This is a genomic window from Amycolatopsis sp. NPDC057786 (genome assembly GCF_042797905.1).
GTDB lineage: Bacteria > Actinomycetota > Actinomycetes > Mycobacteriales > Pseudonocardiaceae > Amycolatopsis.
On the sequence record NZ_JBHVKW010000005.1, the window covers coordinates 1 to 53,868 of the forward strand.

At 69.3% G+C, this 53,868-nt stretch carries 58 protein-coding genes (1 of these 58 only partly in view); 33 read left to right on the plus strand and 25 right to left on the minus strand.

The window, feature by feature from the left end; translation table 11 throughout:
- Positions 1-84: 84 nt before the first annotated feature.
- Both ACFVM3_RS05205 and ACFVM3_RS05210 read right to left on the minus strand, forming a co-directional pair.
- Positions 85-1,275 (minus strand): oxygenase MpaB family protein, encoded by a 1,191-nt coding sequence (locus ACFVM3_RS05205; RefSeq protein ID WP_378435735.1) that lies wholly within the window; start codon positions 1,273-1,275, stop codon positions 85-87.
- A 43-nt stretch (positions 1,276-1,318) separates the two neighbouring features.
- The gene (locus ACFVM3_RS05210) at positions 1,319-2,863 is read right to left on the minus strand and encodes an AMP-binding protein (RefSeq protein WP_378435737.1); all 1,545 of its coding nucleotides are present in this window, start codon (positions 2,861-2,863) and stop codon (positions 1,319-1,321) included.
- 196 nt (positions 2,864-3,059) lie between these two features.
- Between ACFVM3_RS05210 and ACFVM3_RS05215 the strand changes: the two genes are divergently transcribed.
- Complete coding sequence (locus tag ACFVM3_RS05215; protein WP_378435739.1) at positions 3,060-4,223, plus strand: TetR/AcrR family transcriptional regulator; 1,164 nt, start codon at positions 3,060-3,062, stop codon at positions 4,221-4,223.
- A gap of 11 nt (positions 4,224-4,234) precedes the next feature.
- Here ACFVM3_RS05215 and ACFVM3_RS05220 read toward each other — a convergent pair whose 3' ends face one another.
- Positions 4,235-4,996 carry an IclR family transcriptional regulator gene (locus tag ACFVM3_RS05220; protein WP_378435741.1) on the minus strand — a complete coding sequence of 254 codons (762 nt, stop codon included), beginning with the start codon at positions 4,994-4,996 and terminating at the stop codon, positions 4,235-4,237.
- Between the two features lie 55 nt (positions 4,997-5,051).
- On the opposite strand from ACFVM3_RS05220, the gene ACFVM3_RS05225 reads away from it, so the two are divergent.
- The 7 genes from ACFVM3_RS05225 (at position 5,052) to ACFVM3_RS05255 (ending at position 11,186) form a co-directional block, all read left to right on the plus strand.
- A complete protein-coding gene (locus tag ACFVM3_RS05225; protein ID WP_378435742.1) occupies positions 5,052-6,032 on the plus strand; it encodes a 2-dehydro-3-deoxygalactonokinase in 981 nt (326 codons plus the stop codon).
- Positions 6,029-6,625, plus strand: a complete 597-nt coding sequence (locus ACFVM3_RS05230; RefSeq protein WP_378435744.1) for a 2-dehydro-3-deoxy-6-phosphogalactonate aldolase — start codon at positions 6,029-6,031, stop codon at positions 6,623-6,625. Before ACFVM3_RS05225 ends, ACFVM3_RS05230 begins: the two co-directional genes overlap by 4 nt.
- 11 nt (positions 6,626-6,636) lie before the next feature.
- Entirely contained in the window at positions 6,637-7,785 is a 1,149-nt protein-coding gene (gene dgoD, locus ACFVM3_RS05235) for a galactonate dehydratase (RefSeq protein ID WP_378435745.1), read from the plus strand.
- A 5-nt stretch (positions 7,786-7,790) separates the two neighbouring features.
- Positions 7,791-9,098, plus strand: coding sequence for an MFS transporter (locus ACFVM3_RS05240; protein WP_378435747.1), 1,308 nt, complete (start codon positions 7,791-7,793; stop codon positions 9,096-9,098).
- Positions 9,099-9,479: 381 nt separating this feature from the next.
- Positions 9,480-9,959: a hypothetical protein gene (locus tag ACFVM3_RS05245; protein ID WP_378435749.1), complete on the plus strand. Its 480-nt coding sequence runs from the start codon at positions 9,480-9,482 to the stop codon at positions 9,957-9,959.
- A 325-nt stretch (positions 9,960-10,284) separates the two neighbouring features.
- Positions 10,285-10,755, plus strand: a complete 471-nt coding sequence (locus tag ACFVM3_RS05250) for a carboxymuconolactone decarboxylase family protein (protein WP_378435751.1) — start codon at positions 10,285-10,287, stop codon at positions 10,753-10,755.
- A complete protein-coding gene (locus ACFVM3_RS05255) occupies positions 10,752-11,186 on the plus strand; it encodes an ester cyclase (RefSeq protein WP_378435753.1) in 435 nt (144 codons plus the stop codon). Before ACFVM3_RS05250 ends, ACFVM3_RS05255 begins: the two co-directional genes overlap by 4 nt.
- A gap of 3 nt (positions 11,187-11,189) precedes the next feature.
- On the opposite strand, the gene sigJ is transcribed toward ACFVM3_RS05255, so the two are convergent.
- The 4 genes from sigJ to ACFVM3_RS05275 form a co-directional block, all read right to left on the minus strand.
- Positions 11,190-12,110 (minus strand): RNA polymerase sigma factor SigJ, encoded by a 921-nt coding sequence (gene sigJ, locus ACFVM3_RS05260; RefSeq protein WP_378435755.1) that lies wholly within the window; start codon positions 12,108-12,110, stop codon positions 11,190-11,192.
- An 87-nt stretch (positions 12,111-12,197) separates the two neighbouring features.
- Entirely contained in the window at positions 12,198-13,016 is an 819-nt protein-coding gene (locus tag ACFVM3_RS05265; protein WP_378435757.1) for a hypothetical protein, read from the minus strand.
- A 141-nt stretch (positions 13,017-13,157) separates the two neighbouring features.
- Positions 13,158-13,733, minus strand: coding sequence for an ankyrin repeat domain-containing protein (locus tag ACFVM3_RS05270; RefSeq protein ID WP_378435759.1), 576 nt, complete (start codon positions 13,731-13,733; stop codon positions 13,158-13,160).
- 146 nt (positions 13,734-13,879) lie between these two features.
- Positions 13,880-14,425, minus strand: coding sequence for a heme-binding protein (locus tag ACFVM3_RS05275; RefSeq protein ID WP_125681934.1), 546 nt, complete (start codon positions 14,423-14,425; stop codon positions 13,880-13,882).
- A 185-nt stretch (positions 14,426-14,610) separates the two neighbouring features.
- Here ACFVM3_RS05275 and ACFVM3_RS05280 point away from each other — a divergent pair, with 185 nt between their 5' ends.
- Together ACFVM3_RS05280 and ACFVM3_RS05285 are read left to right on the plus strand one after the other, a co-directional pair.
- A complete protein-coding gene (locus ACFVM3_RS05280) occupies positions 14,611-15,780 on the plus strand; it encodes a histidine kinase (RefSeq protein WP_378435761.1) in 1,170 nt (389 codons plus the stop codon).
- Positions 15,777-16,403: a response regulator transcription factor gene (locus ACFVM3_RS05285; protein ID WP_126737064.1), complete on the plus strand. Its 627-nt coding sequence runs from the start codon at positions 15,777-15,779 to the stop codon at positions 16,401-16,403. Before ACFVM3_RS05280 ends, ACFVM3_RS05285 begins: the two co-directional genes overlap by 4 nt.
- Before the next feature lie 104 nt (positions 16,404-16,507).
- Here the strand turns inward: ACFVM3_RS05285 and ACFVM3_RS05290 are convergent, their stop codons facing one another.
- Entirely contained in the window at positions 16,508-17,566 is a 1,059-nt protein-coding gene (locus ACFVM3_RS05290; RefSeq protein WP_378435762.1) for an aldo/keto reductase, read from the minus strand.
- A gap of 116 nt (positions 17,567-17,682) precedes the next feature.
- On the opposite strand from ACFVM3_RS05290, the gene ACFVM3_RS05295 reads away from it, so the two are divergent.
- Positions 17,683-18,519, plus strand: a complete 837-nt coding sequence (locus tag ACFVM3_RS05295; RefSeq protein ID WP_378435764.1) for a helix-turn-helix transcriptional regulator — start codon at positions 17,683-17,685, stop codon at positions 18,517-18,519.
- Between the two features lie 51 nt (positions 18,520-18,570).
- Here ACFVM3_RS05295 and ACFVM3_RS05300 read toward each other — a convergent pair whose 3' ends face one another.
- On the minus strand, positions 18,571-19,695 hold the full coding sequence (locus tag ACFVM3_RS05300) for a S1 family peptidase (protein ID WP_378435766.1): 1,125 nt from the start codon (positions 19,693-19,695) through the stop codon (positions 18,571-18,573).
- A gap of 208 nt (positions 19,696-19,903) precedes the next feature.
- On the opposite strand from ACFVM3_RS05300, the gene ACFVM3_RS05305 reads away from it, so the two are divergent.
- The 6 genes from ACFVM3_RS05305 (at position 19,904) to ACFVM3_RS05330 (ending at position 25,993) form a co-directional block, all read left to right on the plus strand.
- The gene (locus ACFVM3_RS05305) at positions 19,904-21,553 is read left to right on the plus strand and encodes a fatty acyl-AMP ligase (RefSeq protein WP_378435768.1); all 1,650 of its coding nucleotides are present in this window, start codon (positions 19,904-19,906) and stop codon (positions 21,551-21,553) included.
- Positions 21,546-21,809, plus strand: coding sequence for an acyl carrier protein (locus tag ACFVM3_RS05310; RefSeq protein ID WP_199745729.1), 264 nt, complete (start codon positions 21,546-21,548; stop codon positions 21,807-21,809). Before ACFVM3_RS05305 ends, ACFVM3_RS05310 begins: the two co-directional genes overlap by 8 nt.
- Before the next feature lie 5 nt (positions 21,810-21,814).
- Entirely contained in the window at positions 21,815-22,126 is a 312-nt protein-coding gene (locus ACFVM3_RS05315; protein ID WP_378435770.1) for a hypothetical protein, read from the plus strand.
- Positions 22,126-25,041, plus strand: a complete 2,916-nt coding sequence (locus ACFVM3_RS05320) for a WXG100 family type VII secretion target (RefSeq protein ID WP_378435772.1) — start codon at positions 22,126-22,128, stop codon at positions 25,039-25,041. The genes ACFVM3_RS05315 and ACFVM3_RS05320 overlap by 1 nt, the downstream gene beginning before the upstream one ends.
- A gap of 20 nt (positions 25,042-25,061) precedes the next feature.
- Positions 25,062-25,460 carry a hypothetical protein gene (locus ACFVM3_RS05325; RefSeq protein ID WP_378435774.1) on the plus strand — a complete coding sequence of 133 codons (399 nt, stop codon included), beginning with the start codon at positions 25,062-25,064 and terminating at the stop codon, positions 25,458-25,460.
- An 86-nt stretch (positions 25,461-25,546) separates the two neighbouring features.
- On the plus strand, positions 25,547-25,993 hold the full coding sequence (locus ACFVM3_RS05330) for an SRPBCC family protein (protein ID WP_378435776.1): 447 nt from the start codon (positions 25,547-25,549) through the stop codon (positions 25,991-25,993).
- Between the two features lie 18 nt (positions 25,994-26,011).
- Here ACFVM3_RS05330 and ACFVM3_RS05335 read toward each other — a convergent pair whose 3' ends face one another.
- Genes ACFVM3_RS05335 through ACFVM3_RS05345 form a run of 3 tightly spaced genes read right to left on the minus strand, consistent with a single transcriptional unit; the run spans position 26,012 to position 29,506 of the window.
- Positions 26,012-27,070 (minus strand): NAD-dependent epimerase/dehydratase family protein, encoded by a 1,059-nt coding sequence (locus ACFVM3_RS05335; protein WP_378435778.1) that lies wholly within the window; start codon positions 27,068-27,070, stop codon positions 26,012-26,014.
- The gene (locus ACFVM3_RS05340) at positions 27,067-28,650 is read right to left on the minus strand and encodes a phytoene desaturase family protein (protein WP_378435780.1); all 1,584 of its coding nucleotides are present in this window, start codon (positions 28,648-28,650) and stop codon (positions 27,067-27,069) included. The genes ACFVM3_RS05335 and ACFVM3_RS05340 overlap by 4 nt, the downstream gene beginning before the upstream one ends.
- Positions 28,651-28,678: 28 nt before the next feature.
- On the minus strand, positions 28,679-29,506 hold the full coding sequence (locus ACFVM3_RS05345) for an arylamine N-acetyltransferase (protein ID WP_378435781.1): 828 nt from the start codon (positions 29,504-29,506) through the stop codon (positions 28,679-28,681).
- A gap of 75 nt (positions 29,507-29,581) precedes the next feature.
- Here ACFVM3_RS05345 and ACFVM3_RS05350 point away from each other — a divergent pair, with 75 nt between their 5' ends.
- Positions 29,582-30,169 (plus strand): TetR/AcrR family transcriptional regulator, encoded by a 588-nt coding sequence (locus ACFVM3_RS05350; RefSeq protein ID WP_378435783.1) that lies wholly within the window; start codon positions 29,582-29,584, stop codon positions 30,167-30,169.
- Positions 30,170-30,179: 10 nt separating this feature from the next.
- Here the strand turns inward: ACFVM3_RS05350 and ACFVM3_RS05355 are convergent, their stop codons facing one another.
- Together ACFVM3_RS05355 and ACFVM3_RS05360 are read right to left on the minus strand one after the other, a co-directional pair.
- The gene (locus ACFVM3_RS05355; protein ID WP_378435785.1) at positions 30,180-31,241 is read right to left on the minus strand and encodes a hypothetical protein; all 1,062 of its coding nucleotides are present in this window, start codon (positions 31,239-31,241) and stop codon (positions 30,180-30,182) included.
- An 82-nt stretch (positions 31,242-31,323) separates the two neighbouring features.
- Positions 31,324-32,280 carry a zinc-binding dehydrogenase gene (locus ACFVM3_RS05360; RefSeq protein ID WP_378435787.1) on the minus strand — a complete coding sequence of 319 codons (957 nt, stop codon included), beginning with the start codon at positions 32,278-32,280 and terminating at the stop codon, positions 31,324-31,326.
- Positions 32,281-32,357: 77 nt separating this feature from the next.
- On the opposite strand from ACFVM3_RS05360, the gene ACFVM3_RS05365 reads away from it, so the two are divergent.
- Entirely contained in the window at positions 32,358-32,993 is a 636-nt protein-coding gene (locus ACFVM3_RS05365) for a TetR/AcrR family transcriptional regulator (protein ID WP_378435789.1), read from the plus strand.
- 1 nt (position 32,994) lies between these two features.
- On the opposite strand, the gene ACFVM3_RS05370 is transcribed toward ACFVM3_RS05365, so the two are convergent.
- Positions 32,995-33,636 carry a TetR/AcrR family transcriptional regulator gene (locus ACFVM3_RS05370; protein ID WP_378435791.1) on the minus strand — a complete coding sequence of 214 codons (642 nt, stop codon included), beginning with the start codon at positions 33,634-33,636 and terminating at the stop codon, positions 32,995-32,997.
- Between the two features lie 62 nt (positions 33,637-33,698).
- On the opposite strand from ACFVM3_RS05370, the gene ACFVM3_RS05375 reads away from it, so the two are divergent.
- Positions 33,699-34,079 carry a nitroreductase family deazaflavin-dependent oxidoreductase gene (locus ACFVM3_RS05375; RefSeq protein WP_378435793.1) on the plus strand — a complete coding sequence of 127 codons (381 nt, stop codon included), beginning with the start codon at positions 33,699-33,701 and terminating at the stop codon, positions 34,077-34,079.
- A gap of 72 nt (positions 34,080-34,151) precedes the next feature.
- The gene (locus ACFVM3_RS05380; protein ID WP_378435794.1) at positions 34,152-35,309 is read left to right on the plus strand and encodes a serine hydrolase domain-containing protein; all 1,158 of its coding nucleotides are present in this window, start codon (positions 34,152-34,154) and stop codon (positions 35,307-35,309) included.
- Positions 35,310-35,353: 44 nt separating this feature from the next.
- Here ACFVM3_RS05380 and ACFVM3_RS05385 read toward each other — a convergent pair whose 3' ends face one another.
- The gene (locus ACFVM3_RS05385; RefSeq protein WP_378435796.1) at positions 35,354-36,268 is read right to left on the minus strand and encodes a LysR family transcriptional regulator; all 915 of its coding nucleotides are present in this window, start codon (positions 36,266-36,268) and stop codon (positions 35,354-35,356) included.
- Between the two features lie 72 nt (positions 36,269-36,340).
- On the opposite strand from ACFVM3_RS05385, the gene ACFVM3_RS05390 reads away from it, so the two are divergent.
- On the plus strand, positions 36,341-37,309 hold the full coding sequence (locus ACFVM3_RS05390; RefSeq protein ID WP_378435798.1) for a DMT family transporter: 969 nt from the start codon (positions 36,341-36,343) through the stop codon (positions 37,307-37,309).
- Here the strand turns inward: ACFVM3_RS05390 and ACFVM3_RS05395 are convergent.
- Entirely contained in the window at positions 37,223-37,444 is a 222-nt protein-coding gene (locus ACFVM3_RS05395; RefSeq protein WP_378436059.1) for a hypothetical protein, read from the minus strand. The two genes, ACFVM3_RS05390 and ACFVM3_RS05395, sit on opposite strands and share 87 nt — an antisense overlap.
- Between ACFVM3_RS05395 and ACFVM3_RS05400 the strand changes: the two genes are divergently transcribed.
- Positions 37,364-37,549 carry a hypothetical protein gene (locus ACFVM3_RS05400; protein ID WP_378436071.1) on the plus strand — a complete coding sequence of 62 codons (186 nt, stop codon included), beginning with the start codon at positions 37,364-37,366 and terminating at the stop codon, positions 37,547-37,549. The two genes, ACFVM3_RS05395 and ACFVM3_RS05400, sit on opposite strands and share 81 nt — an antisense overlap.
- Before the next feature lie 33 nt (positions 37,550-37,582).
- Here the strand turns inward: ACFVM3_RS05400 and ACFVM3_RS05405 are convergent, their stop codons facing one another.
- The 3 genes from ACFVM3_RS05405 to ACFVM3_RS05415 all read right to left on the minus strand — a co-directional run bounded on the left by ACFVM3_RS05405 (position 37,583) and on the right by ACFVM3_RS05415 (position 41,318).
- Positions 37,583-38,248, minus strand: a complete 666-nt coding sequence (locus ACFVM3_RS05405; RefSeq protein WP_378435800.1) for a LuxR C-terminal-related transcriptional regulator — start codon at positions 38,246-38,248, stop codon at positions 37,583-37,585.
- Between the two features lie 152 nt (positions 38,249-38,400).
- The gene (locus tag ACFVM3_RS05410) at positions 38,401-39,048 is read right to left on the minus strand and encodes a TetR/AcrR family transcriptional regulator (RefSeq protein ID WP_378435802.1); all 648 of its coding nucleotides are present in this window, start codon (positions 39,046-39,048) and stop codon (positions 38,401-38,403) included.
- Positions 39,045-41,318 (minus strand): ATP-binding protein, encoded by a 2,274-nt coding sequence (locus tag ACFVM3_RS05415; protein WP_378435804.1) that lies wholly within the window; start codon positions 41,316-41,318, stop codon positions 39,045-39,047. Before ACFVM3_RS05415 ends, ACFVM3_RS05410 begins: the two co-directional genes overlap by 4 nt.
- A 93-nt stretch (positions 41,319-41,411) precedes the next feature.
- On the opposite strand from ACFVM3_RS05415, the gene ACFVM3_RS05420 reads away from it, so the two are divergent.
- The gene (locus tag ACFVM3_RS05420; protein WP_378435806.1) at positions 41,412-42,047 is read left to right on the plus strand and encodes a LuxR C-terminal-related transcriptional regulator; all 636 of its coding nucleotides are present in this window, start codon (positions 41,412-41,414) and stop codon (positions 42,045-42,047) included.
- Between the two features lie 134 nt (positions 42,048-42,181).
- Here the strand turns inward: ACFVM3_RS05420 and ACFVM3_RS05425 are convergent, their stop codons facing one another.
- Positions 42,182-42,751, minus strand: a complete 570-nt coding sequence (locus ACFVM3_RS05425; protein WP_378436061.1) for a response regulator transcription factor — start codon at positions 42,749-42,751, stop codon at positions 42,182-42,184.
- 402 nt (positions 42,752-43,153) lie between these two features.
- Here ACFVM3_RS05425 and ACFVM3_RS05430 point away from each other — a divergent pair, with 402 nt between their 5' ends.
- The 4 genes from ACFVM3_RS05430 to ACFVM3_RS05445 are packed head-to-tail and all read left to right on the plus strand — an operon-like array spanning position 43,154 to position 46,316.
- The gene (locus ACFVM3_RS05430) at positions 43,154-43,672 is read left to right on the plus strand and encodes an Arc family DNA-binding protein (protein WP_378435808.1); all 519 of its coding nucleotides are present in this window, start codon (positions 43,154-43,156) and stop codon (positions 43,670-43,672) included.
- A 51-nt stretch (positions 43,673-43,723) separates the two neighbouring features.
- Positions 43,724-44,569 (plus strand): DUF4097 domain-containing protein, encoded by an 846-nt coding sequence (locus ACFVM3_RS05435; RefSeq protein WP_378435810.1) that lies wholly within the window; start codon positions 43,724-43,726, stop codon positions 44,567-44,569.
- An 11-nt stretch (positions 44,570-44,580) separates the two neighbouring features.
- Positions 44,581-45,531 carry an ATP-binding cassette domain-containing protein gene (locus ACFVM3_RS05440; RefSeq protein WP_378435811.1) on the plus strand — a complete coding sequence of 317 codons (951 nt, stop codon included), beginning with the start codon at positions 44,581-44,583 and terminating at the stop codon, positions 45,529-45,531.
- Positions 45,528-46,316, plus strand: coding sequence for an ABC transporter permease (locus ACFVM3_RS05445; protein WP_378435813.1), 789 nt, complete (start codon positions 45,528-45,530; stop codon positions 46,314-46,316). Before ACFVM3_RS05440 ends, ACFVM3_RS05445 begins: the two co-directional genes overlap by 4 nt.
- A 353-nt stretch (positions 46,317-46,669) precedes the next feature.
- Here ACFVM3_RS05445 and ACFVM3_RS05450 read toward each other — a convergent pair whose 3' ends face one another.
- The 3 genes from ACFVM3_RS05450 to ACFVM3_RS05460 are packed head-to-tail and all read right to left on the minus strand — an operon-like array spanning position 46,670 to position 49,719.
- Positions 46,670-48,106, minus strand: a complete 1,437-nt coding sequence (locus ACFVM3_RS05450) for an alpha/beta hydrolase (RefSeq protein WP_378435815.1) — start codon at positions 48,104-48,106, stop codon at positions 46,670-46,672.
- Entirely contained in the window at positions 48,103-48,822 is a 720-nt protein-coding gene (locus tag ACFVM3_RS05455) for an ABC transporter permease (protein WP_378435817.1), read from the minus strand. The genes ACFVM3_RS05450 and ACFVM3_RS05455 overlap by 4 nt, the downstream gene beginning before the upstream one ends.
- Positions 48,823-48,837: 15 nt before the next feature.
- Complete coding sequence (locus ACFVM3_RS05460; protein WP_378435819.1) at positions 48,838-49,719, minus strand: ABC transporter ATP-binding protein; 882 nt, start codon at positions 49,717-49,719, stop codon at positions 48,838-48,840.
- Positions 49,720-49,837: 118 nt separating this feature from the next.
- Here ACFVM3_RS05460 and ACFVM3_RS05465 point away from each other — a divergent pair, with 118 nt between their 5' ends.
- A complete protein-coding gene (locus ACFVM3_RS05465) occupies positions 49,838-50,941 on the plus strand; it encodes a sensor histidine kinase (protein WP_378436063.1) in 1,104 nt (367 codons plus the stop codon).
- On the plus strand, positions 50,938-51,540 hold the full coding sequence (locus ACFVM3_RS05470) for a response regulator (protein ID WP_378435821.1): 603 nt from the start codon (positions 50,938-50,940) through the stop codon (positions 51,538-51,540). Before ACFVM3_RS05465 ends, ACFVM3_RS05470 begins: the two co-directional genes overlap by 4 nt.
- A gap of 229 nt (positions 51,541-51,769) precedes the next feature.
- Here ACFVM3_RS05470 and ACFVM3_RS05475 read toward each other — a convergent pair whose 3' ends face one another.
- Positions 51,770-52,339, minus strand: a complete 570-nt coding sequence (locus ACFVM3_RS05475) for a helix-turn-helix domain-containing protein (protein WP_378435823.1) — start codon at positions 52,337-52,339, stop codon at positions 51,770-51,772.
- A 68-nt stretch (positions 52,340-52,407) separates the two neighbouring features.
- On the opposite strand from ACFVM3_RS05475, the gene ACFVM3_RS05480 reads away from it, so the two are divergent.
- The 3 genes in view from ACFVM3_RS05480 to ACFVM3_RS05490 are tightly spaced (at most 13 nt apart) and all read left to right on the plus strand, a layout consistent with a single transcriptional unit that may run on beyond the window.
- On the plus strand, positions 52,408-53,001 hold the full coding sequence (locus ACFVM3_RS05480) for a class I SAM-dependent methyltransferase (RefSeq protein WP_378435825.1): 594 nt from the start codon (positions 52,408-52,410) through the stop codon (positions 52,999-53,001).
- A complete protein-coding gene (locus tag ACFVM3_RS05485; RefSeq protein ID WP_378435827.1) occupies positions 52,998-53,462 on the plus strand; it encodes a DinB family protein in 465 nt (154 codons plus the stop codon). Before ACFVM3_RS05480 ends, ACFVM3_RS05485 begins: the two co-directional genes overlap by 4 nt.
- A gap of 13 nt (positions 53,463-53,475) precedes the next feature.
- Positions 53,476-53,868: the beginning of an alpha/beta fold hydrolase gene (locus tag ACFVM3_RS05490; protein WP_378435828.1), read on the plus strand. The gene runs 579 nt beyond the window's last position; 393 of the gene's 972 nt are visible here — the first part of the coding sequence; it begins with the start codon at positions 53,476-53,478; its stop codon lies off the right edge, out of view.

Genomic DNA, 53,868 nt, shown 5'->3' on the forward strand with positions numbered 1-53,868 from the left:
GCGAAAGCCACTTTCGCAACCTTCAACGTCGCGAAAGTGGCTTTCGCATCACGTCACCCTTTGGGAAGCCCCTCCGACCACCGCTCAGGCCCCCGGCCGGTTCCCGGTGGGGATCGTGATGGGGGTGGTCGTCGGCGAGGTGCCCTTGTTGAGGAACAACATCGCCAGCGCGCGCACCAGTTGGTCGAACATGTAGAAACCGGCGGGCATGACCGGGATCAGCCCCTCGCGGAAGGCGATGTAGGCGGGCCACGCGGTGCGGATGAGGGCGGCGGACGCGTAGTCGCGGCGCAGCCCGAGCCAGTCGCCGATCGCGTCGCTCAGCACGTAGCGCACGAATTCGTTGAGGAACCCGCGAGTGACGCCCAGATCGATCTGCGCGGTCAGTCCGAGCAGGTCTTCGGCGAGCTCTTTCCCTTCGTGCGACGGGGAAAGGATCGGGGTGAGCACCTGCGCCGACTGCGCGTGCGCGGCGGCCCACGTCTTCGGGATGAACTCCTCCCGTACGCCGAGGAGGTGGATGGCGACCTGCCACATGTGGAGGAAGGCCTCTTCGTCGGCGGCCGACATCGGGACCTTCCACTCGCGCAGCTTCCGGTGCACGTAGGTGCCGAGGCTGTGGAAGGTGACCAGGATGTCGCCGTTGCTGATCGGGATGCGCTCGTCCGCGACGGCCTTCCAGTGCGCCGACTGCGGCAGGAGATGCCGAACCGCGGCGTGCACGAGCCGGGTCTTGTTGGCGGTGACCACGAACTGGCCGTCGGGCTCGAAGGCGTTCAGGTCGCTCAGGTCGTAGCCGAAGGTGAACGTCTTGGCCGCGCGATCCTGCATGTCGGCCCCGCCCGCGGACCAGTAGACCGATTTGGCCTCACGCGGGATGACGGTGCTCATGATGCCGCTGCCGAGCCCGTACAGCATGAACAGGTAGGTGTCCTTGCGCCGGTTGAAATCGGCCGCGCGGCGCAGTTTCGCAGGGTCGGCCCAGGACGGCAGCTTGTGGACGCGCTGGAGGAAGCCCGTCAGGTCGGCGGGCAGGCCGCCGGGCAGCGGATCGTTGTTGTCCACCCAGGACTTCATCGCGGTGTTGACCGCCGGAACCTGGCCCGCTTCGAGGATCCCGGCCATGATGCGGTCGATTTCGTCGTCCCAGACCCACCACGGGTCGGCGGCCGAACCGGATTGCGTCGCACCCCAGGCCGGTGCGACGCTCGCCGCGCCGACCAGTCCCAAGGCGACACCGAGGGACAGAACATTCCTCCTGCTGAGATCGCTCATTTACTGACCTAACTTCCTTGGTAGGTATCCGATGAGTGATTCGCTAGTGATGTGCGCGTTTCCCGTCCAGGTCGCGGAGCGAACCCTTGACCACTTTCCCGCCCGCGTTGCGCGGGAGTTCGGGGACCACGACGAGATCCTTGGGCATTTTGAACGACGCGAGCCTGCCGTCGAGGAATTCGACCAGTTCCGCCAAGGACGGTGCGATATCCGCCGGGGTGGTGACGAACGCGACCGGAACCTGGCCCCAGCGCTCGTCGGCCCGGCCGATCACGGCGACCTCCAGTACCGACGGATGCGCGGAGATCGCGTTCTCCAGTTCGGCGCAGTAGATGTTCTCGCCGCCGCTGATGATCATGTCCTTCTTGCGGTCGACCACCCAGATGAAACCTTCTTCGTCCTGGGAGACCAAATCGCCGGAGTGGAACCAGCCACCGGCGAAGGCTTCCGCGGTCTCCCGTGGTTTCTTCCAGTACCCCTTGGTCACCGTCGGACCGCGATAGACGATCTCGCCGACCTCGCCCGGTGCGACGTCGTTCATGTCGTCGTCCACGACGCGGTATTGGAGGGTCGGGATCGGTTTGCCGACGGAGCCGAGTTTGCGCATCGAGTCCTCGCCGCTGAGGACGCACGTGATCGGGGAGGTCTCGGTCTGGCCGAACACGGCCACGTTGAGGGCGCCGGGGAATTTTTCGGCCATGGCGAGCAGTGTCGCCTTCGTCGCGGGAGCCGCGCCCCAGCTGATGATCCGCAGCTTCAGATCCCGCTCGGCGATGTCCGGCTGGGCGCAGATCAGGTCCCATTGCTGGGGAACGTTGAACACCACGGTGGCGCCTTCGCGTTCGTAGGCGTCGAGCACCGCGCCCGGATCGAAGGCACCCAGTGGATGGATCACGACCACGCCGCCGACCAGGAAGTTCGCCACGATCGACCCCAGGCCCGCGATGTGGAAGAAGGGCGCGGTCAGGAAGGCGACGTCGGTGTCGTCGAAGATCTTCATCGCCTGGATGCAGGTGATCGCCTGCGTCTGCAGGTTGCGATGGGAGAGCATCACCCCTTTCGGTCTGCCGGTCGTGCCCGAGGTGTACATGATCAGCGCCGTCGACTCCTCGCTGACGTCGGGCAGTTCCAGCGGTTCGTGCGCGGCCAGGAATTCCTCGTACGACTCGCCGATGACGAGCACCGTCCCGATCGCCGCGGCGTTCGGAGCGGCGTCGAGCAGGGGCAGCAACCGCTCGTCGACGACGATGGCGGACGGTGTGCAGTCGGCCAGGATGTAGTCGAGCTCCGCCGGTGCGAGCCGGAAGCTGAGCGGGACTGCCATGGCGCCGAGGCTGTTCGCCGCGAACACGGTTTCCACGAACCACGGGTGATTCAACGTCAGCGTGGCCACCCGATGGCCCTCGTCGACACCGCGGGCAGCGAGACCGGCGGCCAACCGCAAGGACCGGAGCGACAGCTCCGCCCAGGTGGTCGTCTCCCCGAGGTACCGCAGCGCGGGCTTGTCCGGTCGCATCATCGCGTGCGTCGCCGCGTGCGCCATCCAGTGGTGCCGGAAGGACGAGGCGGGAGCCGAAGCGGTCGACATGGCCATCCTCAGGTGTCGGAACGGGACTGGTCGCGAAGTCAGTATGCATGCCAAACCGCCGGTTGAGAACCCATAAGTTAATCGAGAATCACATCGGGCCACGGGTCTGGCCGGACATTTCCCGTGGTGGTGATCCGGTTCGTGGTTGACTTCCCCGCATGGTCCCGTCCCCGTGCGCAGCCGATCGGAACCCGCGATGAGCGCCGACTCGACCGCGGCCGTCCGGCCACGGAACCGCAAGCAGACGATCGTCGACGCGGCCGGGCGGATCTTCAGCGAACACGGCTACCATGCGGCGTCGATGGAGGAGATCGCCGCCGACGTCGGCATCACCGCGGCGGCCCTGTACCGGCACTTCCCGAACAAGTACGCGCTGTTCGCCGCGTGCGCGAACGTCATGGCCGACCGGCTCGCCGCCACCCTCGACGAGGTCGCGCCCGGCGCCCCGCTGGCGGACGTGCTCGCCGCCGTCACGCGGGGCACGGTCACCCATCGCGCGTCGAGCGGCCTGTACCGCTGGGAATCCCGGTATCTCGACCGCGAAGACCGGCACTCGCTCGCGCTGAAGTTCGGGCAGATCGTGGACCGGGTGACCGAAGCGGTGCGGCGGGAGTATCCGCTCCCCGACGCGGGCCTGCGGGCCGTGGCCGCGCTCGGCGTGATCGGGTCCATCACGATGCACCGCACGTCGATCGCCCAGCGCCGGGTGGAAGAGGTGCTGGTGGAGTCGGCGCTGCGGGTGGCCGCGACCGACCCGGCGACGGGCGGTGCGGGCACACACGCCGTCGAGCTGCCGTCCGGCCCGGTGACGCGAACCCGGCGTTCGGAGATCATCGCGGCCGCCATCCCGTTGTTCGAACAGGACGGTTTCGTCAACGTCACGAACGGCCGGATCGCCGAAGCCGTGGGGCTGGTGCCGTCCGCGCTCTACCGGTATTTCCCCGGTAAGGCCGACATTCTCGCCGCCGCGTGCCTCCAGGCGGCGGGGATTCTGTCCGAGGCGGTGGAACAGAACCTGCGCGGTGTCGACGACCCGGGCCGCGCCTTGCTCGCACTGGCGCGGACGTATGTGGCGTACAGCTTCGAGCACACCGCGCTCACGAGCGTCGCCAACGCCGAACTGGCGGGCCTCCCCGCGGCTCTGCAGCGGCCCTTGGTCAGCGCGCAGCGCGAGCATATCGCCGTCTGGGAAAGGGAATTGCGGTCGGCGCGGCCGGAACTCGACCAGCGTCAGGCGAGGGTGCTCGTGCACGCGGGTTTCGGGGTGGTGGTCGAAGCGGGCCGGAGGCTGCGCTGGGAGGACGTCCCCGCCAACCGTGACGCCGTCAGCGCGTTGCTCGTGGGTGCCTTGGGCGTCTGACGAACCCGTCCCTAGGGTTCGCGGTGGCCGAGCCCGGCGGAGATCTGGCGCGCCGCACGGCCGACGACGCGGTTCAGGCCGCGCATCCGGGCGGCGGGCATGTACGGCCGGGTCGCCGAAACGCTGATGGCGCCGGCGATCGCGCCGGTGGCGTCCCGGATCGGCGCCGCGACACAGCGGATCCCCGGTTCGTTGTCCTCCAGGTCCATCGCCACCCCCGACTCCGCGTACTCGCGCATCCGCGCCAGGAAGGCGTCGACGTCCTCCGGACGCACCCGGCCTGGTTCCGCCGGTGTCTCGGCCAGGTACAGCTCCCGCCACTCGGGCGCGGAGTCGAGCAGCAGCGCCATACCGACACCGGTGCGGGTCAACGGCATCCGGTGCCCGATGCGGGAGCGCATCTCCGCGCCCCGTGAACCCGGCAGCTTGTCCAGGTACAGCACGGAATCCCCGTCCCGGACGGCCAGGTGCACCGTGTCCCGCAACTGGTCGGCCAGCTCCTCCAGCACCGGCCTGGCGACCACCGGCAGCGGACTTCCGTGCAGGGCCTGGAAACCCAGCTCGATCAAGGTCGGCCCGAGGGTGTAGCCGTCCCGTCCGCTGCGCAGATAGCCCTCGCCGACCAGCAGCTGGACCAGCCGGTGCGCGGTGCTGCGGCCCAGGCCGGTGTGGTCGACCAGGGCGCGGAGGTCGGCCGCGCCGTTCGCGACCGCGCGGATCACCGCGAGGCCGCGGGCGAGGGTCTGGGTGCCGGGCGGTGCCGTGTCGGACATGGCTGGATCCTACATATAGGGACGTCGATCGCATTATCGGGAACGCGACCGCACGATGTCGCTCGTGACGGACACTGAACCCGCCTTGATCGCGTTCGACTGGGGCACCTCCGCTCAACGCGCCTGGCTGCTCGGCAGAGACGGCGAGATCCTGGCCGCCCGCGACGCCGGGCGCGGACTGCTCACCACGACCGAGGACGTGGACCTCCGGGATCCGCGAGCGAGGGCGGCCGCCTACGAGTCGGCCTTCCGGCAGGCCTGCGGCGACTGGCTGACGGCGTACCCCGGGCTTCCCGCGCTCGCCTCCGGGATGGTGGGCAGCGCGCAGGGCTGGACCGACTCCGGCTATCGCACCGTCCCGGCGGCGCTCGACTTCCCTTCGCTCGTCCCGGTTTCCCACCGCGACGGCGTGCTCCATCTCGTACCGGGACTGCGGATCCCGTCCGGCGAGAACCCGGGCGACGTCATCCGCGGCGAGGAAACGCAACTCGTCGGCGCGCTCGATACGCTCGGGCACCCCGGCGGACCGCTCACCCTGGTGCTCCCCGGCACGCACAGCAAATGGGTCCGAGTCGAGGACGGGCTCGTCACCGGCTTCACCACCGCGATGACCGGTGAACTGTACGGATTGCTGATCGCGCACGGCATCCTCGCCCGCACGGCCGCCGATCCGGTCGCCGACGACGCGGCGTTCTCGCGGGGCCTTGCCGCGGGACGGCGCTCGCGAGGGCTCGCCACCGAGGCGTTCGGCGGCCGCCCGCTCGTGCTCGACGGCGTACTGGCACCGGAGTCGCTGCCCGACTACCTCTCCGGCGTCCTGATCGCCGATGAGGTCTCGCACCTGCTGCGTGACTCGGACGACCACGTCGTGCTCTGTGGAGCCAATGCACTCTGCCGTCGTTATGCCGCCGCTCTCGCCGACAGGGGAGTGGAGGCCACCGTGCTTTCCGAGGAGATCACCGCACGGGGGCTGTGGCGTATCGCGACGGCCGCCGGACTGCTCGATGACCGTCTCGAAAGGACACTGAAGCCGTGACCGGTTTGATCGCGATCCTGCGCGGAGTGACCCCGTCCGAGGTCGTCGGCATCGGCCGGGCGCTCGTCGACGCGGGATTCCCCGTCATCGAGGTGCCACTGAACTCCCCGGAGCCGTTCGAAAGCGTGCGCCTGCTCGCGGACGCGTTCGGCGGAGGGTGCGAGATCGGCGCGGGCACCGTGCTCACCACGGAAGACGTCGGCCGGGCGCGGGCGGCCGGGGCGCGGATGATCGTGGCGCCCAACACCGACCCCGCGGTGATCTCCGCCGCCGTGGCCGAGGGGATGACGCCGTATCCGGGCGTGGCCACGCCCACCGAGGCCTTCGCCGCGGTGGCCGCGGGCGCCCGGAACCTCAAGCTGTTCCCCGCCGACGCCGTCGGGATCGGGGGCATGAAGGCGTGGCGCGCCGTGCTGCCGCGCGAAGTCGGGCTGCTGCCGGTCGGCGGGGTCGACGAAACGAACCTGGCGGACTGGGCCGCCGCCGGGGCGGCCGGGGCGGGGCTGGGTTCCTGCCTCTACCGGCCGGGTGACGACGCGGACGCGGTCGGCGTCCGTGCTCGCGAATTTTCCAGGATCTGGCACCAGGACTAAGGAAGAAACCCATGAAGATCGTGTCAATGACGACATACCAGGTGCCGCCGCGCTGGTCGTTCCTGAAGATCGAGACCGACGAGGGCGTCACCGGCTGGGGCGAACCGGTCCTGGAGGGCCGGGCCGCTTCGGTGGCCGCCACCGTGGAGGAGCTTTCCGATTACCTGATCGGCAAGGATCCCTCGCGGATCGAAGATCTGTGGACGGTCCTCTATCGCGGCGGGTTCTATCGCGGCGGCGGTATCCACATGAGCGCTCTGGCCGGGATCGACCAGGCACTCTGGGACATCAAGGGCAAGGCACTCGGTGTCCCGGTCCACGAACTGCTCGGCGGCCGGGTGCGCGACCGGATCAAGGTGTACTCGTGGATCGGCGGCGACCGGCCCGCCGAGACCGCCCGCGCCGCGCGTGAGGTGGTGGATCGTGGGTTCAGCGCGGTGAAGATGAACGGCACCGAGGAACTGTCCTATCTGGACACCTGGGACAAGGTCGACCGCTGTGTGGCCAATGTGGACGCGGTGCGCCAGGCAGTGGACCCGAACATCGGTATCGGGGTGGACTTCCACGGCCGCGTGCACAAGCCGATGGCCAAGGTCCTGCTGCGTGAACTGGAGCCGTACCGGCTGATGTTCGTCGAGGAACCGGTGCTGTCCGAGCATGTCGACGGTTTCAGCGACGTCCTCCGCAACTCTCCGATCCCCATCGCGCTCGGCGAGCGGCTGTATTCGAGGTGGGATTTCAAGGCGGTCCTGGCCTCGGGCGCCGTCGACATCATCCAGCCGGACCCGTCGCACTGCGGCGGCATAACCGAAGCGCGCAAGATCGCGCACATGGCGGAGGCGTACGACGTCGGCCTGGCGCTGCACTGCCCGCTCGGCCCGATCGCGCTGGCGGCCTGCCTGCAGATCGACGCGGGCTGCTACAACGCGACGATCCAGGAACAGAGCCTCGGCATCCACTACAACACGAGCAACGATCTCCTCGACTACCTGGCCGATCCGTCGGTGTTCGCCTACGAGGACGGGCAGGTCGCGATCCCCGGTGGGCCGGGGCTCGGCATCGAGATCAACGAAGAGTACGTCGCCGAACGGGCGGCCGAGGGACATCGCTGGCGGAATCCGGTGTGGCGGCACACCGACGGCTCGTTCGCGGAATGGTGAGCGCGATGACCACCGCCGTCCAAGCCACGGTGCGCCCGACCCGGTTCCGGGTGCTCATCGCGGTGATGTTGTTCATCACCGTCGTCATCAACTACCTGGACCGCTCGAACCTGTCGATCGCGATGCCCGCGATCGCCGGCGAACTCGACCTGACGAAAGCGGAGCAGGGCCTGCTCCTGTCGGCCTTCGGCTGGACCTACGCCGCGTTGCAGCTGCCCGGTGGCTGGCTGGTCGACAAGATCCCGCCGCGGCTGCTCTATCCGGCCTGTTTGATCCTGTGGTCGCTCGCGACGTTCTTCATGGGGATCATCGGCGGATTCGTGGCGCTGATCGCGTTGCGGCTGATGGTCGGGGTCTTCGAGGCACCCGCCTATCCGATCAACAGCAAGATCGCGACCGTCTGGTTCCCGGAACGCGAACGCGCCACGGCCATCGGTTTCTACACCTCGGGCCAGTTCATCGGCCTCGCGCTGCTGACACCGGTGCTGTCCTGGCTGCAGACCGTGCTTTCGTGGCACTGGGTGTTCATCGCCACTGGCCTGGTCGGCATCCTCTGGGCGGTGCTCTGGTACGCGAAGTACCGGGAGCCGCGCGACTCGCGGGCCAACGAGGCCGAGGTCGAGCTGATCCGCTCCGGCGGCGGCCTGGTGGATCTACCGCGTGAGCGCCCCGAACGGACTCGCATCACGCGAGCGGATCTGGCGACCGTGCTCGGCAGCCGGAAGCTGTGGGGAATCTACTTCGGACAGTTCTGCCTGACCTCGACGCTCTGGTTCTTCCTCACCTGGTTCCCCACGTATCTCGTCGAATACCGGGAAATGGACTACATCAAGTCCGGCTTCCTGGCGTCGCTGCCGTTCATCGCGGCGCTGGTCGGTGTGCTGGCTTCCGGTGTCCTGTCGGATTTCCTGGTGCGCCGCGGTGCCTCGCTCGGCGTGGCGAGGAAAGGTCCCATCATCGCCGGTCTGCTGCTGAGCACCGTGATGGTCACGGCGGGCTTCACCGACTCGACCACGCTGGTCATTGTCATCCTGTCGATCGCCTTCTTCGGCAACGGGCTCGCGTCGATCACCTGGTCACTGGTCTCCGCGCTGGCCCCGCGACGGCTGCTCGGGCTGACCGGCGGGATGTTCAACTTCATCGGGAACCTGTCGTCGATCGCCACCCCGATCGTCATCGGCCTGATCGTCACCGACGACAGCTTCGCCCCCGGTTTCGCCTACATGACCGTCATCACGATCGCGGGGATCCTGTCCTACGTCTTCCTGGTCGGCAAGGTCGAGCGCGTCGCCGAGCGGGGCGCGCGTGGCTGACGAGCCGCACCAGCGTGAATCGTCCGAGAGAGGGAAGTCGCCGAACTGGTCGCGTATCGGTACCCGGTCCTCCGGCATCGGCGTGACTTTCGGCGGAAGCCCTGTGCGAGAACGAGTTCTCCGAGTTTCCGGATCCTGGCGGTCGCCGATGGGCTCGAGCGGGCCGAAGGGCGCGCGAGATCAGGGAGCCCGTCGGGACGCTCGGTCTGGCTATCCCGACAACCGGCGTTCCGGGACGCCTGAGGCTCAGTGGGCCGAACCCGGTGGGAGTAAGAGGCGGTAGACGGGAGCTCCGCAGGCGAGGCGCGCGGTTCGCTTCCTGAGTAGTCTCCACTGGACCCGGTGCACTGTGATCACGTCAGCGAAGAGGTTGAACGGCGGATGAAACACGTCAGGGTGGAAGCGACCGGAACCGGCAACTTCCTTGATCCTCACGCATATCTCGAGCTGTTGCCCAGTCTGGTCGGCGCTCTCCCGCATGGCGCGCGGGCGTTCGCCGCCGATCCGGATCACTACGACTTCTTCAGCAGGCGGTGTGTCAAGGACCTCGTGCCCGACACGCTGCTGCGAGGAGCGACCGCTGGCGAAGGTTGGCTGCAACTGGGCTTCCGCCACAACTGCTGGAAGCACGAAGAAGACCTGAGCCTTCGCTATGTCGGCGTCAGCAGTCTCAGCCTCGACACGATCAGCCAGTCCGATTGGACCGGCTTCGGCGCGGTCACGTTGGATGAGATCTTGCCCCACGAGGACGGATGTAGCCACGAGATTGGCTTCCACGACGGGTCGCTCATCGTCGTCAGTCGTGACTTGACCGCCACCTGGACGCGAGCAGACTGCCCGGACAAGCCGTCGAGTAGCTGACCTCGTCGCTTATTCACCGGCAGTTGAACGGTTTCGCAGTGTCCTTGCCTGATGCCAAGTTGTTGAGTCATCCCGCTTCCTCGGTGTTGCCAGGATTCGCGGAAGCCTGGTCAACGGCCGGCCGGTCGGTTCGACGTTGGGTGTCGTCGCGCTTGGCTGGCAGGAAGGTCAGGCTCCAGACCATAGAGCGCGATAACGTCTCCGTTCCCTGCGGGAGCTCGCGCTGAGGGGCCGTCCTCCACACGGCGTTTCGGGGACGGGCTCACATTTCGCGGTGCCGTGTCGTCGGTTGGGCAGAACACCCACCAAGGCAAAGGAGATCGCGATGAACGCCAGGCTCGACTACTTCGGCAACAAGGTCGGCGGGAAGTTCATGAAGACCATCGTCTCGGCGGGGAGGGGACTCGCCGATTCACCGCTGTCGCTGACCATCCAGGAACTGGTCAGGATGCGCGCGAGCCAGATCAACGGATGCGCGGTGTGCCTGGACATCCACACCAAGGAAGCCGCCGCGGCCGGTGAAACGGACGTGCGGATCAACCTGGTCGCCGTGTGGCGGGAGGCGAACGTCTTCACCGAGGCCGAGCGTGCCGCCCTGGAGGTGACCGAGCAGGCCTGCCGGATGGCCGACGGCGGCGGCGTCAGCGATGAGGCGTGGGCGAACGCCGCCAAGCACTTCGACGAGGACCAGCTCGCCGCGCTGATCGGGGTGATCGCGCTGATCAACGCCTTCAACCGGGTGAACGCCATCGTCCAGAACCCCGGCGGCGACTACCGGGTCGGGCAGTTCGCATGACCACGACCGAGACGGCACGCAATCGGGCGGTGTTCGGCCGCTTTCACGACGCGACCAACTCCGGTGACTTGGCCGTCATCGAGAAGACGATCGACGAGGTCGTCGCGCCGGACGTGGTATTCCACGCGCCGGTGCCGATGGAGACGACGGGGGCGCAGGCACTGAAACAGGTGTGGACGGTGCTGCTGCGCGCGTTCCCCGATCTGCGGGTCACGGCCGAGGACGTGCTCGCCGACGGCGACAAGATCGTCTGCCGGAACACCGTCACCGGAACGCATCGGGGCGAGTTCAGGGGGATGCCCGCCACCGGGAAGCAGGTTTCCTACGGCGAGATCTTCATCCTCCGCTTCGCCGGAGGGCGCGTCGCCGAGATCTGGGGTGTCGTCGACGTCCTCACCCAGCTGCGGCAACTCGGCGCCCTCGCGGCGTAGCGGTCAGGCGTCGGCCCACGGCCGGAGTTTCTCCGGGTTCCGCATTCCCCAGATGCGCTGGATGCGGTCGTCGGCGACGTGGAACGCGAAGACGGCGACGGTCCGCCCGGCCTGCTGGAGCACGAGGCCGGGCCGGCCGTTGACCTCCCGCTCCACCAGGTCGAGACCCGCCGTCAGACGCGCCACCGTGATGAGATAGGACGCCACCTCCTCGCGCCCTTCGAACGGGTGCAGCGCGGCCCTGACGACTCCTCCGCCGTCACTGGCCGCCTTGACGTCCGGGTCGAGGAGACCGATGAGGGCTTCGATGTCCTTGGCTTCCCACGCCTTCTTGAACTCCTTGACGAGGTCCGCCTGCCGGGCGATCGGGGCGGGCACGAGCCGCGTCGCGCGGATGCGGCGGCGGGCGGAGGTGGCCAGCTGGCGGCAGGCGGCCGGGGTGCGGCCGACGATCTCCGCGACCTCGGCGAAGGGGAAGCGGAAGACGTCGTGCAGGACGAACGCGACTCGCTCGGCCGGTGTCAGCGACTCGAGCACGACGAGAAAGGCCATGTTGATCGACTCGTCGAGGGTGATCCGGTCGGCCGGATCGTCGGTGGGCGGACGCAGGGTCGTCCATTCGACATGCCCCGGCAAGGGTTCGGGGAGCCACTCGCCGACGTAGCGTTCCCGTCGCGCGCGGGCCGAGCCGAGGAGGTCCAGGCAGATACGGCCGGCGACGGTCGTCAGCCAGGCGCCGGGGGAGTCGATCGCTTCCCGCTGCGCCGGGGACAAGGCGTACCAGCGGGTGTAGGTCTCCTGCACCACGTCCTCGGCCTCGGAAAGCGAGCCGACCAGGCGATACGCGAGCCCGATCAGCTGGCGCCGTTCACTCACGATCGCCTTCAACGCCGGGTCGAGCGGGCCGTGTGCGCGTTCGTTCATGGGAATTCGCCCCCTGGGTCTCGTGCGCTGTCCCGGGTACGACGAGACACGGCCGCCGGATGTGAGGTCACGTCCGGCGGCGATGGGCTATGCCGTCACCGAGCGGGGGAAGTCCTTGCGCTTGATCTTGGCCCGGCGGCCGTCCGGATGATGGAAGACGATGCCCTCGGCCACGTGCCCTGGAGAGAACCGGCTGTCCAGCGTGGCGAGGAAATCCCGGAGTTCGTGGTAGCTGCGCGGTACCTCCGGGACGGCGGGCGCCTGGAAGTCGAACGGGACGCACCGGTGGTCTTCCAGTCCCAGGGGGTTGCCCTGGATGCGGGGGCCGAGTGCCTCGCTCGGATGCTCCCCGTCCGGCCACCCGGACACGTCGGTGTTCCCGGCCGCCGCGAGGATCCACTTGTCCTCGGCGGAGTCGATGTCGGTATCCACGTACCAGCCGTCCACGATGCCCTGCTGCTTCTGCGCCTTGCTCGGGTTGCGGCGCTTCTCGACCCGGACCAGCTGCCCCGCGCGGACGGTCAGCCGGACGTTGGTGCCATCGAGTTTCTCGGTGCCCACCCCGGCGCCGTCGAACACCCACGCGCACTCGGCGCGAGGTCTGTCGACGACATGGAAGCGCTCGTCGCGCTCGAAAAGCGTGGGGATCTTTTCCATGACGGTCTTCCCTTTCACGACGTGCCCGATGAGTTCCTCAGGAGTGATGGCGCCGAGGGCAAGACCGCCGGCGAGCGCACGGATCAGGTCCGCCACGGAGACGTCTGCTTCGACGGCCACATGCTTCAGCGCCTTCTTCTCCTCAGGGGAGATCCAGGCGACCAGCCGTGACCATCCTTCGGGAGGTGACCATCGGGCCGGCGCCGCGGGGTTTTTGCGCGGCCGGCCCCGTCCACGTGCCTGCTCCACGGGAGGACCCTAGCCCGCTGCGAGAGCTTGTGTCAATTGGCATAACAGAAAATAATCCGCAGGTGAGAGCCCTATTAGCGGGGAACGAGGCGGTCGGTGACCCGCGTGGCGGGTATTCCGGGCCTTCACGGACTCGCGGGGTCAGCGCGCGCCCGCTTCGGTGAGGATCCGGGCGACGGTCGTCTGGCCTTTGGCCCGGGCGTGCGCCACGGGAGTGACGCCCTGCTTGTCGGCGAGGTTCACGTCGGCCCCGGCGGCGACGAGCGCCCGGACCACTTCCTGGTGACGCGGCCCGCCGTCGCCGAGGATGACCGCTTCCAGCAAGGCGGTCCAGCCGAGGTCGTTCACGTGGTCGACGTTGATCCCGCTGCCCGCCACCAGCCGCACGTACTCGGCGTGCCCGCGTTCGGAGGCGGGGATGAGGGAGACACCGCCGTACCGGTTGGTGATGGTCAGGTCCGGCTTCGCCTCGAGCAGCAGCTTCGCCATCGCGACGTTGCCGGTGACTCCGGTGACGAGCCATGGCGTGTCGTGCCGCCCGTCGAGCGCGTTCGGGTCGGCGCCCGCCTTGATGAGGGCTTCGGCGACGTCGACGCGGTTTTCGGTGACGGCGACGAGTAACGGGGTCCGGCCGTGATCGTCCCGTGTCTCCAGGTCGGCGCCCGCGTCGACGGCCTGCCGGACGCGGTTCACGTCGGCTTCGAAGAGCTGGCTCACGGGGACTCCCTGACGGGGTGGCTGGGACGAGGCGGGCGGCGGGACAGTGCCCGGTGCCGGTGGGGGTGGTGCGCTCGGTGCCTGCGGGGAGCAGGCACCGAGCACGAGGGCGGCGAGCAACGCCACGATCGCCCGTTCACCGATCATCAGCGAAGTTCTCCGATGGCGCGCAGCCCGGCCGTGGCGAAGCGCTCGTCGAGGTCGCCGCTGGGCGCGCCGCCGACGCCGATCCCGGCGATCGGGCCGCCGTTCGCGGCGACCGGCACACCGCCGCCGAGGAAGAGCGTGCCGGGGATGTCGCGGATGGTCGGGCCGTCGCCCTGGGCGTTCTTGGCCAGCGCGGACGTGGGCTGGCCGAAGGAGACCGCGGTGAAGGCCTTGCGCTTGGCGGACTCTTCCGTCTGCGGTCCGGCGCCATCGCCCTTGAGCAGCACACGCACGTCACCCGAGCGGTCGACCACGGCCACGGTGATCCGCTGGCCCTCCTTCTCCGCGGCGTCCAGCGTGGCCTGTGCGGCGCGGGTGGCGGCGTCGACGCTGAGCACGCTCGTCTGCACGACGGACTGCTGGGCGGGCGGCTGCGGCTTGTGGTCCTGCGCCTGCGCCGCGCCCACCCCGGTGGCCAGCGCGACGGTCGCGAGGCCTGCCGTCATGCCGAGGACGAGACGAGTGCGGGGGAGCTTGGCGTTCATCGGATTTCCTTTGCGGTGAGGGGGTGTTGCTGTCCCCTACGACTCTCCCGGCCGGCGGGGCGCGGCGAATCGGGAGAGTGGACATCGATCGGACGTCGAGTGATCGGTAGGGGCATCAACCGAACGATTGATGCGGGGCACCCCGCCTCCCTGCTTACGATCATCGGCGACGAAGGGAGGACCGGATGAAATCGCACCTCGGCGCGGCCACCCGGCTGACCGCCGCGATGCATGCCGGGTTCTTCCTGCTGCTCGCCGCGTCGGTGGCCAGGTTCGTCGCGGGGCACGGGTTGAGCGGCGCCACACCGTTGATCCTCGTGCTCACCGGCACGCTCGCGCTGGTCTACGTGGCGGGTGTGCTGAGCTGGGAGATACTCGGCCGGTGGCGTCCGGTGTGGCTGACGGCGGTGATCGCGGTCTGGCTCGCGCTGGTGGTGGCGGCGCCGAGTTTCGCCTGGTGCGCCGTACCGTTGTTCTTCGTCTGCCTGCAGATGCTGCGCCCGCGGATGATGATCGCGGTGGTGGTCCTGCTGACCGCCGCGACCATCCTCGCCCAGCTGAGGATCGCGAGCGGGTTCGATCCGAGTCTCGTGCTCGCGCCCATCGCGGTCGCGTTGATGGCCACGATGACCTTCCTGCAACTCGACGGGGACCGGAGGAAGCTGGGGGAAGCCGTCAAGGCGCTCCTGGGCGCCAGGGTCGACCTCGCGCAGAGCCAGCGGCTGGCCGGGATGATGCAGGAACGGGAGCGGCTGGCGCGAGAGATCCACGACGCCCTCGCACAGGGGATCTCGAGTACGCGGATGCTGCTGCAGGCGGCACAGCGGTCGTGGGACACGGATCCGGAACTGGCGAAGGACCATGTGGCCCGCGCCGTCGAGGCGGCGGGGGACAACCTCGCGGAGGCGCGCCGGTTCGTGAAGGGACTCGGGTCACCACGGCTCGACGCCGGGGATCTCGCCGAGACCTTGAAGGAGCTCTCCGAGCAGATCATGTTCGCCGCCATGCACGCCGTGCGCTTCGAGACCAGCGGAGACCCTTATCCGCTGTCGCCGGAGGTGGAGGCAGGTCTGCTCCGGGTCGCACAGGGCGCGTTGGCGAACGTCAGTGAGCACGCCAAGGCGACGAAGGCCGCCGTCACGCTGACCTACCTGGCGGACAAGGTCGTCCTCGACATCCGCGACGACGGTGTCGGCTTCGATCCGGCGTCGACCCGCACGAGCGGCGACCGGGGCAACGGGTTGCGGATGATCAGCGAGCGGCTCGCCGAACTCGGTGGTGAGATGGTCGTCGAGAGCGCGCCGGGAGAGGGCACCGCGCTCGCCGTCGCCGTGCCCACCAGGGAGGTTCGATGACCGTCCGGGTACTGATCGTCGACGATCATCCGGTGGTGCGGGCGGGAATCGCCGCGCTGCTGGCCGGCGAGCCCGGCTTCGAGGTGATCGGCGAATGCGCGGGGGCCGATGAGGCCGTGCTCTTCGCCACCGCGGAGAAACCGGACGTCGTGCTGATGGACCTGCAGCTCGGCGACGGCCCGGACGGCGTGAACGCCACCGAACGCCTGACCGCGCTGCCGGAGCCGCCGAAGGTGCTGGTGCTCACCACCTACGACGCCGAGCTGGACATCACCAGGGCGGTGGCCGCCGGCGCCACCGGCTACCTGCTCAAGGCCGGGCCGCCCGAGGACCTCTTCAAGGGCATTCACGCGGCCGCGCGCGGCGAGACCGTGCTGGCACCTCAGGTCGCGGCCCGGCTCTTCGGGCACATGCGCGCGCCGGCACCCGCGTTGAGCCCTCGTGAGACCGAGATCGTGCAGCTGGTGGCGGAAGGGTTGATCAACCGGCAGATCGCCGCGCGGCTGTTCATCTCCGAAGCCACGGTGAAGACACATCTGGTCCACATCTACGACAAACTCGGCGTCGACAGCCGTGCCGGCGCGGTGGCCGTCGCCACGGAACGGAGGATCATCCGCAACTGAAGGAGTTCCGCCTCAAACGACGTCGCAAAAGCCACTTTCGCAACCTTCGATGTTGGGAAAGTGGCTTTCGCGACACCAGACCCGGCGGCTCGGGGACGGTTGGGTCAGCGGCGCGGTTCGATCGTCATGTCGCCGCGGGTCAGCGCGAGGGTCGTGTCGCGGGACAGCATCTCGTGCGGGAACCCGAGATCGATCGCGCTGGCTTCGTCGAGGCGGGCCAGTTGTGAGCCGGTGAACTCGACCTCCAGCGCGCCGAGGTTGTCCTCCAGCTGGGCGGGTGTGCGGGCGCCGATGATCGGTGCCGTCACGCCCGGGTTCCGCAGGGTCCAGGCCAGCCCGATCTGGGCGGGGCTGTGGCCGAGCTCCGTGGCGACCTCCTTCACCACGTCCACGATCGCGAGGTTGCGTTCGGTGAGCGTGCCCAAGGCGAAGTTGAAGTTCTTACGGGTGCCGTCCTCGGACGGTGCCGCGGTCACGTCGTCCCGGCTGTACTTCCCGGTGAGCACACCACCCGCCAGCGGTGACCAGGGAACCACGCCCAGCCCCATCTCGCGTGCCATGGGGATCAGGTCGCGTTCCCCGGTTCGCTCGATCAGGTTGTACTCGATCTGCAGCGCGACCAGCGGCGACCAGCCGCGCAGGTCGGCGATCGCCTGCATCCGCGAAACCTCCCAGGCGGGCGCGTTGGAGATCGCCACGTACAGGAGCTTGCCCTGCCGGACCAGATCGTCCATCCCGCGCAGGATCTCCTCGACCGGCGTCGTGAAATCCCACAGGTGCAGGTAAAGCAGATCGAGGTAGTCCGTGTTCAGCCGCCGCAGGCTCGCTTCCACCGAAGCGAACAGGCTTTTGCGCTGCCCGCCGCCGGAGTTCGGGTCGCCCTGCCTGCGCAGGGTCGTGTACTTCGTCGCCAGCACAAGGCTTTCGCGGTGGTCACGGGCGAATTCGCCCAGCAGTCGTTCGGAGCTGCCGTTCGTGTAGGTGTTGGCGGTGTCGATGAAGTTGCCGCCGCGTTCGACGTAGGTGTCGAACAGTTTCCGGGCCTCGTCCTGTTCCGCGCCCCAGCCCCATTCGGTGCCGAAAGTCGCCGCGCCCAAGGCCAGCGGCGACACCCGCAGCCCGGACCGGCCCAGCAGCCGGTAGGTGTCGAGGGTGAGCGACATCGTGTCCTCCTGTGTCCGTGATCCGTGTCGAAGAGGAGTCTGCGACCGCCGCGAGCAGGGGGTAAGGGAGAAGACATCCTGGGAACACCGGTCCCACCCTCGCTGTTGGACCGGGCATGACGACCCGCACCGTGGACACGACGCAGGAGCTGGCCGCGTTCCTGCGGACCCGGCGTGAACGCCTGGATCCCGACGAATTCGGCCTGCCGTCACGCCGTCGGTCCCGGCGGACCCCCGGGTTGCGCCGCGAAGAGGTCGCCGAACTGGCCGGGGTCAGCATCGACTACATCGTGCGGCTGGAACAGGCGCGCGGGCTGCGTCCCTCGGCGGACGTGGTGGATGCGCTGGCGCGGGCGTTGCGCCTGGCCCCCGACGAACGTGCCTACCTCTTCGACCTGGCCCGGCGGCGCCCCCGCAACGCCGACAAGCTCGCCACCACGGCGGCGCCACCGCTGGCCAGGCTGGTCGCCGATCTGTCGCCGCTGCCCGCCATGCTGATGAACCACCGCTACGACATCCTGGCCTGGAACGACGAAATGGCGAGGCTGCTGGTGGATTTCGCCACGTTGCCGCCGTCGCGGCGCAATGCGATGTGGCTGTGCCTCAAACATCCCGAGGTGCGCGAGCTCTACGCGGACCGTGAACGTGTCGTACGGGAGGGGATCGCCCATCTGCGCGCGGCCTGGGCCGCGCATCCGGACGATCGGGCCTTGACCGACCTCATCGCCGAATTCACCGCCGACCGGGAATTCGCTCGGCTGTGGGCCGAACGTGACGTCAAGGTCAACGGCCGCGGACGCAAGGTGATGCGGCATCCCGAGGCAGGCGTGCTCGACCTGCATTACGAAGTGCTCACGCCGCTCGAGGATCAGGACCAGCGGCTGGTGATCTATCGAGCCATGACCGAAGACGGCCGTGCGGCACTGGACCGGCTATCGGCTAGGGGCTCATGAAGGGCCCCTTTTCCTCGGCTCAGCCGAGGAAAAAGGGGCCTTCACGGGACGTCACGCGGTGACGAGGGACAAGCCGTAGTTCTGCAGGATCTCGTTCACCGGCTGGAACCAGGTTTCCCCGCCGGAGCGGCAGTTGCCCCAGCCGCCGGAGGTGACTCCCTGCGCCTGGTCACCGGTGATGAACGAACCGCCGGAATCGCCGGGTTCCGCGCAGACGTTGGTGCGGGTCATCTGGTGCACCGCGCCCTGCGAGTAGTTGACGGTCTCGTTGTGCCCCAGCACGGTGCCGCAGTGCCAATGCGTCGTCGAACCGGACCGGCACACCGACGTGCCGACCGGCGCGACCCACGAGCCGCGGACGAGCGCGTCGCTGACGGTGCCCCAGCCGAGGACGACCGGCGCGGTCCACCAGCCGTTGCCGATCCGGATGAAGGCGTAGTCGTTGCCGGGGAAGGAGGAACCGGCGAAGTTGCCCATCGCCGAGCCGTCCCAGCCGACCACGGAGCTACCCGTGCCGCCGCAGTGGCCGGCGCTGACGAATCCGCCGTGGACGGAGAATCCGATGGAGCAGCGGGTGTTCCCGTTGATGTAGTACGGGTCTCCGCCGACGGTGCCCGCCGCGAACGGTTCGGCCTTGGGTGCGGTGACCACCGTGACCGGTCCGGATTTCCTTGCCCTGGCCAGGAAGTCGTCGACGTCGGAGTCGTGCGCGCCCGGCCGCACCGCGACCACGACGCTGCCGCTGCGCGGATCGGCGCGCCAGCCGCTGACGGCGGCGGGGGCGGGCTCGGTCTTGACCGACCTGTCGATTTCGGCCTTGGCCGCGTCGAGCCGGGCCGCGCTGATCGCGACCGCGGTGGGTTCGGCGCCCGTCTGCCGGACGGCGGACGCGGCGGCGGGGTCGGTCACCCCGACGACGAGTTTGCCGCGGGCCGGATCGAACCAGGCCCCGCCGAACGCCGCACCTGCGGCCTGCTGGGCGGCGGGCAGCACCCGCGACGCGGTCATCTCCTGGGTGAGCCGGGCCGAGGCCTGCGCGGCGGTGAGCCCCAGGTCCCGCTGCATGGCGGCGATCAATCCGGGGGAAGCCTGCGCGACCGGGGCGAGAGCGGCGGTGGTGAGGCTCGCGGTCAGGACGGCGGCGCCACCGATTGCCAGAGCGATTCTTCGACGCATGGTCTAGTCCTCCAAGGCCGGGGGAAAGAAACACACTGCCCGCCGAGTGTGCGGCCGAGGTCCGGGAAAGAGCGAGGAATGTCCGGTCTTCTGTCCGGAATTCACAAGAGCGAATTCCGGCGGATCGCGCCCGTCATCGTCTACTTAGGACGAACAGTGGGGTGAACCCTCCGCGCGCTCTCGCGGCGGTTCCAGTACGTTGCCGGGTATGACCGCGTCACCGGAGGATGTGCCGGAGCAGGTGTTGCGCACCTCGATCGTGGAGCGGTTGTTCGCTCGTGAAGCCGACCCGCGCCCGCTGTTCACGCACCAGGATCACAGCGCCGGCGTGGACAGCACCGTCACCTGGGCGGAGTTCGTCTCGCGCGTGCGAGTGGTCGCGGGCGCGCTGCAGGGGGTCGCACGGCCGGGTGATCGTGTCGCCGTACTCACCGGCCAGGACCTGAACTATCCCTTGGCGTTCTTCGGCGCGCTCGCCGCCGGTCTGGTCGCCGTGCCGTTGATGGCGCCGGGCAGTTCTTCCCAGCGTGCCAGGCTCGCCGGTGTGCTGGAGGACAGCGGCGCACGGATTTGGCTGACCTCTTCTGCGGCCGCCGCGAAGGTGCGCGAAGCGGGCACACCGGACCACCTGATCGTGGTCGACGAACTTTCCGGGCCGGGGGCCGATCCGCTTCCCGTGGCACCGGAAAGCCCCGCGTATCTGCAGTACACGTCCGGGTCGACCCGTGATCCCGCCGGTGCCGTGATCCCGCACCGGGCCGTCGCCGCCGCCTGCTGGCAGGCGAGCCGGGCCTACGCCGTCGACGAGGGCACGACCTGCGCCGGCTGGATCCCGTTCTTCCACGACATGGGCCTGATCCAGCTGCTGTGCCTGCCGGTCCACGCCGGGGCGCGATCGGTGTTCATGTCGCCCGCCGAATTCGTGCACCGTCCGGTGAGATGGCTTCGTCAGCTCGCCGATCACCCGGCCGTGTTCACCGCCGCGCCGAACTTCGCGTTCGATCTGGCCGTCGACGCGGCCGGAGAAGTGGGAGACGACCTCGACCTCTCCGACGTCCGGGTCGCGCTGAACGGCGCCGAGCCGGTGCGGCCTCGCACGGTCGCGCGTTTCCTGGAAGCCTTCGGGCCGCACGGATTCCGTGCGGAGGCCCACCGTCCGTCCTATGGCCTGGCCGAGGCCACCGTGTATGTCACGAGCGCGGGCGCGGAAGGGCCGCGGGGCGCGGTGTTCGATCGGGAAGCCCTCGCGCAGGGCCGGGCGGTCGAAGTGCCGGAAGGTCAGGAACTCGTTTCGGTCGGCCGTCCACTCGGCCAACGGGTCCGGATCGTCCGGGACGGGGTGGCGCAGCCCGACGGCCTGGCCGGGGAGATCTGGATCCACGGGCCGAACGTCGCTGCGGGGTACTGGGGCCGTGGTGACGCCGCCGCGTTCGGCGGCGAACTCGACGGCACCGGCGGCTGGCTGCGCACCGGCGACCTCGGCGTCGTCCACCGCGGCGACCTCTACATCACCGGCAGGCTCAAGGATCTCATCGTCATCGACGGCCGCAACTTCCATCCGCAGGACATCGAGGCGGTGGCCGGCGAGGCGCATCCGGCGATCCGCCGCGACCGCGTCGCCGCGTTCGGTGTCACGGACGAAAAGGGAGAAGGGGCGATGTTGGTGGCCGAATGGGCAAAGAACGCCGAAGCGGATGTCAAAGAAGTGACGAGAGTGGTATTGCGCGCGGTTTCGCGTGAACATGATCTGACGTTGCGATCGGTACGTCTGGTTCCTTCCGGTGACCTTCCGCGCACTTCCAGTGGCAAGGTCGCGCGGGCCGCGGCGAGGGCGCGTTATAGTCGGCGCCGTGGGTGATCACCGCGCGGAGGTCGTGAAGGTCGTCAGTGAGACTTTTCGGCTTGATCCCGCCGAAATCGAGTCCGACGCGCCGCTCGAAGAGCTGGGTATCGACTCCAAGGGACGGATAAGACTCCTGTCGGCGCTGGAGATCTACCACGACGTGAGGATTGATCTGGACCAGCTGGACCGGTTCACCGACATCGGGTCGGTGGCCGAAGTGCTCGCAGAGGCACTCGGCGGTAAGGCCGACGGATCCGACGAAAGGCGCTGAAAAGAATGAGCGGGGGCTTCACCGCGGCGACCGATGCGCTTTCATCGGCGTCGAAGAACATCGGAAAGCTGACGGAACAGTTGCTCGAAGACAACCCGGATCTGTCGAGCACACCGGTGAACGCGGCGGGCTTCGGCCAGGCGCACGGCGACCACGCGAAGAAGTACACCGACGGGGTGGCGGCGTTGTGGGCGTCGGTCCAGGGGTACAGCACCACGCTCGGCTCGTTCGGCACGAACCTCGGTACCGCCGGCACCGCCTACGGCACCAACGAGGACGAGCAGACGAACAAGATCACCGAGACGGGGATGCTCTAGTGGCCGACGAAACCACCTGGACGGACGTCAAAGCCGTCCTCGACGACCCCGCCGTCCCCGCCGAGCAGAAGACCAAGCTCATCGGCTCGTGGCTGCGGACGCATCCGGCGCCCCCGCCGTGGTCGGCGGACCAGGAGCCGGAGGACATCAAGCGGAAGCGCGAGGAAGCCGAAAAGTACGCGGCGTCCTACAACGCCGTCCCGTTCCTGGCTTCGGACGACATCGACAAGGTCTACGACGACGCGAAGAAGGCCGGAGATCAGGCCAGCTTCACCCAGAACGAAGAGACGAAGGCCGTCGACGAAGGCGGCAAGAAGCTGGACGGTGCGAAGGAACCCACGGCGGAGGGCGCCGGGACCAAGACGTCGGACGAGATCTTCGACGCCGCCGAGCCCGCGCTCAAGGTCTTCCAGACCTTCGGCTCGCTGCTGGCGAAGGTCCCGGAAGACTGCCGTGGAACCTCTCGCGCGCTCGATTTCGAGAAGGACATCAAGAAGCCGTTCGACGAGCAGCGCGGGATCAGTTTCAAGAACTTCGTCGACGACGCCGCCCACTTCAAGACCGGTTCGAAGACCGTGCAGAAGGCCATCGACGACACCGGTTCCCAGCTGAACACCCTCTACGGGACCTGGACCGGGAAGGCCGCGGACGCCTCCTCGGAGAACTACAACGAGAAGATCCTCCCGAAAGCCAAGAAACTCTCGCAGACGCTGGACAACGCGAGCGAAGCGACGCTGCACACCACCGCCACGGTGTTCAAACTGTGCAAGGGCAAGGCCGACACGGTCGTCGACCTCTACAAGGAGATCGTCGGCAAAGCGGACTTCGCGATGGCGCAGAAGGTCATCGCCATCGCCGCCGGCGAGAAGAGCGGCAAGGAGGACCTCGGCGCGATCGCGGGCTGGATGGACGTCAACTTCGGCTCCAATCTGGTCCAGCAGTTGAACAACGACGGCTGCTGCGACGACGACGAGTTCAAGAAGGCGGGCCAGAACCTCGCCAAGCAGTGGATCCAGAACCAGTTCATCCCCGAGATGTGGACCATCATCTACGAGGGATTCGCCAAGTCCTGCAAGGAAACCAAGGAATTCGTCAACCAGGCCTACGACGAGCTCGACAAGGTCATGGGCAAGGTCAAGAACGAGTTCGAAGGCGCGGGTGACCAGGGCGGCGCGGGTGGTGCCGGCGGTACGGGCGGTGGGCCCGGTGGCCCTGGTGGCACGGGCGGCGGTCAGGGCCCCGACTTCACCGGTGGCCAGGGTGGCACGGGTGGTGGTCCTGGCGGCTCGGGAACCGGCGGTCCCGGCGGTTCGGGCCAGGGCCCGGACTTCACCGGCGGCACCGGCGGTGGACCGGGCGGCGGTGGTCCCGAGGGCGGCTCCGGCGGCGGTCCCGGTGGTGGCCCCGGCGCGGGTGGTTCCGGTCCTGGCGGAAGCGGTACCGGTCCGACGGGCGACGTCAAACCCCCGCCGGTCCCGGACGTGAAGATTCCCGAGAGCGGCTCCGGAGCGCCGGGCGGTTCCGGTGGTGGGCCGGACGCGAACAAGGACCAGACGGCACCCTCGGGTTCGACCCCGCCGCCGTCGAACGGCGACGAGCAGAAGGCCGCGGCCGAAGAGGCGAAGAAACAGGCCGCCGCGGCGGCGGAGAACGCGAAGAAGCAGGCGTCCGAGGCGCTGGGCAAGCTGGGCGACGGTCCGACCGGGACCGATCTCGGCGGTTCCGGCGGCTCCGGACCGGGCGGCGGATCCGGTGGCGGTGGCAACACGGATGCCGCGGCCGAAGCCAAGGCAGCGGCCGAAAAGGCCAGTGAAGAGGCGAAAAAGCAGGCTTCCGACGCGCTGAACAAGCTCGGCGACGCTCCCGGCGGTATGGGCGACACCGACTCGAAGGACGGCGAGAAGACCGCCGACGAGGCGAAGAAGAAGGCGTCGGACGCCTTGGACAAACTCGGCGACGAGCTGTCCGGCGAAGACAAGCTGACCGGTGACAAGCCCGGCGAGGACGGCGACAAGGCCGAAGACGGCGAACGCGAGACTCTCAAGGTCAAGCAGGGCGACACGACCTTCGAGATGACCGAGCCGGACAAAGACGGCGAGATGGAGATCAAGGTCGGGGACGGTTCCGGGCCCGCCAAGGACTTCAAGCTCGATTGGACCGGTGACGAGTCCAAACTGGGCTCCACTCCGGATTCGGACGACGGGAAGCCGGACAAGGACGGTGTCCATCGTCCCGGGCCGGACGGCAAGATCCACATCCAGGACGGCGATGTGAAGATCACCGCCGAACGCCCCGACGGCCCGTCCGGGCCGACGGTCGTCACCGTCGACGACGGCACCGGCAAGCCGACCACGTACACCCTCGGAGAGGACAAGCCCGGAGAGGACAAGCCCGCCACGGACAAGGCAGCGCATCCCGCGACGCCCGTCACCGGGACGGCGCAGCCCGACTCCAAGCCGGCCTTCACTCCGCACGTAGGTGGCGGAACGGTCCCCGACGGGATCGGCATCGGCGCCGGGGACACCGGCGGCGGTGGCGGTGGTGGTTTCGGAGGCGGCGGTGGTGGTGCGTCGGCGCCGTCGATGCCCTTCGAAACCGCGAGCCCTGCGACAGGCCAGTCGCTCAGCGAAGGCGTGCACACCGGTGGCGGTGGGACACCTCAGCCGCAGCCCGTGGCTTCGGGTGCCCCGTCGGCTCCGATGGGCAGCACTTCGGGACAGTCGTTCGGCGGCGGCGCGATGCCGCCGATGGGTATGGGCGCCGGGGGAGCCGGCGGCCAGGGCGGAGATCAGGAACGGACCAACCGCGCGTACCGGATCGAGGGCGAGGTGTTCGACCAGATCAACGAACCCACCGGCCGGATCACCGGTTCGTTGCTGGACGATGAGGATCAGTCGGTCACCCGCAAGCGGTGAGCCGGGGCAGGGGAGAACTGATGAGCGCCGATGACACCGCCACCATGAAGGCGACCCTGGACGGCCTGGTCCGCGAGCAGTCGGAGCGCCGGGCGCTGCGGGACAAGCGCGCCGACGAGATCAAGGCGAGCTCGCAGGAGTTCATGACCAAGCAGGTCCAGACCGCTCAGCGGTACGTCGAACACCGGCGGGAGCTGGGGCAGCGCAAGACGAAATCCGGTTGGAGCACCGACCGGTCGCACGCGCAGCCTGGGGCGCCGTCGCCGTTCGAAGACGCCCCGGTGGACATGGCGGCTCCGTTCGCGTCGGAGCCGCCTGCCCGCACGGGGCGGGACACGCCCAGGCGCGCCCCCCGCGCACGCCCGGCACCGGCGGACGACGAGGACGACGCCTTCCTCAACAACCGCTGGCGCGACTGAACTCGCCATCAGCGGGGCGGCACGGGTTTACCCCTGCCGCCGCGGGGTATCCGGCCCGGGTGAGGCGAGCCGGAGGGCGTGGGTTCATGGTCGACGTGAAGATGACGGTAGGCACTTCTCCCGAGCGCGTGTTCGAGGTGCTCGCCGACGGCTGGACCTACGCGGCCTGGGTCGTGGGTGCCTCCCATATCCGTGACGTCGACAAGGGCTGGCCGGCGCGGGGGACGCGGATCCATCACCGCGTCGGGTCTTGGCCTCTCCTGCTCGACGACGTCACCAAGGTGCACGCCGTCGACCCGCCGAGGCTGCTCGAACTCGAGGCGCGGGCCTGGCCGTTCGGTACCGCGCGGATCCGGTTGGAACTGCTGGAAACCTCGCCGGGGACCACGGAGATCCTGATGTCCGAGCACGCGACCCGCGGGCCTGGCCGCGTGCTGCCGGAGGCCGCGCAGGCGGTCTTCCTGGTGCCGCGGAACCGGGAATCCCTGCGGCGTCTCGCGGATCTCGCCATGGGCCGCGAGGCCGCCGATTGAGGACGGACTTTCGGCCGCTCAACCACCGGACTGATCCTGATGGCTCGGCCGTCCGAGCCGGATCCGGTCGCGCGGCGGGTCGAGGGGATGGCTGTCGCCTCGTCGTCCGGCGCGGATGGCGGCGAGCAACTCCCTGATCGTGGCCGCCGCGTCGTGGCGAGGTCGCCAGCCGAGTTCCTCCCGTGCGCGCCGCGTGTCCACAAGGGACGCTCGGTCGGCGAGCCGGAGCCAGGACGGATGCAGTGGTTGCAGGCCGAGGCGCCAGCTCGGCCAGGCCAGTCCGGTCAGCAGCCTCAGCGGTACGGGAATCCGGAACCCGCCCGCCAGTGCGGCGAGGTCGCGGCTGTCGAGGACGGGCTCGCCGGCGAGGTTGAACGCGCCGGTCGCACGGCGGTCGAGGATCGCCCGGATCGCCTGTGCCACATCGTCGGAGTGCACCACCTGCATCCGCAGCCCCGGCCACAACGGCACCGGCAGCCACTTGCCGCCCAGCGGTAACGGCGGCGCCAGTGGGCTGAGCAGCCACCTGGAGAACTCGGCCGCGGCGTCCGGCTGCACGACACCGCACGGACGGATCCGCGCCACGCCGATCTCCGGGTGGTCACGGCAGAACTCGTCCAATCGGGACTCAAACGCTGCTTTTCCCGCGCTGTAGGCGCTTTCGGTGAGCCCGCCGCAGGGCCACTCCTCATCGACCTCGTCCCACCGGCCGGCCGGGGTGTAGGCGGCTACCGATGACGCGCACGCGATGTGGTCCACGCCCGCGTCGGCGGCAGCGCGCAGGACGTTCGCGCTGCCCGCGATGTTGGTCCGGCGCATCGCGGGATCGTCCGCGCGCGGATGGATCGCCCAGGCGAGATGCACCACGGTGTCGGCGCCGCCGAAGATCTCGGTCAACCGCGGCCAGGCGTCGTTCGCGCCGATGTCCTGCTCGACCCAGCGGGCCGACGAGTAGGGCGCGGCCGACGTGTCGGGGCGGCGGCGTGCCACTCCCAGCACGTCGTGATCGTCTCCGGCCAATGCCCGGAGCAAGGCGGTCCCGATGTTCCCGCTCGCGCCGGTGACGACGATCTTCATCGGTAGACGGCGCGGTGGGCGGCACGCACCGTCGCGCGGTAGACGGAACCGGCCCAGCCGTCCCTGGCGAGGGCCGCCCTGGCGGCGTTCGATCCGGGCGCGCCGTGCACCGCGCCGCCGGGATGCGCCGAAGCGGACGCCAGGAAGAGCCGGTCGATCGGGGTGTCCGCCCGGCCGAGACCGGGGACGGGCCGGAAGAACAACTGCTGCTGGATGGCCGCGGTACCGGCGTTGATCGAACCTTCCACCAGGCTGTGGTTCCCTTCCTCCAGTTCGGCGGGCCCGGCGATCGCCCGGCCCGCGATCAGGCCGCGGAAACCGGGCGCGTGCCTCTCGACGACCTCTTCCATCCGGTCCGCGTGGCGGCGCAACCGGGAAGCGGACCAGGGCTCGCCCCTCGGTACATGTGTGTAGGCCCAGGCCGATTCGGTCCCGGTGGGGGAGCGGGCCGGGTCCGCGGTGGTCATCTGCCCGAGCAACAGGAACGGGTCACGGGGCACCCGCCCGCAGGCGAGATCGTTGGCGATCCCGGCGAGGCCGTCGAGATCCGCTCCGATGTGGACGGTCCCCGCCTCGCCGACTTCGGTGGCGCTCCACGGAATGGGCGAGGACAGCGCCCAGTCCACCTTGATCGTGGCGTCGTCCCAGACGAACCGGTCCAGATCGGACATCAGCCGCGCGGGAAGATGCCCGGCGCCGACCAGATCCCGGTAGAGCACCGGAGCGGGGACGTCGGCGAGCACCGCCCGGCGGGCACGGACCGTTCGGCCGTCCGCGCCACGGACACCCACGGCCCGGCCGCCCGAGAGCGTCACTTCGGTGACCGGCGTGCCACAGGCGACCTCCCCGCCCTTGGCAGACAGGCGATTCACCAGCGCGTCGGTCAGACAGCCCGCCCCGCCTTCGGGGACCGGGAATCCGACGTCCTGACCGAGCATGGTCAGCAGCCAGCCGAAGACGCCGCTCCCGGCCTGGTCCGGGCCGAGGTCGGTGTGCATGGCGTTGCCCGCGAGCAGCAGACGGGCGCCCTCGCCGTCGAACTTCTCCTTGCCGAGGCCGCGGGCGGTCAAGGTCAGCATCCTCGCCAGTCGCAGCGACTCCGCTGTGCCGAGTGTCTTGACCAGCCGCGCCCCCGGCCGCACCGGCGGAAAGGGGCGCACGATCGCGTCGAGCAGCGGTTCGCGCAGGCGCCGCCAGTTCGCGTATTCGGCCCGCAGGTTGCCCGCGTCCCGTTCGTCGAACTCCGCCACGGAACGGGCGGTGCGGTCGAGGTCGCGGGACTGCACGACGTACCGGTCGTCGGGCAGCACATGCGCCAGCACCGCCGGGGCGTGCCGCCACCGCAGGCCGTGGTCCTCGAGTTCCAGCCCGGCGAGCACCGGCGACGCCGCGCCGAGCGGGTAGAAAGCGCTATAGACGTCGTTGCGGAAACCGGGAGCGGTGAGCTCCTCGGTCCGTACCGCGCCACCGGGTGTGGCGGTGGCCTCGACGACCAGCGTCTCCCAGCCGGCGTCGGCCAGGAGATTGGCCGCGACCAGGCCGTTCGGCCCCGATCCGATCACCACGGCGTCGACTTCCATGGTCACGGCATACCCGGGACGGGCGGGTTCAACCCCTGTCGATCGACTTCGCCTGGATGGCCAGCCACGCCTCGTGCTGGTCTTCGGTCTTGGCCCAGAGATCAGCCAGTTCGCCGGCGCCGAAGTCTTCCACCGGGATGCGGAACTCCCGCAGCGTCTCGGCGAACTCGTCGAGAGAGGACAGGGTGTGGCGGTCGCCGTCGCCGCGTTTGACCGTGCGCGCGCGAAGAGCCAGCTCGCGTCCGTCGCGATGATGTTGCGCCACCAGCACCTTGGCGAACGGGGAGTCCGGCGACGTGATCTCGGGTCGTCCGGCGAACTCGGTGACCTCGCGGGGCTCGGTGCGGAAGTCGGAGGAGTCGACCGTGCCGCCTGGATGGTGGTGCATCCGCCAGGTCCCGCTGTCGACGCGTTCGATCCGGAACGGCAGGTCTCCTTGCCGGTACGTGCCTTCCCGCACCGGAAGAGGCTCGAGGAACGCGTCCCCGATGCCGGTGTCGGCGAGCCAGGTCTCTCCGCCGACGTCGACCAGCAGGGCGATGTGGTTGCCCCATTGGCCTTCGCCGCGAGTCGAGCGCAGGACGGCCGCTTCCACGACGGTCACGTCGAATCCGGCCGCCCTCAGCAAAAGGGCGAGCGCGCCGTTCATCTCGTAGCAGAGCCCACCTCGGCGACGACGCGTGAACTTGTCGATCAGGGTTTCCGGGTCGAGCAGGATCTTCCTGCCGAGCTGGAGATCGAAGTTCTCGTAGGGCACTCGCAGCCGCCACGCCCGGTGCAGGTTCCGGAGCGTGGCCGGATCCGGCCGGACGGGCTCGCGGTACTCCAGCCGGTCGAGGAACGCGTCCAGGGTCATGTCGACCTCCTTGGGTGGATTGACTCTAAAATTAGAGTAGCTCTACTTTTGGTGTCAATCCAGTATGCTGAGGTCATGGCCGAACCGGTGGGTTTGCGGGAACGGAAGAAATGGCGTACTCGGAAGGTATTGATCGAGACGGCGTACCGGCTCTTCGAACGGCAGGGTTACGACCGGACGACCACCGCCGAGATCGCGGCGGCCGCCGAGGTGTCCACCGCGACGTTCTTCAACCATTTCGCGACGAAGGAAGACCTGCTCCTCACCGGCGACGGCGAACACATCCTGCGCGTGGGCTTGGACGTGCTCGCCGCACGCGAGGCGGGCGAGTCACCGGCCGGGCTTCTCCGGCGCGCGATGCTCGGGATGCTCGCCGAAGCGGGAGAAGGGCTCCGCGATCCGGCCGCCGAGTCCGAGCGGATCCGGCTGGACCTGATCACTTCGGTGCCGTCGTTGCGCGCGACGATGCTGCAGCGTGCCTTCGACGCTCAGGAGCGGCTTTCGGCCGCGCTGTGCCAAGCGTGCGAGATCGGCGAGGTCGACGCCGCGGCGTTGGTCGGCGCGGCCACGGGGGCGGTCTTCGCCGCCGGGCGAACGGCTCTCCGCCTCGGGACTCCGCTGGACGAGGCGATGCGGCGGGCGATCGAGCTCGCGACGGCTTGACCGGGTGGCTTCACGAACGGTGCCAGGCGATCCCCCGGTAGACGGAGCTGTCCGCCGCGAGGCCGTGGCCGATGATGACGGTGCCGCTCGCGTTGATGTGCTGGGCCACGATCGCCGTGACACCGGGCGGGGACGGGAGCGGGAAAGGTGTCGCGTCCGCGTCCCAGCGCACCGGCCGCACCGTTCCCTGGCTCACGGACTCGCCGACGACGGTCCCGGCTTCGTCGATGTCGAAACACGTACTGGCGACGTCCGGAGGCAGGGGCCGGAGCACGGTGGGCCGTCCGTCGCGATCCCAGCGCGCGCCGATGCCGCGCCGGTCCGGGGTCAGGCCCCAGCCGATCGCGTCACCTCCTCCGGTGATCCGGACGACCTGTCCCGCGGAGAACTCCGGTTCGCCGGTCAGCAGGACGGTGCCTCCGTCGCGGTTCCATACGACCCCGTCGCCGAGGATGGCGCCGGAGTCGGTGATCCCGCACGCCGTCGCGCGGCGGGGCGGGGGCAAGGTGCTGATCTTCCCCGAGGACGTCCAGCGCACGGCGGTGCGGACGCCCGCGCCGTTCCTGGCCGATCCGACGACCTCGTCCAGCCCGTTCAGGTCCTGGGCCTGTGTCTCGCCGCCCCCTGGCAGAGTGGCGAGTTCGACGGTCTCGCCGCCGGGCCCCCAGCGCAGCGCCCGCCAGCGGTAGCCCGGCCACATCGCGTTTCCCAGTACCGATCCGCGTGCGTTCACCCGGCACGCCGTGCCGGAGATCGCGCCGTCGGGGAGTTCGAGCGCACGCACCCGGCCGCCGGGCCGCCAGCACACGGGCCGAAGGTGCTCTCCGGCGTGGAGTGAACCCGCGATGACCCCCGCGTCGTTGACGCCGACCGCACGTCCGCCCGAACAGCCGTCGAGGAGAGGCAGGGGCGTGGGAACTCCATCGCGGTCCCAGCGCACCGGCCGCGATCCCGACTCGCCCACGATCACCCCGGCGTCGTTCACGCAGTAGGCGCCGGTGCCCTCGCCGCCGGACAGCGGCCGCAGGCCGACCGGCGTGAAGCCGGCTCCCTCGGGCATCGGATCGGGCACGAGTGGGCAGCCTAGTGCGACGGCGCACACGATGGGGAAAATTTGCACTACCGGGTGAAGCGGCACTCCACAATGGACTTGCCTACGGCGTCAGCACGATCCTGCCGAACACCTCGCCGTCGTCCATCTTCCGGTGCGCCAGAACGGCTTTCTCCAGCGGCAGCACCTCGTGCACCGCCGGGCGCAGTTCGCCGCGCGCCGCCGCGCCGAAGTGTTCCGCGGTCACCGCCCGCCGGTCCGGCCCTGGGATCGAGTCCGCGCTGAAGGCCGCGAACGACAGGGACTTCCGGAAGTTCGCCATCAGCTTCGCGCCGAAGTCGGCCGGGGGCATGCCCGCGACCACGCCGACGACGACCATCCGGCCGTTCGGATTCATCCGGTCGAAGAAGGACGGCAGGTCCACACCGGACACGATGTCGATGATGACGTCGTGACCCGCCGGCCCGTCCCCTTCGCCGGACCGGTCGAGGACGTGGGTGGCCCCGAGTTCGCGCAGGCGGGCGCCGCGTTCGGCCGAGGACGTCGTGACCGACACGGTGCTCGCGCCACTGCTCGCCGCGAGCTGCACCGTCATGATCCCGATGCTGCCCGCGGCCCCACGCACCAGCACCGATTCGCCCGCCGTGAAACGAGCGTGGGCGAGCGCGAAATGCGCCACCATGCCGGAAGTCCCGATGGCCACCGCGTCGGTGGCGGGCAGGTTCCCGGGAAGGGGGACGAGGTTCTCCGCCGGCACGGCCGCTTTTTCGACGTAGCCGCCACCCTCGCCGGTGAACGCCCACACGCGCCGTCCGGCCAAGGCCGGGTCGACGCCGCCGCCGACCGCGGCGACGGTACCGGCCACTTCGTTGCCGGGGACGAATCCTTCGCGGAAGCCGAAACCGGCGAGAGCGCCGCTGCGGATCACGGTGTCGACGCCGCCGACACCGATCGCTTCCACGTCGATCAGCACCTCTCCCTCGGCGGGAACGGGGGAGAGGACGTCGATCACGGCGAGGCCATCGGGGGCGCCGAACGTCCGGATCTCGACTGCGCGCATTTCGTCTCCTGGTCGTTGATCACTGGTCCGCCGGACGTTAACGGACGCCCCCGTCCGTTTTGGCTAAAGTGAGAGCGGTGACCGATCATTTGTCTCGGATCCCGCGCGCCGACGCCGTGGACAACCGCGAACGCATCCTCGAAGCCGCTCGCGTGCTGTTCGCCACCGAGGGACTGAACGTTCCGCTGCGGGAGGTCGCGCGCCGCGCTGAAGTCGGCCCCGCCACGCTGTACCGCCATTTTCCGACCAAGGAGATCCTGGCGACGGAGGCGTTCGCCGAGCAGATGCGCACCTGTCACGCCGTCGTCGACGAGGGCCTCGCCGACCCGGATCCGTGGCGCGGTTTCTGTTCCGTGATCGAGAAGATCTGCGAGCTGCATTCGCGCGATCGCGGCTTCACGGCGGCTTTCGTCTCGGCCTTCCCCAAGGCCGTGGACTTCACCGCGGATCGTGACTACGCGCTCAAGGCGATCGCCGAGCTGGCAGGCCGGGCCAAGGAGGCCGGGAAACTGCGCCCCGATTTCGTCCTCGACGACCTGATCCTCATGCTCATGGCCAACAACGGGATCCAGGCCGCTTCGGCGGCCGCGCAGGTGGCGGCGTCCCGCCGGTTCGCCGCGCTCGTGATCCAGGCCTTCCGGGCCGCGCAGGCGCAGGCGCCGCTGCCGCCGGTGGCGCGGCTGGCCCTCGTGATACCGGGAGTGGGCCGCTGAATCATTTCCTGCGGGCTTCGAGACCTTCCAGGATGAGGTCGAGGCCGTAGGCGAATTCCTTCGTGTGGTCGTAGCCCGCCCGCTGGGCGTGCTCGGTGATCACCTCGGCCAGATAAGGGAACTCGTCCCGCGGCAGGGTGTCGAGGATGGCGTCCGCGACCTCCGGGACGTCTTCGCTCAGCGGGAGGTTCGACTCCTGCAGCACGAATCCGCCGATGTAGCTGTCGATGAGCGACACTGCGTGCACCGCCATCGGGAGGGAGAATCCCGCCCGCCGAAGGACGCCGAGGACGGCGTCGTGGTGGCGTAGCGTCGCCGGCCCTGGATTCCGGCGGGAGTCCATGAGACCCAGTGCCCAGCTGTGCCGCGACAGGACCTCGCGTGCGGACGTGGCACGCGCGCGGATCGCGTCACGCCAATCGGCGACCTCGGTGCCGGGCAACTCGATCGCCGCGAACACCGCGTCGACGACGCCGTCGAGGATCGCGTCCTTGTTGGGCACGTGGTGGTACAGCGACATGGCCTCCACGCCAAGGTGCTGCGCGACCCGGCGCATCGTCATCGCCTCCACACCGCCGCGATCGGCGACTTCGATCGCGGCCTTCAGCACGCGGTCCCTGGTGAGTGATCGGCGAGGCGGCACGTTGACAACCTTACAGGTGTAAGCCAACCTTACGGGTGTAAGGCCATCGAGAGGAGAGTCCGATGCCGATGCCGAGATGGTGGGGCCACGTCAACAAGAGGGTGTTCAATGCCCGTGCGATCGCCGCCGGGAAGTACCCGGTGCTGATCCACGTCGGCCGCACCTCGGGAAAGACCCGCCACACGCCGCTCGACGCGCATCCCGTCGACGGCGGCTACCTGTTCGTCCCGGTGTACGGCCCGGAAGCGGACTGGGTGCGCAACATCCTGACCGCGGGGCAAGCGCGGCTTCGGATCGACGGGCGGGAAGTGGACCTCACCGCCCCACGGCTCGTCGGGGCGGACGAGTTCCCCGACGGCGTGACCCGCCCGCCGAAACTGCTCCGCGTCACCGAATTCCTCCGGATGGACGTGAACCCTGAGACGACCCTGCCCGGCGGTTAGTACCGGGGAGGGAGGCGGCGTCGTCCTTCAAGCCGATGCCCGATGCGCTGGTGTCTTCGTAGTTTTACCGGTATGAAACGAACTTCAGTGGTCATCGCCGCGGTTTGCGCGGCAACGCTCGTTTCCCCGGCCGTCGCCTCCGCGACGCCACAACTGCAGCGGACACTGCAGCGCGACGCCGACACGCTCGTGGTGAACGGTTCGCCCGGCGCGCTCGTGGAGGTCAGCACGGCAAGGGGCAGCGTCAAGGTGCGCAGCGGCCACGGCGATCTGCGGACCCGGACCCCGGTGCCGTGGGACGGGCATTTCCGGATCGCGAGTTTCAGCAAGACGTTCCTGTCCGCGACGATGCTCCAGCTCGTCGGCGAAGGGCGGCTTTCCTTGGACGACAAGGTGGACCGGTGGCTGCCGGGAGTGGTGAGCGGGAACGGCAACGACGGCAAGGCCATCACTGTCCGGCAGCTGCTTCAGCACACCAGCGGGCTGCACGATTACATGGCGGAACTCGATCTCTTCACCGAAAAGGGCTTTCTGCGTCACCGGTTCGACGAGCTCAGCGCGTCGGAGGCGGTGAAGCTGGCGGTCGGCAAACCGCCGGCGTTCGAGCCAGGGAAGAGCTGGGGCTACTCCAACACCAACTACGTGCTCGCCGGGATGATCACCGAAAAGGTGACCGGCCGGGACTGGCAGCAGGAGATCATCGACCGGATCGTCCGTCCGCTGGGCCTGCGCGAGACCACCCTGCCGTACACGTCGCCGTTCATCCCGGCCCCGCACGCGCGAGGGTACGACCGGTTCGTCGTCGAGGGCTCGAATCCGCCGCGGCTCGGGCGACGGGTGGACGTGACCTTGATGAATCCGTCGATGGGCGGAGGAGCGGACGGATCGATCAACAGCACGACCGAGGACGGCAACAAGTTCCTCCGGGCGCTGCTGGGCGGCAAGGTGCTCCCGCCGTCGATGCTGGCCGAGATGAAGAAGACCGTGCCCGCGCCGGGGCTCGGCGCGTACGGGCTCGGCCTGGTGAAGTCGACCGCTTCCTGCGGTGACTACTGGGGCCACGGCGGCGCGCTGCCCGGCTACCTGACGGGCAACGGCGTGACCGAGGACGGCAAACGCAGCGTGATGGTTTCGCTGAACACGCTCACGCCGCTCAATCCGGGTGCCGAACCGCCGCCGGGGAACCCGCTGGACCCGGTGATCGACCACGCCCTCTGCGGTCGCGGCTGATCCGCCTGGTGAGTGGTAAGGACGGTTCTAACCGTCCTTACCACTCACGAGCCCCAAGAACGTGCTGCCTCCACCAGGGCCGTGACGCACTCGGCGACAGCGGGCCGCGTTTCCCCCTGCGGCTGCACCGCGTAGAGCTGCCGGTGCAATGCCGGTTCGAGCGGGGCACACACCACGGTCGGCGGCGCGATCGTGGTGGCCATACCCGGTACCAGCGTGACGGCGCCGAGCCCGGCGACGACGGCGAACTGGGTGCCGAACCCGCTGACCGTATGCCGCACGATCGGTTCGATCCCGCGTTCGCGCAGCGTCTGGCGGATCCACGCGTTCGCCAGCGTCGGCCGGGCCCAGGCGACCCAGATCTCGTCCGCGAGGTCTTCGGCGCGCACCGAATCCGCGCCCGCCAGCGGATGCCCGGCCGGGAGCACGATCATCGCCGAGTCGTCGCGCAGTTCGGTCCAGCGGGTCGCGGGCGGCCGGGTGAGCGGCAGGTTCTCCCAGCTCTCGACGACCACGACGTCGAAGACACCGTCGGCCAGCGCGGGAAGGGCGACTTCGGGTTCGACTTCGTGCAACCGCGCCTCGATACCGGGGTGGCGGACGGCGAGGCCGGTGAGCGCCGGTGCGATGAACGTGTGCACCCCGGAAGGGATGGCGCCGATCTCGACCACGCCGGTCGTCTCCCCGGTGAGGGAGTCCAGATCCGCGCGGGCGGCGCGGAGTTCGGCGAGCACTCGGTCCGAGCGCTGTGCCAGCAGCAGGCCCGCCGGGGTGAGCCGAACGCCGCGCCCGTGCCGGACGAGGAGCCCGGTGCCCGCCTCCCGCTCCAGTTTGGTCAGCTGCTGGGAGATCGCCGACGGCGTCACGTGCAGCAGCTCGGCCGCCGCGGCGAGCGACCCCCGCCGCCACACCGCGTGCAGCATCCGCAGCCGTTCCACATTGGACAGATCACCACTCATTAGCCGAGCTTAACCCTCGGGGTAAGAGGATCTCGCTGGTACTCCCCGCCGCCGTGCGATCGAATCGAAGGCATGCGGCACAACGGATTCCTCATCGGTCCGAGGACGCAAGGAGTCCTCGGCGCCCTCGCGATCGCCCTGTCCGCCCCGCTCGTCGCCCTGTCCGGGGTCAGCTCGACGACGGCGACGTTCTTCCGCTGCCTGTTCGCGTTGCCGATCCTGGTGATCTTGGCGCGTTCCCTGGAGCGGGGACACCGACCCACTCCGGCCGCTCGGCGACGCCACGTACTGGCCGGTGTCCTCCTCGGGGTCGACATGGTGCTGTGGAGCGAGGCGATCCTCTCCGTCGGCGCGGGCGTCGCCACGGCGCTGGTCAACGTTCAGGTCGTCCTCGTCCCGCTGGCCGGTCTGCTGTGGTTCGGCGAGCGGCCGCCTCGGTCGTTCTGGCTGTCCATCCCGGTGATGCTGGCGGGGACGGCGCTGGCAGGCGGGCTGGCGGACGGCGGTGCCGCGGGCAGCGATCCCTGGTACGGCACCGTCATGGCGGTGCTGGCGGGAGTCGCCTACGCCGGTTACCTGATCCTGTTGCGCCGCGCCGGAACCGACGGCGGTGGACGCACGACGATGCTCGCCACGGCGACCGCGGCGTCGGCGAGCGTGGGTGGCCTTTCGGGCCTGTTCGCCGGAAACCTCGACGTCACTCCGTCGGCGTCGGCGCTGCTGTGGCTGTTCGTGCTGGCCGTGACCGGTCAGGTGCTCGGCTGGCTGCTGATCGGCAAGGCCCTGTCCGCCCTGCCGGCGAGCGGCGGGTCCGCCGTGCTGATGCTGCAACCCGCCGCCGCGATCCTGTTCGGGGCGGCCCTGCTCGGCCAGTGGCCGACTCCGCTGCAACTCGTGGGTTGTGCGCTCGTCGTCGCCGCGGTGGGCGCCGTCTCGTTCCTCGGCGGCCGGTCGTCAGGGGGCCACCAGCACCGGCCAGTGCCCGGACCTGATGAGCTTGGTCGCGACCGACCCCGCGAACCGGTGCCCGGTCTTCTGTGAGGCGCCGACCACGACGGTGCCGACCTGCTGCGGTCGGCGGTGTCGCGGAGCACGGTGTACGGGTCGCCGAAGACCTTCAGGAATCTGACCGGATACTTCGAGTTCTTCGGCCGCCGTGCGGATCTGCTCGCGAATCTCGGCGTGGAGCTGCACTGCCGTGTCCTGTGGCTGGAAGGTCCGGAGGAGCAGCCGCTTCCCGAAGTGGTCGAGCGGTTGCTGGGCCGCGCTCATCTCCGGTGACCGAGCCCTCCGTCCTTTCCGGACGGAGCCCCGTCAGATCGAGCCGGTGCGCAACGCGAAGGCGACGGCGTGCGTGCGGTTGTGCAGGCCGTATCGGGACATCACCCGGTACAGGACGTTCTTCACGGTGCTCTCCGAATACGCGAGTTTGGCGGCGATCTCCTCCGTGCCATGGCCGTCGGCCAGCAGGCGTAGGACCTCTCGCTCGCGGTCGGACAGGCCGGACAAGGCGAGGCCGTTGGGCACCAGCAGCTCTTCCTGGATCCGTTCGAGCTGGGAGAGCAGGCTGCCCTGCAAACGCGGCGGCAGGGCGCCCGCGCCCTGGCTGACCGCGAGGATCGTCCGCACCAGGTGCTCGCCGTCGAGGTCGCGCCGCGGCAGCAACGCGGCCATCCCGCATTCGATCGCCGTCATCAGCACCTGGACCGGGAAGTGGTCGGTGACGATCACACATCTCGGTGGCGTGGCGAGGGTCGACGCGGCCCGAACCTGGCGCAGGAACGTGAAAACCCCGTCGCCGATCGAATCCCCGACCGTCACGATGACTTCGGCGGGCCCGAGGTCGGTGTCGGACAGCACGTCCAGCCGTTCGTCGCCGCCGAGGATGCTCGTCGTGCCGAGCCCGGCCAGCAGATCCGGGGCGTACACGGCGACTCTGACGCGGTCGGTCCTCCTGCTGATCTTCTCCCCGTGAATCATGGCGAAGTCCCCATCCGAAGCGCCAGCGTTAACGGCTCTTGCTTTGCTTAGAACCTATAACCATGCAACGTTGTATGTCAACGCGGCCGACCGCGTCGTCACAGGGCAAGACGCCCGGCGGGCGGGAAAGGTTCACTGCGAAGGCGATCGGGTCACCGGGTCGTGAGGTCGTCCAGTTCGTCCGTGATCAACAGGTCGGGGTCGAACTTCATTCCGGTGAAGTGACCGGCGAGTTCGAGCGAGAGCACGCCGTGCAGGCGGGTCCAGAACGAGAGCGCGCGGTGCAGCGCCGAGGACGGGGCCGGATCGTCGCCCGCCCAGTCGCGATGGCCGTCCAGATGTTCGTCGAACGGGGTTTCCGGCTTGTCGACGGTGATCGCGCGGCACGCTTCGAGCAGCACGGCCATGACCTGTCGCGAGATGGCGGTGGTGTCCTCGGGCGCGTGGTATCCGGGAACCGGCGTGCCGTAGATGAGGAAGTAGCGCTGTGGGTCGCTCCGGGCCCAGTCCCGGATGGTGACGGCGAGCCCGGCCAGATCGGCGCCGTCGTCGAACGCCGCGCGAACGGTGTCGGCGAGGCTCCGGTACGCGTCGCGGATGAGCGCGGTGATGAGATCGTCGCGGCTGGCGAAGTACCGGTACAGCGCGGGACCGCTCATCCCGACCTGTTTGGCGATCGCGTTGAGTGACAGCGCGGGCACCCCGGCGGCGGCGATCTGCTCCCACGCGTGCTGCTTGATCTCCGCGCGCACCTGGTCGCGATAGCGCTCCCTCGGGCTCTGCCCGTCCGCGTCCGTCATCGGCCCTCCCGCTCCGTCGGCCCGAAGCTTAGTCGGCGCTCCGCGGGCATGAGCGCCAGTTCGGCCGAAGCCTGCTCGCGCAACGCGCCGGACGACGGCCCGGCGGAGAGGTCCACGGCCAGGGTGAGGCATTCCCTGGCTTCCTCGAAGGCGCCCGCCTCCCGCCAGGCCTGCCCCTCGCGGAAGGCGCACGTCGCCTCCAACGCGTCGAAACCACCTTCCCAGGCGAGCCACCGGCCGGTGCGGTAGTGGCCCGCCGCCTCCCGCCATTCGGCGAGATCACCGAACACGTCGCCGATGGAGCGCAGGGTCAGGGCCTTCAGCAGCCGATGGAAATCGGGATACGTGTCGCCTGCCAGCCGTTCGGCGTCGGAAAGCACGGCACGGTGCACGGCGAGTGCTTCGGCATGCCGTCCGGCGTTGAGCAGCGCGTGTCCGTAGACGTTCCGCGCTGTCGTTTGCCCGTCCCAGAACGGGAGTTCGCCCGCCAGCTCATACCCGCGCTTCGCGAACTCGAACGCTTCATCGGCTTTTCCGGTCGACCGCAGCACTTTGCCGAGGTAAATGGACGCCCAGGTCTGCTCGACGCGGTCGCCGATCCCGGCGGCGATGTCCAGCGCGCGGCGGTGCGCCACCACAGCGCGCTCGTGGTCGCCGAGACAGACGTTGGCGGCCCAGCCGACGAAGTTGAGCAGCTTCGCCTCGGCCCCGGCGTCGCCGAGCGCGCTCGCCGCGGCCGCGCCGAGCGTGAAGATCTCCCACCACGGCCGCTGGGCGCTGCGCCCGTCGGAGTACCAGTGCAGCGCGACGGCGAGGTCACTGACCTCCCGGTGCATACCCCTCCGTGCCGCCACACGGTGTGCGGCGACCCAGTTCCCGCCTTCGACGTCCAGCCAGCGGGCGGCCTCTTCCCGTGAGCCGAACCGGCCGGTCTCCGGCGCCTTGGGGTAGAACAGCCTGGCCGCCTCCGCCGCCTTGCCGAGCAGATGGGCGAGCACGGTGTCCCGCGCGGACGGGTCTTCCTCCGCCTCGAACCGTTCCTCGGCGAACAGGCGGATCAGGTCGTGGAACTGGTGCCGCTCCGGTTGCGCCGTGGTCTGCACGAGGCTGGCGTCGACGAGTTCGTCGAGATGGTCGCGGACGTCGGCGGGCGACGCGCCGGAGACGACGGCCGCGAGTTCGAGACCGAAGTCGGCGCCCGGCACGGTCGCCAGCAGCCGGAACAGCCGCCGGGCCTCGGGCGAGACCGCGCGGTAGGACAGGTCGAAGGCGGAGCGCAGCCGCAGATCGCCCGCCGCGAGCGCGCGCAGCCGGGTGCTTTCGTCGCGCAGCCGGTCGGCGAGCTGGGCCAGGGACCACTGCGGCCGGGTGGCGAGCCGGTTGCCCGCGATCCGGAGCGCGAGCGGCAGATACCCGCACAGCTCGGCGAGTTCGCGTGCCGCGGCGGGCTCCGCGTGGACCCGGTCGGCGCCGGCGATCTTGGCGAGCAGACCGGTCGCGCCGTCGTCCGAAAGCGTTTCGAGCCCGAGCCACCGGGCGCCTTCGAGCCCGGCGAGCGTCCGGCGGCAGGTGATCAGGGTGAGGGAACCGGGCCCGGCGACCAGAAGCGGCCGGATCTGCGCCTCGTCGGCCGCGTTGTCGAGCAACAGCAGGACCTTCCGGCCTTCGAGCAGCATCCGCAGCAACGCCGACCGTTCGGCTTCGGAGGCGGGTACCTGCCCCGGCGCGACGTCCAGCGCGCGCAGCAGCCGGTCGAGCGCGGTGCCGGCGCTCAGCGGTCGTTCGTCCATCCCGCGCAGGTCGACCGCGTAGCCCCCGTCCGGGAACTCCGCGCGCCACAGGTCCGCGGCCGTCACCGCGAGCGCCGTCTTCCCGACCCCGGCCTGCCCGACGATCGCGACCACGCCACCACCCTCGGCGACCTTCGCGGACAGCTGCTCCAGCTCGCTTTCGCGGCCGGACAGATCCGCGGTGGGCGCGGGCAGCGCACAGGTCGCCGCGGCCTGGGCGGCCAGTGCCGGATTCCGGCGACGGCCCTGTTTGGCGACGGTGAGGAAGAACTCCCGGTCGCCGCCGGTGAGGCCGAGCGCGTCGGCCAGCACCTCGGCGGAGCGTTGCTGGGCGGCCCGCGCGCGGCCGCGTTCCAGCTCACGGAGGGCGCGGACGCTGATACCGGAGGCCTCGGCCAGGCGCCCCTGCGTCCACCCCGCGGCCCGCCGGTGTTCGAGCAGGAGCTTGCCGAACACCGACCGCTTCTCGTTCGCCTCCACCGCGGCCCATTCAACCGGCAGGCTTCCGATGACGAAAAGCTGCCCCCTGCTTCAGCTTGTCCTGCCTTCTCGCGGGCCGGTTACCTGGAAGGCATGTCGACGATCTTGACGACGCCCGTCCGCCCGGTCGTGCGGACCGAGGAGATCCGGGTCGCCGTGCACGCCACCGATCCGCTGGTGCGGGCGGGGCTGCGCAGCGCGCTCGGCGACGGGCCCGGCATCAGCCTGCGCGAAGACCCGGCGCAGGCCGACGTCCTCGTCGCCGTCGCGGGGAACGACCCGCGGCATATCCCGGCCGGGTCCGCGCGGCTGGTCCTGGTGGCCGATGAGCCCAACCAGGCCGAACTGTGGGCCGCGGTGGAACGTGGGCTCGCCGTCGTCGTCGCGCGCTCCGAGGCGACGCCGGGGCGGTTGCTGCGCGCGGTCGCCGACGCGCACGCCGGCCGGGGCGATCTTCCCGCCGATCAGCTCGGCAGCCTGCTCCGCGGGATTTCGCGGCTGCACAAGGAAGTCCTCGAACCCCGCGAGCTCACGCTCAGCGGTCTGTCGCCACGCGAGACCGAAGTGCTCCGGCTGCTCGCGGAAGGATTCGACACCGGCGAGATCGCCCGGCGAGTGGCCTACTCCGACCGGACCGTGAAGAACATCCTGCACGGCATGCTCAGCCGGTTCAATCTGCGCAACCGCACCCATGTCGTGGCGTACGCGCTGCGCGAGGGGCTCATCTGAGCGGTTTCAGAGCCCTGGTGGTGAACCCGCGTCCGCGATCGACGTCGGCAGGGCGCCTGTGGTCTTCCTTGTCACGACGGCGGGTCAGGCGCCCTGCCACTTTTCGGAGTACACCTTCAGCTCCGCCAACAGGCTCAGATGACTCCTTCCCGGATCGCGTAGGCCACCGCGTGCGACCGGTTCCGCAGCCGCAGCCGGTCGGTGACGGCGTAGATCACGTTCTTCACCGTTCGCTCCGAATAGGCGAGTTCGGTGGCGATCTCCTGCGTGTCGAACCCGTCGGCCATCAGGCGGAGGACATCGATCTCCCGTGAGGAGAGCGCCGCCCCGGCCGGTCTGTTCGGCGCGAGCAGCTCCCGGTTCAACCGCTCGGCGTGTTCGGCCAGCCTGCCGAGCAGATCCCGCGGTGGGCCCACGGCGCCCGACGCGGCGGCACGGACGCTGTCGACGACGCGGGAGTCGGTCATCGCCGACCTCGGCAGGATGGCGACCACCCGGCACGCCACCGCCACCGCGAGACCGCCTTCCTCGATCCGGTCGGTCACCAGCACGATCGGCTTGCCGAGTTCGGCGGTGACCGCACGCAACGCGGTGACCGCGTCGCCGGAAAGCCGGTCGAACGCGGCGACGACGACATCGGTTTCGTGCCGCGCCCTGTCCCCGGCCACCTGCACGGACGGGCGCGCCTCGAGGAGGTCGACCATTCCGGCCTTCGTGATGGGGTCCAGTGCGCAGACGCTCACCCGGACTGGTCGCATATACCCTCTTCTGTCCACTGTGGATCTTCGATTTGTCAAGAGCCGCAGGGACAAAAAGCGTTGCCCGCATGAGCGAGTGGACCTCTTGTACGGTGGGACCCGGGTAGCGGCCCGCCTCGGGTGACCCCCACACTCGATGGCGGGTCGCTTCCTTTCCGCGCGGCTCGTGGCGATTCTGGCCCGCCGTGAACGATCCCGGCAACGCGTTCGCCAGCGTCCTGCTTTCCCCGCCAGCGGAGACTGGTCGAAGGGGCAAAAACGACCCTGACCTGCGTTGACGCCACGTTGGCGCATTGTGGCGCCAATCTGGGCCTTGCCATGGCGCCACTATGGTGCCATGATGGCATCATGGATTTGACGCCCTTTGTGGACAACGTTCGCCGGGAACTCGCCGTCGCCGCCGAGGCAGGGGGAGCCGAGGCGAGCGCGCTCGCCGAACGCCTGACCGCGCCGCTCGCGTCGGCCATTCGTCTCGCGCTGCTGGACGCGCTGTCCGCCGCGTCGGACGAGATCACCCGTGACCTGGCGCCGGGCTCGGTCGAGGTCCGGTTGCGTGCCGGGGAAGCCAGCTTCGCCGTCACGTTGCCCGCGGTCGAACAGGCCGAGCCTGTCGCGGCCGCGGCGCCCGAGCCTCCGGCGGCGCCGCTGCCGGAGGACGAAGGGGCGACGGCCCGGATCAACTTCCGGCTTCCGGAACACCTCAAGACACGCGTCGAGGAGGCGGCGGCCGCGCAAGGCCGTTCGGTCAACGCGTGGCTGGTGCGGGCCGCGTCCGCGGCGTTGAACCCGTCGGAGCCGGCCACTCCGCCCGCCCCGCCGAGCGGCGGTCGTCGCGGCGCGCAGCGCTACACCGGCTGGGTCAGCTAGACCCTTTAGACCAGCACAAACACCGATCACACCACCTTCGAGGGGACAACCATGCCTTCTTTCGCCACCCCGGAACCCATTCTCGCGGACCTCGAGCCGGTCGTCGGCAACGTCCGTATCGTCGCCGGCGACCGCGCCGACACGGTCGTCGAAGTGGCCCCGCTCGACGAGAACAACGACTCCGACGTCGACGCGGCGAAGCGGACCGTCGTCGAATTCTCCGGCGGCACCCTGACCGTCCGCGCGCCGAAGATGCGCCTGCTCGACTTCTCCAACCGGACGAGGTCGATCGACGTGACCATCGAACTGCCCGTCGGTTCCCGGGTGCAGGGGAGCACCGGGCTCGGCGACCTGACCGTGACCGGGCGGATCGGCGGCTGCCGCTACCGGTCCGGGACCGGGCATATCCACCTCGACCGCACCGGTGAGCTGAAACTGCATTCCGCGTCCGGGAACATCGTCGTGGAGCACGCCGACGGCAACGTCGACATCAGCACGAGCTCGGGCCGTGTGCACGTCGGCGCGATCAGTGGCACCGCGGTCGTCAAGAACTCCAACGGGCCCACCACGATCGGGGCCGCCGCCGACGCGATCCGCGTCCGTTCGGCCAACGGCGACATCACCGTCGACAAGGCCGAAAGCGGCGTCGAAGCCAAGACCGCCAACGGTTCGGTCCGGGTGCTCGACGCCGCGCGGGGCACGCTCACCCTCGAGACGTCGTTGGGGGACGTCGAGGTCGGCATCCGCGAGGGCAGCGCGGCCTGGCTCGACGTGAACACCGGCTTCGGCCGCGTCATCAACGACATGACCGCCGGCACGGAGCCCGGCGCCGCGGCCGACAAGGTCGAAGTCCGCGCCGGTACCTCCGTCGGCGACATCCTCGTCCACCGTTCCTGAAGGGAATTCCCATGAGACACCCGGCCATTTCCGCCACCGGACTGCGCAAGTCCTACGGCGACAAGGTCGTCCTGGACGGCATCGATCTGCATGTCCCGAGCGGCACCGTCTTCTCACTGCTCGGCCCCAACGGCGCCGGCAAGACCACCACGGTCAACATCCTGTCCACTTTGGTCACTCCGGATGCCGGTGCCGCGACCATCGCCGGAGCCGACCTCGGCGGCGACCCGGATGGTGTTCGCGCCGCAATCGGTCTTACCGGACAGTTCTCCGCCGTCGACAATCTGCTCACCGGCGAGGAGAACCTGTTCCTCATGGCGGATCTGCACCATCTGCCGCGTCGTACGGGGCGCAAACGCGCCGCCGAACTTCTGGAACGGTTCGAGCTGTCCGATGCGGCGAAGAAGACTCCGTCCACCTTCTCGGGTGGCATGCGCCGCAAACTCGATCTGGCGATGACGTTGATCGGCGACCCGAAGGTCATCTTCCTCGACGAACCGACCACCGGCCTCGACCCGCGCAGCCGCCGCACGATGTGGGAGATCATCCGGGACCTCGTCGACGGCGGCGTGACGATCTTCCTCACCACGCAGTACCTGGAGGAGGCCGATCAGCTCGCGGACCGGGTCGCCGTCCTCGACGGTGGCCGGATCGTCGCGCTGGGCACGCCCGACGAGCTGAAGCGGCGCGTCCCCGGCGGGCACATGCAGCTGAAGTTCCCCGACGCGGTTTCCTTGCGGGACGCCACCCGCGTGCTTCGAGTGTCCACTTCGGACGAGGAAGCGCTGGCGCTCCGCGTGCCGACCGACGGCACCGTCGCCGCCCTTCGCGCCGTGCTCGACCGCCTCGACGCCGAAGCCGTCGCCGTCGACAGCCTCACCGTGCACACGCCGGACCTCGACGACGTGTTCCTCAGCCTCACCGGCCACCGGACCGACGCGACCAAGGAGATGGCCCGATGAGCACCCTGTCCCTTTCGATGCGTGACTCGGCGACCATGCTGCGCCGCAACATCCGGCATATGCAACGCTATCCGTCGCTCACCCTCATGCTGATCGGCCAGCCGATCGTGTTCCTGCTGCTGTTCGTCTACGTTTTCGGCGGCACGCTCGGGAACGGGCTCGGCGGCGGAGGCGGCAGAGCCGAGTACGTCGGCTACGTCACGCCGGCCATCCTGCTCGTGACCGTGTGCAGCGCCGCGCTCGGCACCGCGATCTCCGTGGCGACGGACATGACCGAAGGCATCATCGCCCGGTTCCGCACCATGGCGATCAGCAAGGCCTCGGTACTGACCGGGCACGTCGTCGGCGCGCTCATCCAGACGACGATCGCCCTCGCCGTGGTCTTCGGCGTCACGCTGCTCATCGGCTTCTCGCCGACGGCGGGTGTCGGCGAATGGTTCGCGGTCGTCGGCTTGCTGTTGCTGCTGAGCGTCGCGCTCACCTGGTTGTCGGTGGCGCTGGGGCTGGCCGCGAAGAGCGTGGAGACGGCCAGCAACACGCCGTTGGTCTTCATGTTGCTGCCCTTCCTCGGCAGCGGGTTCGTGCCCACCGACTCGATGCCCGTGTGGCTGCGCTGGTTCGCCGACTACCAGCCGTTCACGCCGGTCATCGAAACCATTCGCGGACTACTGCTCGGCACCGAGATCGGCAGCAGCGGCTGGCTCGCGATCGGGTGGTGCGTCCTGCTCTCGGTCGTCGGGTATGTGTGGTCGAAGTCCTTGTTCGCCAAGGAACGCGACCGCTGAACCGGGGGTCGCCCCGGGCCGGAAGGTTCTGTTCCGGTCCGGGGCGCTTGGTCTTGTCTCCCGTAATTGGCCGACTGATTGCGGGAGATCCGCATCGACAACCTCGGCGCAACGCCCTGCGGCTTGCGTGACTGGACTGGTCATGCGTGACTGTGTGGTTTTCGGGTCATCCAACGTCCCGAAATCCACACAGTCGCGGATGAGGGGTCCGGTCATGGTCGGGGGCGTTGCCCGATCATGGTGCCTCGGCGGTCTCGCGGAGCCCGCCACCCGGGTCTGCAGGTGAGATCGTGCCGCGTGCCGTCGGGCGTGCCGGTGCGGGTGTGTGAACGGACCGGTCACGACCCAGGCGATCAGCAGGCGAAATCCTCCCGCGGCCGCGCACCGCCGACCAGGAACTCCGTCGCGAGGTCGTTCGCGCACTGGTTGTCCTTGAACAGATACGCCAGATGCCCGCCCTGGTCGACGGTGACCATCCTGGCGCGGTCGCCGAAGGCCTGCCGCAGCTTCCGTGCCCCCGCCAGCGGCGTGGCCGGGTCGCGGAGGTTCTGCACGATCAGGACGTTCGACGGGCCGCGGTCGGTGATCTTCACGGGCGCTTCGACCGGTTCGGACGGCCAGAAGGCGCACGGCGTGATGTTCGCGGCCGCGGCGCCGAACAGCGGGTGGCGGAAGCGGTCGACGGCGACATGGCGCTGGTACGTCCTGACGTCCTCCGGCCAGTCGGAGTCGTTGCAGATCACGTGCAACTGGCTCGCGATGTAGTTGTCCGACGGGTAGCTCGCACTGGACAAAGGCGAAGGGACGGGCTTCCCGGTATCGAGCGCGCGCCAGGTTTCGGCCAGATGCGGCAGCTTGGTGTCGTAGTAGAGATCGGCGAACGTGACGTGGCGGAACACCTGGCCGTTGTAACCCTCCGGGCTCGGTGTCCTGTCCAGTCGCGCGGCGAGCTCGAAGTACTTCGCCGTCACTTCCGCCGGCGTCCGGCCCAGGCCGTATTCGGGCTTCGATGCGGCGAATTTCGCGAAGTCCGGGAAGCGGTCCTCGACGCCTTGGCCGAACAGGCGCGAGAAGGAAGCATCCCAGCCGCCGGGGCCGGTCGCGCTGTCGATCAGGAACCGGTCGCTGCGCTCCGGGAACAGTGACGTGTACACCGAGCCGAGGTACGTGCCGTACGAGATGCCGAAGTAGTTCACCTTCCGCTCGCCGAGCGCCTCGCGCACCCGGTCCATGTCGCGGGCGGTGTTGGCGGTGGTCATGTACGGCAGGAGCGGGGCGGTTGCCGAGGAACCGCATTTCGCGGCGACGGCGGCGACCCGCTGGGCCTCGGTCGAGACGTCGGCCGAATTCCTGGCGTACGTCGGGATGTTGGTCGGATGCTCCGCGGGGGACAGCCCGCACGTCACCGGCGTGCTGTTGTGGACCCCGCGCGGATCCATCCCGATGACGTCGTAACTGTCGAGCACCTCCTGCGGGATGTTCAGCTTTTTGAGGGTGGCCGGAAAAGCCAGCCCTTCGCCGCCGGGGCCGCCGGTGTTGGTGAGCAGGACGCCGCGGCGCTTCTCCGGTTTGGTGCTCGCCAGGCGCGAGATCGCGATCTCGATGGCCCTGCCGCCGGGGTCGCGATAGTCCAGCGGGACCTGGATGGTGCCGCACTCCAGTCCGAGGCCCGCCGCCTCTTCCGGGCACGGCCCCCATTTCGGCGCTGCCGACGCGACGGCCGGGGTCGCCGTGGCCACCAATGCGGCGACCAGAACGGGAAGAAGCCTCACTCCACTTCGGACGGTCATCGGCGCGGCTCCCAGCGGAAGAGCCGCGCCGCCAGGGCGACGGCGACGACGACCCAGGCCAGCGTCGGGGCGAGCAGGAGCAAGGAGTCGGTGACGGCCACGCCGCCGTTCCAGGCGTTGACGGCGAGTTCGGTGGCCGAGCCCCCGGGCAGCAGCCGTTTGAGCAAGGTCAGGTCGTCGGTACCGGAGATGCCGACCCAGCTGGCGATGGCGATCACGCCGAGGCTGACCGGCAAGGTGGTGACCTGGGCGTGCTCGGGGGAGTTCGTCAGGCCCGCGGTGGCCAGGCCGAGGCCGATCATCATGGCGACGCTGGCGAGTACCGCCGCCACCAGCAGGGCGATATCGGCGGGTGAGCCGGTGATCGTGCCCAGCACGATCATGATCACCGCGACCTGGACGAGCGAGATCACGGTGACCGGCAGTACCAGGCCGACCAGGATGGACGCGTCACCCGCCGCGGTGGAGCGCAACCGCTTGAGGAACAGGTTCTGCCGCCGCGAGGCCAGCGTGGTCACCGCGCTGGTGTAGAGGCCGAACGCGCATACGGTGAACATCACGATCGCCGCGATGTAGCCGAGACTGCCGATCTTGGCGAAGACTTCGTGCTGGTAGACGAAGAACGCCGAAATGGCCAGCGGCATCACGAAGCTCGTGATCAGGACGGAGCGGTTCCGGAAGATCTGGATCAGTTCGCTGCGGGCTATCGAAAGCATGAGAGTCCTTTGTGACTAGTGGTTGTCGATGGCACGGAACACGTCGTCGAGCCGGGTCGGGCCCGCTTCGAGGTCCTGAAGTTCGACCGCGTTGTCCCGCGCCCACCGCAGCAGGACATGCAGGTCCTTCTGCAGGCCGAAGGTCTCGATGACGAACTTCCCGTCGTGTTCGCGCTTGCCTTGCAAGGGGAGAGCCGGAGCCGACGGCGGCAGGGAGAACCGGATCACGGCGGGCAGCGTCCGCGTGAGTTCGGAGACCGTGCCCTCCTGGTGGAAGGTGCCCCGGTGCATCAGGCCGATGCGGTCGGCACGCTGCTGGGCCTCTTCCAGGTAATGCGTGGTGAGCACGATGGTCGAACCGTCCTCGCGGAGTTTGTCGACCGCGTCCCACAGCGCGTCCCTGGACTGGATGTCCAGACCGGTCGTCGGCTCGTCCAGGAACACCAGCCGCGGCGAGCCGTACACCGCGGTCGCGAAGTCGAGCCGCCGTTTCTCGCCACCGGAGAGCTGGGACACCTTCGTGCCGGCCTTGCGGGTCAGGTCCACGATGCCGAGGACCCGTTCGAGCCGGTCCGTGCGCCGGGTCAGGCTCCCGATCAGGCGGATCGATTCCTTCACCGTCAGATCCGGCGAGAAACCGCTCTCCTGCAACATGATGCCCATCTCGGGCCGGATGGCGGCGCGGTCCCGCGGGCTCTTCCCCAGCACCCGCACCGTGCCCGACGTCGGGTTCCGGTGTCCTTCCAGGGTTTCCAGGGTCGAGGTCTTCCCGGCGCCGTTCGTGCCCAGCAGGGCGTAGAACTCACCCTGCCGGACCTGGAAGGACAGATCCTTCACGGCGTGGAAGTCGCCGTACTTGAGATTGAGGCGGTCAACGTCGATTGCTGTCGAAGTCATGGCACGATTTCAGCCGCTCGGACGCGGGCCGACCAGTGCGGTCACGTCATGCCCGGATATGACGTGGTGTCACTGTCGTCCGCGGCGGCGGAGGGCCGATACTGGACTCATGTCTGATGTGGACACCGAGCCGGCGAAGGGCAGGCTGCGCCGGCTCAACCTCACCATGTTCTTCCCGCTGCTGGTCGTCGGCGGGGTGATCGTGGTCGCGTCCGACGCGCGGACCTGGTGGCACGCGGTCGTCCTTGGCGCGGGCGTGCTGGCGGCCATGGTCGCCTTCGTGCGGTGGGCGGCGGGCGAGGTCCTGCGGGTGGCGATCCCGTGCCTGGTCGTCACGGCGGCCGTATGGCCGTTCTCGGTGCTGGTGGCCGGCGGGAGTTCGTCGTTCTTCGGCGTCTTCCTCGTGGGTTGCCTCGTCGTCCCGCAATTGTCCCGCCACCGGGTGGCGGCGGCGGTCGCGCTGGTCGCGTACGTCGCGGGGGTGGGTGCGCTGAGGCTGCTGGTCTCCCACGAGGACGTCTCCGGTGAGCTGGTCGGTTTCGTGTTCGTCCCGGCGGCGATCACGGCCGTCGTGCTCGGGCTCATGTTCCCCAACAAGCGGTTCTACGACGTCGTCAAGGATCTCGAGGAGTCGCGCGAGCGGGAGGCGGAACTGGCCGTGATCCGGGAACGCGTCCGGTTCGCGAGCGATCTGCACGACATCCAGGGCCACACGCTGCACGTGGTGAAGCTCAAGACCGCGCTCGCCAGGAAGCTGGTGGACATCGATGCCGAACGGGCCAAACAGGAACTGGGGGAGATCCACGCGCTCGTGTCCGACACGATCACCCAGACGAAGGAACTCGCCTACGCCCAGCGGCGGCTCAACCTCTCCGCCGAACTGGAGAACGCGAGGAACCTTTTCGAGGCCGCGGGGATCCGCGTGCGCGTCAACCGGGAGGCGGACGTAGATCCGGAAGCGGGCAGGCTGCTCGGCCAGGTCCTGCGCGAGACCACGACCAACATCCTGCGCCACGCGCAGGCGACCCGCGTGCGGATCACGCTGTCGGAATGGAGCATCAGTATCGTCAACGACGGTGCCCAGCGAGCGCCGCTGCCCGAACTCCGGGGGCTGGCCGCGCTCGAACAACGTGTCGTCGCGGACGGTGGTGAACTGACGGTGGAACAGCAGGACGGGCAGTTCGTGACGGCCGCGTCCTTTCCCCGCCGGGAGGAACGATGACCACGGTCGTGCTCGCCGACGACGAAGCCCTGTTGCGCAAGGCGATGGCCGCGTTGCTCCCGCTCGAAGGCGAGATCACCGTCCTGGCCGAGGCGGAGAACGGCGAGGAAGCCGTCGAGGCCACCTTGCGGCACGAACCCGACGTTCTCGTCATCGACCTCGAAATGCCAGGGGTGGACGGGCTGGGCGCGGTCGCGGAGATCCGCCGCACGCGGCCGAACCAGGTCATCCTCATGCTGACCAGGCACGCGAAACCCGGGGTGCTCCGCAAGGCACTCAAACTCGGTGTCCAGGGCTTCGTGAGCAAGGCCGCCGAGCCGTCGCACATCACGTTCGTCATCAGTGCCCTGCACCAGGGCAAGCGCTGGATCGACCCGGACGTCTCCGCGCTCGCCGTCGTCGACGACTGTCCCCTGACCGAGCGGGAGCTGGAGGTGCTGCGGGTGACCGGCGAGGGGTATTCCGTCGCCGAGATCGCCGCCCAGCTCCACCTCGCGCAGGGCACGGTGCGGAACTATCTCTCGAACGCCATGCAGAAGACCCAGACACAGACCCGGCACCAGGCCGCCAGGTACGCCCGTGAGCATGACTGGCTTTAGGCGCTGTCCTGCACGTCGGTTCGCGGGTGGCCGGCGGTGGGATGAAGGCTCCCTTCGCCGCGTCTGATGCAGTGAAAGGCGCCTTCGCCTCCGGTCGCCGAGGTGGTGAGTGGCGTTTCGGGTTCTACTGAGAGGTGAGGCAAAGGTGGAAGGTTGCGAAAGCCACTTTCGCAACCTTCAGCGTTGTGAAAGTGGCTTTCGCAACGTCGGTGGGCGCGGGCTTCGAGCCCTAGTGCGCCCGGACGTGCGCGCGTTCACCCTGCGGTCCGAAAAGGACGAGGGTTTCGACGGCCTTCCCGTCGGCCGAGCCGAGCCAATGCGGCAGCGCGGTGTCGAACTCGGCGGCCTCTCCTGGCGGCAGCACCATGTCGCGGTCGCCGACCACCAGCCGCAACCGTCCATTGAGGACATACACCCATTCGTAGCCGCCGTGGGTCTGCGGTGTGGGTTCTGCCGGTTCGGCCCGGCTGGGAATGAGCATCTTGAACGCCTGTACCCCGCCGGCGCGCCGGGTGAGCGGTAGGAACGTCATACCGTGCCGGTGGATCGGTTTGAGGTGGATCCGCGGATCGCCGGTCCGGGGAGCGCCGACGAGGTCGTCGAGCGGCACGCCGTGCACGCGGGCCAGCGGCAGCAGTAGCTCCAGCGTGGGCCGACGGCCGCCGCTTTCCAGCCGCGACAAGGTGCTTTCCGAGATCCCGGTCGTCGTCGACAGCTCGGCGAGGGTCAGGCCCCGGTGTTTGCGCAGCGCCCGCAACCGAGGGCCGACCGCGCCCAGTACCTCGTCCGTCTCGTCCATGTCGCCGATCTTGCCAGGTCGGCAAGTTTTCGTGCCAATTCGGCTGCTCCGGGGCGAAGGTGGCGGTCATGAACGCGAGGGAATTCTGGGACGAACTCTACGAACGGCGCGTCGCCGAAGCGCCGAACGTCAACGCGAGACTGGCCGAGATCGCGGGGCCGCTGGCCACGGGCGCCGCGCTCGACCTCGGCTGCGGTGCCGGGGGAGACGCGCTGTGGCTGGCCGCCCGAGGCTGGCGGGTGACCGCGGTCGACATCTCAGGAGCGGCCGTGCGCTCACTCCAGGAACGCGGCGAGCCGATCACGGCGCTCCGTGTCGATCTCGCCGTGGATTTCCCCGACGGCACCTTCGATCTGGTGTCGGCGCAGTACTTCCACACGCCGTTCGACCTGGACAGGTCCCGCGTCCTGCGCACCGCCGCGGGTTCGGTGAATCCCGGCGGGCGGCTGGTCGTGGTCGACCACGGCTCCGCCGCGCCCTGGTCGTGGGACCAGGACGCCGAGTACCCCACTCCCGGTGAGGTGGCGGCCGAACTGAAGCTCGACCCGGCGGACTGGTCGATCGACCGCGCGGAGGCGGCGGAACGCCTGGCCACCGGTCCGGCTGGCCGGACCGCGACCGTCACCGACCACATCCTGGTTCTCCGGCGGACCGCGCGATGAGCCGCGAACGCGACGCCGGGCCACCTTCGACGGGCGCCGGGGAGAAGGAAGTCCTCGTCGGGTTCCTCGACTATCTCCGCGCCGCGGTCATGGCCAAGGCCGAAGGGGTGCCGGAAGACCGGGCGCGTACGCCCGGCGTGCCGTCCGGCACGAATCTGCTGGGCCTGGTCGAACACCTGACCCAGGTCGAACGCCACTGGCTGCTCGGCCACCGCGTCACCGATTGGAAGGCGACGTTCCAACCGGGCCCGGACGACACGACGGCGTCGATTCTCGCCGCCTACCGGGAAACCGTCGCCGAGGCGAACGCCGAGATCGCGTCATGGGACGACCTCGCCGCGACCGGGCCCCGCCGGGGATCACGGCGCTGGACGCTGACCCACCTGATCGAAGAGACCGCACGGCACGCGGGACACGCCGACATCCTGCGCGAACTGATCGATGGCGCCACCGGGCGCTGAAACGGAGAACCCCATGTTCCACCGAGCCGCCGCGTTCGTCGCGGCCCTCGTCCTGCTGACGGCCTGCGGTTCGCCCCCGGCCGCCGCACCGCCCCACGAGAACGTCACCCGCGGCGACGCGGAGTTCGCGCGGCAGTTCCGGCACGAGTTCGCCGACGTCGACGGCGTGAAGATGCACTACGTCACCGGTGGCAAGGGCGCCCCGCTCGTCCTGCTGCACGGCTGGCCGCAGACCTGGTACGGCTGGCACCGGGTCATGCCCGCGCTGGCCGAACATTTCACGGTGTACGCCCTCGACCTGCCGGGCCTCGGCGACAGCGCCGGCTCGCCGCCCAGCTACGACAAGGCGACCCTCGCCCGCTATGTGCACGGCCTCGTCGCCGGACGGCTCGGCCTGCGCGACGTC

Bases quoted from the DNA above. Each gene is read 5' to 3' on its own strand.
- ACFVM3_RS05410 (WP_378435802.1), bottom strand. From the start codon at position 39,048: ATGACGGACGCGGACGGGCAGAGCCCGAGGGAGCGCTATCGCGACCAG.
- ACFVM3_RS05325 (WP_378435774.1), top strand. From the start codon at position 25,062: ATGAGCGCCGATGACACCGCCACCATGAAGGCGACCCTGGACGGCCTG.
- ACFVM3_RS05335 (WP_378435778.1), bottom strand. From the start codon at position 27,070: ATGAAGATCGTCGTCACCGGCGCGAGCGGGAACATCGGGACCGCCTTG.
- ACFVM3_RS05385 (WP_378435796.1), bottom strand. From the start codon at position 36,268: ATGAGTGGTGATCTGTCCAATGTGGAACGGCTGCGGATGCTGCACGCG.
- ACFVM3_RS05240 (WP_378435747.1), top strand. From the start codon at position 7,791: ATGACCACCGCCGTCCAAGCCACGGTGCGCCCGACCCGGTTCCGGGTG.
- ACFVM3_RS05330 (WP_378435776.1), top strand. From the start codon at position 25,547: ATGGTCGACGTGAAGATGACGGTAGGCACTTCTCCCGAGCGCGTGTTC.
- sigJ (WP_378435755.1), bottom strand. From the start codon at position 12,110: ATGAACGAACGCGCACACGGCCCGCTCGACCCGGCGTTGAAGGCGATC.
- ACFVM3_RS05390 (WP_378435798.1), top strand. From the start codon at position 36,341: ATGCGGCACAACGGATTCCTCATCGGTCCGAGGACGCAAGGAGTCCTC.
- ACFVM3_RS05295 (WP_378435764.1), top strand. From the start codon at position 17,683: ATGACGACCCGCACCGTGGACACGACGCAGGAGCTGGCCGCGTTCCTG.
- ACFVM3_RS05285 (WP_126737064.1), top strand. From the start codon at position 15,777: ATGACCGTCCGGGTACTGATCGTCGACGATCATCCGGTGGTGCGGGCG.
- ACFVM3_RS05485 (WP_378435827.1), top strand. From the start codon at position 52,998: ATGAGCCGCGAACGCGACGCCGGGCCACCTTCGACGGGCGCCGGGGAG.
- ACFVM3_RS05380 (WP_378435794.1), top strand. From the start codon at position 34,152: ATGAAACGAACTTCAGTGGTCATCGCCGCGGTTTGCGCGGCAACGCTC.
- ACFVM3_RS05375 (WP_378435793.1), top strand. From the start codon at position 33,699: ATGCCGATGCCGAGATGGTGGGGCCACGTCAACAAGAGGGTGTTCAAT.
- ACFVM3_RS05290 (WP_378435762.1), bottom strand. From the start codon at position 17,566: ATGTCGCTCACCCTCGACACCTACCGGCTGCTGGGCCGGTCCGGGCTG.
- ACFVM3_RS05350 (WP_378435783.1), top strand. From the start codon at position 29,582: ATGGCCGAACCGGTGGGTTTGCGGGAACGGAAGAAATGGCGTACTCGG.
- ACFVM3_RS05275 (WP_125681934.1), bottom strand. From the start codon at position 14,425: ATGAACGCCAAGCTCCCCCGCACTCGTCTCGTCCTCGGCATGACGGCA.
- ACFVM3_RS05425 (WP_378436061.1), bottom strand. From the start codon at position 42,751: ATGGTCGACCTCCTCGAGGCGCGCCCGTCCGTGCAGGTGGCCGGGGAC.
- ACFVM3_RS05430 (WP_378435808.1), top strand. From the start codon at position 43,154: ATGGATTTGACGCCCTTTGTGGACAACGTTCGCCGGGAACTCGCCGTC.
- ACFVM3_RS05255 (WP_378435753.1), top strand. From the start codon at position 10,752: ATGACCACGACCGAGACGGCACGCAATCGGGCGGTGTTCGGCCGCTTT.
- ACFVM3_RS05450 (WP_378435815.1), bottom strand. From the start codon at position 48,106: ATGACCGTCCGAAGTGGAGTGAGGCTTCTTCCCGTTCTGGTCGCCGCA.
- ACFVM3_RS05435 (WP_378435810.1), top strand. From the start codon at position 43,724: ATGCCTTCTTTCGCCACCCCGGAACCCATTCTCGCGGACCTCGAGCCG.
- ACFVM3_RS05455 (WP_378435817.1), bottom strand. From the start codon at position 48,822: ATGCTTTCGATAGCCCGCAGCGAACTGATCCAGATCTTCCGGAACCGC.
- ACFVM3_RS05405 (WP_378435800.1), bottom strand. From the start codon at position 38,248: ATGATTCACGGGGAGAAGATCAGCAGGAGGACCGACCGCGTCAGAGTC.
- ACFVM3_RS05440 (WP_378435811.1), top strand. From the start codon at position 44,581: ATGAGACACCCGGCCATTTCCGCCACCGGACTGCGCAAGTCCTACGGC.
- ACFVM3_RS05300 (WP_378435766.1), bottom strand. From the start codon at position 19,695: ATGCGTCGAAGAATCGCTCTGGCAATCGGTGGCGCCGCCGTCCTGACC.
- ACFVM3_RS05245 (WP_378435749.1), top strand. From the start codon at position 9,480: ATGAAACACGTCAGGGTGGAAGCGACCGGAACCGGCAACTTCCTTGAT.
- ACFVM3_RS05445 (WP_378435813.1), top strand. From the start codon at position 45,528: ATGAGCACCCTGTCCCTTTCGATGCGTGACTCGGCGACCATGCTGCGC.
- ACFVM3_RS05220 (WP_378435741.1), bottom strand. From the start codon at position 4,996: ATGTCCGACACGGCACCGCCCGGCACCCAGACCCTCGCCCGCGGCCTC.
- dgoD (WP_378435745.1), top strand. From the start codon at position 6,637: ATGAAGATCGTGTCAATGACGACATACCAGGTGCCGCCGCGCTGGTCG.
- ACFVM3_RS05250 (WP_378435751.1), top strand. From the start codon at position 10,285: ATGAACGCCAGGCTCGACTACTTCGGCAACAAGGTCGGCGGGAAGTTC.
- ACFVM3_RS05225 (WP_378435742.1), top strand. From the start codon at position 5,052: ATGTCGCTCGTGACGGACACTGAACCCGCCTTGATCGCGTTCGACTGG.
- ACFVM3_RS05460 (WP_378435819.1), bottom strand. From the start codon at position 49,719: ATGACTTCGACAGCAATCGACGTTGACCGCCTCAATCTCAAGTACGGC.
- ACFVM3_RS05315 (WP_378435770.1), top strand. From the start codon at position 21,815: ATGAGCGGGGGCTTCACCGCGGCGACCGATGCGCTTTCATCGGCGTCG.
- ACFVM3_RS05205 (WP_378435735.1), bottom strand. From the start codon at position 1,275: ATGAGCGATCTCAGCAGGAGGAATGTTCTGTCCCTCGGTGTCGCCTTG.
- ACFVM3_RS05480 (WP_378435825.1), top strand. From the start codon at position 52,408: ATGAACGCGAGGGAATTCTGGGACGAACTCTACGAACGGCGCGTCGCC.
- ACFVM3_RS05340 (WP_378435780.1), bottom strand. From the start codon at position 28,650: ATGGAAGTCGACGCCGTGGTGATCGGATCGGGGCCGAACGGCCTGGTC.
- ACFVM3_RS05305 (WP_378435768.1), top strand. From the start codon at position 19,904: ATGACCGCGTCACCGGAGGATGTGCCGGAGCAGGTGTTGCGCACCTCG.
- ACFVM3_RS05475 (WP_378435823.1), bottom strand. From the start codon at position 52,339: ATGGACGAGACGGACGAGGTACTGGGCGCGGTCGGCCCTCGGTTGCGG.
- ACFVM3_RS05210 (WP_378435737.1), bottom strand. From the start codon at position 2,863: ATGTCGACCGCTTCGGCTCCCGCCTCGTCCTTCCGGCACCACTGGATG.
- ACFVM3_RS05280 (WP_378435761.1), top strand. From the start codon at position 14,611: ATGAAATCGCACCTCGGCGCGGCCACCCGGCTGACCGCCGCGATGCAT.
- ACFVM3_RS05345 (WP_378435781.1), bottom strand. From the start codon at position 29,506: ATGACCCTGGACGCGTTCCTCGACCGGCTGGAGTACCGCGAGCCCGTC.
- ACFVM3_RS05420 (WP_378435806.1), top strand. From the start codon at position 41,412: ATGTCGACGATCTTGACGACGCCCGTCCGCCCGGTCGTGCGGACCGAG.
- ACFVM3_RS05360 (WP_378435787.1), bottom strand. From the start codon at position 32,280: ATGCGCGCAGTCGAGATCCGGACGTTCGGCGCCCCCGATGGCCTCGCC.
- ACFVM3_RS05470 (WP_378435821.1), top strand. From the start codon at position 50,938: ATGACCACGGTCGTGCTCGCCGACGACGAAGCCCTGTTGCGCAAGGCG.
- ACFVM3_RS05215 (WP_378435739.1), top strand. From the start codon at position 3,060: ATGAGCGCCGACTCGACCGCGGCCGTCCGGCCACGGAACCGCAAGCAG.